At 55.8% G+C, this 57671-nt stretch carries 50 protein-coding genes and 3 pseudogenes (2 of these 53 only partly in view); 31 read left to right on the forward strand and 22 right to left on the reverse strand.

Annotation, left to right across the window (positions count from 1 at the left end; all coding sequences use genetic code 11):
- A protein-coding gene (locus JQR90_RS09395; protein WP_010798200.1) for an Ldh family oxidoreductase crosses the window boundary here: on the forward strand, positions 1-419 show its final stretch. 637 nt of this gene lie to the left of the window's left edge; the window shows 419 of its 1056 coding nt (coding positions 638-1056); its start codon lies beyond the left edge, outside the window; the stop codon is at positions 417-419.
- Positions 420-459: 40 nt separating this feature from the next.
- Here JQR90_RS09395 and rnk read toward each other — a convergent pair whose 3' ends face one another.
- Complete coding sequence (gene rnk, locus JQR90_RS09400; RefSeq protein WP_019365864.1) at positions 460-873, reverse strand: nucleoside diphosphate kinase regulator; 414 nt, start codon at positions 871-873, stop codon at positions 460-462.
- Positions 874-1113: 240 nt separating this feature from the next.
- Between rnk and JQR90_RS09405 the strand changes: the two genes are divergently transcribed.
- A complete protein-coding gene (locus JQR90_RS09405; RefSeq protein ID WP_010798202.1) occupies positions 1114-1248 on the forward strand; it encodes a hypothetical protein in 135 nt (44 codons plus the stop codon).
- Positions 1249-1316: 68 nt separating this feature from the next.
- On the opposite strand, the gene JQR90_RS09410 is transcribed toward JQR90_RS09405, so the two are convergent.
- Entirely contained in the window at positions 1317-1535 is a 219-nt protein-coding gene (locus JQR90_RS09410) for a hypothetical protein (protein ID WP_010798203.1), read from the reverse strand.
- A 631-nt stretch (positions 1536-2166) separates the two neighbouring features.
- Between JQR90_RS09410 and JQR90_RS09415 the strand changes: the two genes are divergently transcribed.
- From JQR90_RS09415 to JQR90_RS09455, 9 genes are all read left to right on the forward strand, one after another.
- Complete coding sequence (locus JQR90_RS09415) at positions 2167-2802, forward strand: MEDS domain-containing protein (RefSeq protein ID WP_010798204.1); 636 nt, start codon at positions 2167-2169, stop codon at positions 2800-2802.
- A gap of 41 nt (positions 2803-2843) precedes the next feature.
- Positions 2844-4469, forward strand: coding sequence for a hybrid sensor histidine kinase/response regulator (locus JQR90_RS09420; RefSeq protein ID WP_010798205.1), 1626 nt, complete (start codon positions 2844-2846; stop codon positions 4467-4469).
- 761 nt (positions 4470-5230) lie between these two features.
- Positions 5231-5980, forward strand: coding sequence for a GntR family transcriptional regulator (locus JQR90_RS09425; RefSeq protein WP_434140753.1), 750 nt, complete (start codon positions 5231-5233; stop codon positions 5978-5980).
- Complete coding sequence (prpB, locus tag JQR90_RS09430; RefSeq protein WP_150347463.1) at positions 5977-6873, forward strand: methylisocitrate lyase; 897 nt, start codon at positions 5977-5979, stop codon at positions 6871-6873. Before JQR90_RS09425 ends, prpB begins: the two co-directional genes overlap by 4 nt.
- 75 nt (positions 6874-6948) lie before the next feature.
- A complete protein-coding gene (gene prpC / locus JQR90_RS09435) occupies positions 6949-8082 on the forward strand; it encodes a bifunctional 2-methylcitrate synthase/citrate synthase (protein WP_434140754.1) in 1134 nt (377 codons plus the stop codon).
- 61 nt (positions 8083-8143) lie between these two features.
- Positions 8144-9628: a 2-methylcitrate dehydratase gene (gene prpD / locus JQR90_RS09440; RefSeq protein WP_286788051.1), complete on the forward strand. Its 1485-nt coding sequence runs from the start codon at positions 8144-8146 to the stop codon at positions 9626-9628.
- 246 nt (positions 9629-9874) lie between these two features.
- Positions 9875-11215, forward strand: a complete 1341-nt coding sequence (locus tag JQR90_RS09445) for an MFS transporter (RefSeq protein WP_010798210.1) — start codon at positions 9875-9877, stop codon at positions 11213-11215.
- Between the two features lie 21 nt (positions 11216-11236).
- Positions 11237-12493: a gallate dioxygenase gene (locus tag JQR90_RS09450; RefSeq protein ID WP_434140755.1), complete on the forward strand. Its 1257-nt coding sequence runs from the start codon at positions 11237-11239 to the stop codon at positions 12491-12493.
- 74 nt (positions 12494-12567) lie between these two features.
- Positions 12568-12789 (forward strand): DUF7740 domain-containing protein, encoded by a 222-nt coding sequence (locus JQR90_RS09455; RefSeq protein ID WP_010798212.1) that lies wholly within the window; start codon positions 12568-12570, stop codon positions 12787-12789.
- A 33-nt stretch (positions 12790-12822) separates the two neighbouring features.
- Here JQR90_RS09455 and JQR90_RS09460 read toward each other — a convergent pair whose 3' ends face one another.
- Positions 12823-14028 carry a LysR family transcriptional regulator gene (locus tag JQR90_RS09460; protein WP_434140756.1) on the reverse strand — a complete coding sequence of 402 codons (1206 nt, stop codon included), beginning with the start codon at positions 14026-14028 and terminating at the stop codon, positions 12823-12825.
- A gap of 139 nt (positions 14029-14167) precedes the next feature.
- Here JQR90_RS09460 and galB point away from each other — a divergent pair, with 139 nt between their 5' ends.
- The 7 genes from galB to JQR90_RS09495 all read left to right on the forward strand — a co-directional run bounded on the left by galB (position 14168) and on the right by JQR90_RS09495 (position 21304).
- Positions 14168-14905: a 4-oxalmesaconate hydratase gene (galB, locus tag JQR90_RS09465; protein WP_010798214.1), complete on the forward strand. Its 738-nt coding sequence runs from the start codon at positions 14168-14170 to the stop codon at positions 14903-14905.
- Positions 14902-15618 carry a 4-carboxy-4-hydroxy-2-oxoadipate aldolase/oxaloacetate decarboxylase gene (locus JQR90_RS09470; protein ID WP_010798215.1) on the forward strand — a complete coding sequence of 239 codons (717 nt, stop codon included), beginning with the start codon at positions 14902-14904 and terminating at the stop codon, positions 15616-15618. Before galB ends, JQR90_RS09470 begins: the two co-directional genes overlap by 4 nt.
- A 3-nt stretch (positions 15619-15621) precedes the next feature.
- Positions 15622-16704 (forward strand): 4-oxalomesaconate tautomerase, encoded by a 1083-nt coding sequence (locus JQR90_RS09475; RefSeq protein WP_010798216.1) that lies wholly within the window; start codon positions 15622-15624, stop codon positions 16702-16704.
- A 68-nt stretch (positions 16705-16772) separates the two neighbouring features.
- On the forward strand, positions 16773-17657 hold the full coding sequence (locus tag JQR90_RS09480; protein ID WP_010798217.1) for a LysR family transcriptional regulator: 885 nt from the start codon (positions 16773-16775) through the stop codon (positions 17655-17657).
- A gap of 114 nt (positions 17658-17771) precedes the next feature.
- The gene (locus JQR90_RS09485; RefSeq protein WP_010798218.1) at positions 17772-18635 is read left to right on the forward strand and encodes an amidohydrolase family protein; all 864 of its coding nucleotides are present in this window, start codon (positions 17772-17774) and stop codon (positions 18633-18635) included.
- Between the two features lie 55 nt (positions 18636-18690).
- The gene (locus tag JQR90_RS09490) at positions 18691-20007 is read left to right on the forward strand and encodes a dicarboxylate/amino acid:cation symporter (RefSeq protein WP_010798219.1); all 1317 of its coding nucleotides are present in this window, start codon (positions 18691-18693) and stop codon (positions 20005-20007) included.
- A gap of 70 nt (positions 20008-20077) precedes the next feature.
- Positions 20078-21304 carry an OprD family porin gene (locus JQR90_RS09495; RefSeq protein WP_010798220.1) on the forward strand — a complete coding sequence of 409 codons (1227 nt, stop codon included), beginning with the start codon at positions 20078-20080 and terminating at the stop codon, positions 21302-21304.
- A 128-nt stretch (positions 21305-21432) separates the two neighbouring features.
- Here JQR90_RS09495 and JQR90_RS09500 read toward each other — a convergent pair whose 3' ends face one another.
- The 3 genes from JQR90_RS09500 to baeS form a co-directional block, all read right to left on the reverse strand.
- On the reverse strand, positions 21433-22503 hold the full coding sequence (locus JQR90_RS09500) for a glycoside hydrolase family 5 protein (RefSeq protein ID WP_010798221.1): 1071 nt from the start codon (positions 22501-22503) through the stop codon (positions 21433-21435).
- Between the two features lie 403 nt (positions 22504-22906).
- On the reverse strand, positions 22907-23599 hold the full coding sequence (locus tag JQR90_RS09505) for a response regulator (RefSeq protein WP_010798222.1): 693 nt from the start codon (positions 23597-23599) through the stop codon (positions 22907-22909).
- Between the two features lie 2 nt (positions 23600-23601).
- Positions 23602-25005 (reverse strand): sensor histidine kinase efflux regulator BaeS, encoded by a 1404-nt coding sequence (baeS, locus tag JQR90_RS09510; RefSeq protein ID WP_010798223.1) that lies wholly within the window; start codon positions 25003-25005, stop codon positions 23602-23604.
- A 290-nt stretch (positions 25006-25295) separates the two neighbouring features.
- Here baeS and JQR90_RS09515 point away from each other — a divergent pair, with 290 nt between their 5' ends.
- Positions 25296-27083: a tannase/feruloyl esterase family alpha/beta hydrolase gene (locus JQR90_RS09515; protein WP_286790699.1), complete on the forward strand. Its 1788-nt coding sequence runs from the start codon at positions 25296-25298 to the stop codon at positions 27081-27083.
- 64 nt (positions 27084-27147) lie between these two features.
- Entirely contained in the window at positions 27148-27762 is a 615-nt protein-coding gene (locus tag JQR90_RS09520; protein WP_010798225.1) for an O-methyltransferase, read from the forward strand.
- Between the two features lie 93 nt (positions 27763-27855).
- Here JQR90_RS09520 and JQR90_RS09525 read toward each other — a convergent pair whose 3' ends face one another.
- The 3 genes from JQR90_RS09525 to JQR90_RS09535 all read right to left on the reverse strand — a co-directional run bounded on the left by JQR90_RS09525 (position 27856) and on the right by JQR90_RS09535 (position 32337).
- Positions 27856-28677, reverse strand: coding sequence for a shikimate 5-dehydrogenase (locus JQR90_RS09525; protein WP_010798226.1), 822 nt, complete (start codon positions 28675-28677; stop codon positions 27856-27858).
- An 83-nt stretch (positions 28678-28760) separates the two neighbouring features.
- A complete protein-coding gene (gene uvrA / locus JQR90_RS09530) occupies positions 28761-31427 on the reverse strand; it encodes an excinuclease ABC subunit UvrA (protein ID WP_010798227.1) in 2667 nt (888 codons plus the stop codon).
- Between the two features lie 97 nt (positions 31428-31524).
- On the reverse strand, positions 31525-32337 hold the full coding sequence (locus tag JQR90_RS09535; RefSeq protein ID WP_010798228.1) for a hypothetical protein: 813 nt from the start codon (positions 32335-32337) through the stop codon (positions 31525-31527).
- A 198-nt stretch (positions 32338-32535) separates the two neighbouring features.
- On the opposite strand from JQR90_RS09535, the pseudogene JQR90_RS09540 reads away from it, so the two are divergent.
- The 3 pseudogenes from JQR90_RS09540 to JQR90_RS09550 form a co-directional block, all read left to right on the forward strand.
- A pseudogene (locus tag JQR90_RS09540) lies at positions 32536-33875 on the forward strand (MFS transporter).
- A gap of 473 nt (positions 33876-34348) precedes the next feature.
- A pseudogene (locus tag JQR90_RS09545) lies at positions 34349-35239 on the forward strand (PDC sensor domain-containing protein); the annotation flags it as partial.
- A 312-nt stretch (positions 35240-35551) separates the two neighbouring features.
- Positions 35552-36142: pseudogene (locus JQR90_RS09550) on the forward strand (methyl-accepting chemotaxis protein); the annotation flags it as partial.
- 129 nt (positions 36143-36271) lie between these two features.
- On the opposite strand, the gene JQR90_RS09555 reads toward JQR90_RS09550, so the two are convergent.
- The gene (locus JQR90_RS09555; RefSeq protein WP_010798231.1) at positions 36272-36496 is read right to left on the reverse strand and encodes a hypothetical protein; all 225 of its coding nucleotides are present in this window, start codon (positions 36494-36496) and stop codon (positions 36272-36274) included.
- 213 nt (positions 36497-36709) lie between these two features.
- Between JQR90_RS09555 and JQR90_RS09560 the strand changes: the two genes are divergently transcribed.
- The 7 genes from JQR90_RS09560 (at position 36710) to JQR90_RS09590 (ending at position 44545) form a co-directional block, all read left to right on the forward strand.
- On the forward strand, positions 36710-37828 hold the full coding sequence (locus JQR90_RS09560; RefSeq protein WP_010798232.1) for an enoyl-CoA hydratase/isomerase family protein: 1119 nt from the start codon (positions 36710-36712) through the stop codon (positions 37826-37828).
- An 84-nt stretch (positions 37829-37912) separates the two neighbouring features.
- Positions 37913-38866: an AraC family transcriptional regulator gene (locus JQR90_RS09565; RefSeq protein ID WP_083603087.1), complete on the forward strand. Its 954-nt coding sequence runs from the start codon at positions 37913-37915 to the stop codon at positions 38864-38866.
- A 116-nt stretch (positions 38867-38982) separates the two neighbouring features.
- On the forward strand, positions 38983-40641 hold the full coding sequence (locus JQR90_RS09570; protein WP_010798234.1) for an acyl-CoA synthetase: 1659 nt from the start codon (positions 38983-38985) through the stop codon (positions 40639-40641).
- Positions 40642-40651: 10 nt separating this feature from the next.
- Positions 40652-41419 (forward strand): SDR family NAD(P)-dependent oxidoreductase, encoded by a 768-nt coding sequence (locus tag JQR90_RS09575; RefSeq protein ID WP_010798235.1) that lies wholly within the window; start codon positions 40652-40654, stop codon positions 41417-41419.
- A gap of 11 nt (positions 41420-41430) precedes the next feature.
- Positions 41431-42618, forward strand: coding sequence for an acetyl-CoA C-acyltransferase (locus JQR90_RS09580; protein WP_010798236.1), 1188 nt, complete (start codon positions 41431-41433; stop codon positions 42616-42618).
- Positions 42619-42633: 15 nt separating this feature from the next.
- On the forward strand, positions 42634-43767 hold the full coding sequence (locus JQR90_RS09585) for an acyl-CoA dehydrogenase family protein (protein ID WP_434140757.1): 1134 nt from the start codon (positions 42634-42636) through the stop codon (positions 43765-43767).
- A 4-nt stretch (positions 43768-43771) separates the two neighbouring features.
- Entirely contained in the window at positions 43772-44545 is a 774-nt protein-coding gene (locus tag JQR90_RS09590) for an enoyl-CoA hydratase (RefSeq protein WP_010798238.1), read from the forward strand.
- A gap of 38 nt (positions 44546-44583) precedes the next feature.
- Here JQR90_RS09590 and JQR90_RS09595 read toward each other — a convergent pair whose 3' ends face one another.
- Entirely contained in the window at positions 44584-45126 is a 543-nt protein-coding gene (locus JQR90_RS09595; RefSeq protein ID WP_434140758.1) for a tetratricopeptide repeat protein, read from the reverse strand.
- 331 nt (positions 45127-45457) lie between these two features.
- Between JQR90_RS09595 and JQR90_RS09600 the strand changes: the two genes are divergently transcribed.
- Complete coding sequence (locus JQR90_RS09600) at positions 45458-46072, forward strand: DUF1826 domain-containing protein (protein WP_112297770.1); 615 nt, start codon at positions 45458-45460, stop codon at positions 46070-46072.
- Between the two features lie 140 nt (positions 46073-46212).
- On the opposite strand, the gene JQR90_RS09605 is transcribed toward JQR90_RS09600, so the two are convergent.
- The 11 genes from JQR90_RS09605 to JQR90_RS09655 form a co-directional block, all read right to left on the reverse strand.
- Positions 46213-47511: an Nramp family divalent metal transporter gene (locus JQR90_RS09605; RefSeq protein WP_122042600.1), complete on the reverse strand. Its 1299-nt coding sequence runs from the start codon at positions 47509-47511 to the stop codon at positions 46213-46215.
- Positions 47512-47713: 202 nt separating this feature from the next.
- Positions 47714-48667, reverse strand: a complete 954-nt coding sequence (locus JQR90_RS09610) for a 2-hydroxyacid dehydrogenase (RefSeq protein ID WP_010798242.1) — start codon at positions 48665-48667, stop codon at positions 47714-47716.
- A gap of 145 nt (positions 48668-48812) precedes the next feature.
- Complete coding sequence (locus JQR90_RS09615; protein WP_434140759.1) at positions 48813-50336, reverse strand: tripartite tricarboxylate transporter permease; 1524 nt, start codon at positions 50334-50336, stop codon at positions 48813-48815.
- A 10-nt stretch (positions 50337-50346) separates the two neighbouring features.
- Entirely contained in the window at positions 50347-50820 is a 474-nt protein-coding gene (locus JQR90_RS09620) for a tripartite tricarboxylate transporter TctB family protein (RefSeq protein ID WP_010798244.1), read from the reverse strand.
- 64 nt (positions 50821-50884) lie between these two features.
- Entirely contained in the window at positions 50885-51856 is a 972-nt protein-coding gene (locus JQR90_RS09625; protein WP_010798245.1) for a tripartite tricarboxylate transporter substrate binding protein, read from the reverse strand.
- A gap of 52 nt (positions 51857-51908) precedes the next feature.
- Entirely contained in the window at positions 51909-53264 is a 1356-nt protein-coding gene (gene gudD / locus JQR90_RS09630) for a glucarate dehydratase (protein WP_010798246.1), read from the reverse strand.
- Between the two features lie 100 nt (positions 53265-53364).
- Positions 53365-54708 carry an MFS transporter gene (locus JQR90_RS09635; RefSeq protein ID WP_010798247.1) on the reverse strand — a complete coding sequence of 448 codons (1344 nt, stop codon included), beginning with the start codon at positions 54706-54708 and terminating at the stop codon, positions 53365-53367.
- A gap of 130 nt (positions 54709-54838) precedes the next feature.
- A complete protein-coding gene (kdgD, locus tag JQR90_RS09640) occupies positions 54839-55750 on the reverse strand; it encodes a 5-dehydro-4-deoxyglucarate dehydratase (protein WP_010798248.1) in 912 nt (303 codons plus the stop codon).
- A gap of 121 nt (positions 55751-55871) precedes the next feature.
- On the reverse strand, positions 55872-56600 hold the full coding sequence (locus JQR90_RS09645) for a FadR/GntR family transcriptional regulator (protein ID WP_010798249.1): 729 nt from the start codon (positions 56598-56600) through the stop codon (positions 55872-55874).
- 165 nt (positions 56601-56765) lie between these two features.
- Positions 56766-57203, reverse strand: a complete 438-nt coding sequence (locus JQR90_RS09650; RefSeq protein WP_010798250.1) for a DUF2628 domain-containing protein — start codon at positions 57201-57203, stop codon at positions 56766-56768.
- Between the two features lie 313 nt (positions 57204-57516).
- Positions 57517-57671, reverse strand: the 3' portion of a protein-coding gene (locus tag JQR90_RS09655; protein WP_010798251.1) for a hypothetical protein. Its footprint extends 97 nt past the window's final position; the window shows 155 of its 252 coding nt (coding positions 98-252); its start codon lies off the right edge, out of view; it ends in the stop codon at positions 57517-57519.

Genomic DNA, 57671 nt, shown 5'->3' on the forward strand with positions numbered 1-57671 from the left:
AAGGCTGGGGCGTAGACGCCGAAGGCAGACCTTGTACCGATCCGGCCACCGTGCTCGACAAGGGCGCCATGCTGACGTTCGGAGGGCATAAAGGCTCGGCTCTGGCCGCAATGGTGGAGCTGATCGCTGGCCCCCTGATCGCCGACATGACCAGTGCCGAGTCGCTGGCATTTGATAACGGCGCACGGGTTACTTCCATGGGAGGCGAGCTGATTATTGCTATCGATCCGCAACGCTTCCTGGGTGAGCAGGCTGAGACCGAGCTTGCCCGTGCCGAAAAGCTGTTCGAGTCCATGGTGGCCCAGGGCGCGCGTCTACCTTCGCAGAGGCGTTATCAGGCTCGTGAAAAAAGCCTGCGTGAAGGGGTCTGGATACCCAAGGCACTCTACAACGATATCCAGGCGCTGCTAAGCGCTTGATCCGGCAGGAGGAGCACACCTGATGCTCCTCCTGACCTGCCTACCGGTGATATTGCCCGGCCTGTTCAGGCTGAAAGGGGATATCCATGATCCTGACCTTGAGCATTCCTTTGCCTGGGGTCGGCCACTCAATGTAGTCCCCGATGGACAGCCCCAGCAGCGCACTGCCTACCGGGGCGAGGATAGAAACCTGCCCCGAATCGCCTGCAAGATCCTTGGGATACACCAGTGTCTTGCAGAATTCCTCACCAGTTGCGTCCATGCGAAAGCGCACGGTTGAATTCATGGTGACGACCGTAGGCGGTATCTCATGCGGATCGACAATATCAGCTCGACCAAGCTCCTCCTGTAAGGCGGTTTGCATGGAGTGTTCGCTGGCCGGCAGGGACTCGAGCAAATCTTCTATCCGCTCAAGGTCCAGTGAGGACACGACAATATCCGGTTTCATGGTCATAAAGGCTCTTGTTGAAAGTGTGCATCCTGTTGTGAATGCTGGGGAAATAACGTCTTGCACGGAATCGAGTATGGACCGCTTATCCGCTTTCAACTACCTGAAACCATTAACGCCTGTTTCTGTAGACAGTGCGATCCCTTGCAGGGAGGAGGCGTGCTGAACAGGCTTTTGCGGTTTACAAGCGTTTGTTGAACGCATGGCCTGATCAGGTATCAGATGACAAACACGCAGAGGTGATTTATGAGCAACCCGGAAAACATGCCTGATCAAGGCCAGACGCCTGATGAATATGATGAATACGGTGACGTTCCTGATACCCAAGACACGCCTAACATGGATGAAAGACCAGACGTGGACGACAGTCCGTTAGGGTGATACTGGGCTAGCAAGACCTGGGCAGCCGTCAAGGGCGGTTGCATCAGTGAGGCAAAAACGCACGAAAGCTAAGGCAAATACTCCACCAGAGTATGGTCAAGGCCTGCCAGCTCCTCATTAATGAGGGCACCGATGATTGCCCAGTCACCCTCTGCAAGCCCGGCGCCAATGCGAGGATAGCCGATACGGCATCCCGAGAACCCTTGCCGAATCGCCCTCACGACTGCGCGGATAGCCTCATAATCTGCCTTGACGCTCTTTCCGCGCCAGTGAGTGTAAGCATTCACTACTGTAAGCTCGAAGTTGCCTTGCTTAATTCGAGTGCATGAGCAAGTGCCCAGTTTTCCCGTACTCCTTTCGAAGCTAGGCAATCAGCTTCATAGGATTCAGGAGACCCTCTTTATAGTCTTAGCGATTTCTGACCTATTTTGCGCTGGCAATTACATCCATGGACGATAATGTTGAATTGGCCCGTTAGAGCAAGTTTGACCAAGTCTCCTTTTATTACCGGCATGATTCATAGCCTTCCCAAATAAGATTAGTGTAACTGATGGTATGTAAACGCATAAAACAGCCAGCAAGCTGAAGAGAGCCTGTACACTATTACCTATTCAAAGACCTTGTTTTTGACAAGCGAGCTCACGAAAGCAAATTTTGACCCCTGCACATTTAGGCCGTGGCAAGGTTCTTGCGTCTTATAAGGTAACGACAGAAAATTGTTATCTAGACTCAGCCAAAATGACTGGCTGGTCAGAATCTGTTTATTAAGCAAATAAAATCTTCTGCTAAATGATATTTAGCACTAAGCTTCTTCGCTAGCTAAATTGCCAAGCGGTAGAGGCAATTAGCCATCTTGGATGGGATTTCAAATTCAAGCTCGTCACGTCAGCTGCTGGTTGTTCTAGAGGACATCTACACATGAACGAATTGTCATTGGCAGGCACACAAATTGAACACTTTCATGTCTGCGCTTTTTTCGATAGTCGTGAGCAGGAGTACGATGTCCTGACTCCTTTTTTCAAGGAGGGGATTGATCAGGGCGAGAAGAATATACATATCGTAAATCCTGCCAAGATGGATGACCATCGGGTACGCCTTAACAGGGCGGGAATCGATACTCATGCCTGTGAGGCCTGTGGGCAACTTGAGGTTCAATCGTGGCAGGGTGCCTATCTTGATGAAGCCGGCACCTTTAATAAGGACCGCATGCTCAATACGCTGGAAAGTGCCTGCAAAGCCGCGCGGGAAGCTGGATTTCCACGCGTGCGTATCATGGGCAATATGGACTGGGTCTTTAATGATGTGCCTGGTGCTAAAGACATTCTGGCGTACGAGGCCGAAGTAAATGAAGTGCTTTCCCAGAACCGTCAACCAGCCGTATGTGTATATGACATTGCAAAAATGTCCGGCTCCATGATGATGGATCTCTTACGTACCCATCCGTTGACGCTTATCAATGGTGTAGTACAGGAAAATCCCTTCTATACCCCAGCATCAGAAATGCTGGCTGAGCTTGCCAAGCGTCAGGTCAAGGAAGACGCCTCGACCACCTGATATGTTATTTTCCTCCTTTCATTTCGCCTTTTTGGAAGACAATGAGCCGTTATCCTGAAGTATTACCGGTTCCCTCCCAGGAAGGCGATTCCTCAGAACGTGGTATTCGAGACCTGATGGGTCTTCTCGCCTTACCCGCCTTGTGGGCAGGGCGAGAGGGTGAGACGGTTCTTCGCCTCATGATCGAGGCCGCCGAACGTATCGTTCCCCTTCGCTTTAGCTATGCCCAGGCGCTGTTGGCTGATAATCCATCCTTCAAAGGCCTTTTGCGAGTCGAGGGGCGTTATTGCCAGGGCGAAGAGCTATCTCGCTGGGAAGTTACAGCCGAAGCCTGGAAAAACACGCGTGTTCCTGACGGGCGAGCCTATGAGTCAGATACTCCATTGGGGTCCATGTACATTGTTCACTTGAGCATGGGCTATGGAACGTATGGTGGAAAAATCTGGTTTGGTTCTTCTGCGCCAGGTTTTCCAAGCATCAACCAATTAGCTCTTTTGCGAGCTGCTGCTTCATTGGCTGCTACAGGATTACAAGCCGCAAGGGCAGATTTTGAGCGTGAGCAGGCCAGTCGAGCCAAAGATGAATTTCTAGCGATGCTGGGGCATGAATTGCGTAATCCCCTGGCACCCATTGTCATGGCGCTTGGATTGATCAAAAGAAGGCATCAGGGCCTGTTTCCGCGAGAGCTGCAGATCATCGAGCGGCAGGCTGATCATTTGTCGCGTCTGGTGGATGACCTGCTCGATATTACGCGCATCACTCGTGGAAAAATCGAAATCAATAAAGAGCCTACAAGCATAACAGGAGTAGTGCTCCAAGCCCTTGAGAATACAAGTGCGCTTGTTGGTGACCGGCGTCAGCAGATCACTCATATATTTCCCGATGAAGAGGTCTGGGTGTCAGGGGACTCCGTCCGCCTGACCCAGGTCTTTACCAATCTACTGACCAATGCGGCCAAGTACACTCATGTTGGGGGCCAAATAGAGGTCGAGGTAAAGACTGACGGTGAACAGGTTTCTATTCTAGTCAAAGATAATGGCTCCGGTATCAGTCCTCAGTTATTGCCCCGTATTTTCAATATTTTCGAGCAGGGTGCGGTTACCATAGATCGGGCGAAAGGCGGATTGGGTATTGGTCTGGCCTTGGTCAAGAGTTTCCTAAGCCTGCATGAAGGAACGGTAGCGGCTAGCAGTGGCGGTGTTGGTTGCGGTTCTACTTTTACGGTTACGTTGCCACGGCTTTTGTTGGCCATCAGCGAACCAACGCAGGTCCTTGAGGAAAATAGCAATACGGTAGTAAAACCGGCTCGGATCCTGATTGTTGATGACAACCTTGATGCGCTTGAAAGTACCCAGGCTGTCTTGCGTCAACAGGGACATACCGTCCAGGCAAGCAGTAATCCATTCGATGTACTGAATATAGTCCGTGAGCTCAAGCCCGAGGTTGCGGTGCTCGACATAGGGCTGCCCGACCTGGATGGTTTTCAGTTGGCCTCTATGCTCCGTGAGCATTTTCCTCCATCAGCGCTAGGATTGATCGCTTTGACCGGTTATGGGCAAGTTAAAGACCGGGAGCGTTCCAAAGCGGCAGGTTTTGATGTGCATCTGGTTAAGCCGGCTTCACTCCATGACCTGACAGCCGCTATTACACGTCTTTCATCAAAATAGATATTCTTTTCTGGTTTATAGCCTGCCTATGCGAGCGCAGGTTTAAACAGGATGAAAAGCCGGGTTATTGAAGAATAAGCCTTGAGCCATGAAGCGGGTAAATAACGACTTATTTCATGTCTGGCTTTAAGCCAAGGCCTAGTACTTTCCATATCCAACCCATCCGAACACCTGCGAGTCACGTTCAGACGCAACTCTTCTGGATACTCTCAAGCACGAACCTGCCGTAGCCGTACCGTCCTATCCTTATAGGATCCACAGTTATCGGTATGGGACTCTAATGAAGCCTGTCCGATTCGCTTTGACCGGCCTATTGGGGTAAATGGGTGCTGTTGATAAACAAGGGCTAGGTTTACCTGAGTTTGCGCATCTTGAGGGCATGCCGGTTATGACGAAGTCATGTTCGATTTGCCGGGACGGAACAGAAACGGGAGTTTATCAGCAGAAGTAGGGCAGCCCATGCCCAGCACCCGCTAGGAATAATTTGCTGGTGTTGTGTGTTGATGAGGAGCATTCCGCGCTACCCAAAGGCGGCTAAAAAGCTGGAGCACCAGCCCGTTGCACCAAAGTGTTCATATTGGCAAATAAACAATCTGACCTATTAGGGCCCAGACGGATAGCGCGTAGTGCTATGCCGGGCCCCTAGGTTTACAGTGATTGCCAACGCTGAAACCATAGGTGATTAAGATTGTTGACACTTTTCTGTTTTTGGGCCTAATGTTTGACACAAAGGTCGCTAAAAAAATAAATGTGTCGACAGTATGAATCAACTAAGCGAAATACCTTCTGCCAATACGCCTGAAAGCGAGACGCTTTCGGAGCATGTCTTTCGCCATATCCAGGCGGCCATCATTAAGGGTGAAATTAAACCGGGCAGCAAAATTTCAGAGCCTGAGTTGGCGCGTACCTATGGGATCAGTCGAGGTCCATTGCGTGAGGCTATTCATCGTCTGGAAGGGCAAAAGCTGGTCGTACGCGTGCCCCACGTGGGCGCTCGTGTTGTCTCGCTGGGCCTTGAGGAGCTGGTTGAGCTCTATCAAATCCGTGAATCGCTTGAAGGAATGGCGTGCCGACTGGCAGCCGAACGCATGACCGACGCAGAGATTCTCGAACTGCGGCAGGTGCTAGAAACCCATGAGCACGACGCCTCGTTTCAAGCTGGGGTGGGGTACTACCAGCAGGAAGGCGACCATGATTTTCATTACCGCATCATTCAGGGCAGCCGAAACCGCACACTGACCCGCATGCTGTGCGATGAGCTGTATCAGCTGGTACGCATGTACCGGATCCAGTTTTCCGCCACACCCCACCGGCCGCGCCAGGCCTTTGCCGAGCACCATCGTATTCTCGACGCCATCGCTGAGCGTGACGGTGAGCTGGCCGAACTCTTGATGAAGCGCCACATTGCTGCGTCACGGCGCAATATCGAGCGCCAACTTGATACTCAACACCAACCCGGGTACGCAGCGGTAAGCGCGGCGTCTGCCAACAAGAATAGAGGTGAGTCATGAGTCAGGGTCTTTCCATGCGTCCCGGCCAGCGTTTTCGAGAGGCTGTTGCGGTCGAACATCCGCTCCAGGTAGTTGGCACTATCAATGCCAATCATGCCTTGCTAGCCCAGCGCGCCGGCTTCAAGGCCATTTACCTGTCCGGTGGTGGCGTTGCAGCCGGTTCATTGGGGCTACCGGATTTGGGTATTTCAAACCTGGATGATGTCTTGACTGATGTGCGCCGGATTACCGATGTATGCGATTTGCCATTACTGGTTGACGTAGACACCGGGTTTGGCTCGTCAGCATTCAATGTGGCCCGCACGGTCAAATCAATGATCAAGTTTGGCGCGGCCGCGCTGCATATCGAGGATCAGGTGGGGGCCAAGCGCTGCGGTCATCGACCCAACAAGGAGATCGTCTCGCAGCAGGAAATGGTGGATCGCATCAAAGCGGCCGTGGATGCCCGGACTGATGACAGCTTTGTGATCATGGCGCGAACCGATGCATTGGCGGTTGAAGGATTACAGTCGGCTATCGATCGAGCCTGCGCCTGTGTAGAAGCGGGCGCGGACATGATCTTCCCAGAAGCCATGACCGAGCTTGGGATGTACAGGGAGTTCGCTGGCGCGGTGAAGGTACCGGTACTGGCAAATATTACCGAGTTTGGCTCGACGCCACTGTTCACAACCGAGGAGCTGGCCTCCGCAGATGTCTCGTTGGTGCTCTATCCCTTGTCGGCTTTCCGCGCCATGAACAAGGCGGCTGAAAACGTCTACACCGCGATTCGGCGCGACGGTACACAGAAGAATGTAGTCGACACCATGCAAACGCGTATGGAGCTATACGAAAGCATTGGCTATCACGAGTTCGAGCAAAAGCTGGATGCGCTGTTCGCCCAGAACAAGCGCTGATCCGGCGAAGGTCCGTCAGCTAACCTGACAGATGCAGTTGCACCATCCATAACAAGTCCAAGAAAGGAGAGAGCAATGGCTGAAGCAAAAGTATTGAGCGGCGCTGGCCTACGGGGTCAGGTCGCCGGCCAGACAGCCTTGTCTACCGTAGGTAAAGAAGGCGCCGGTCTGACCTATCGAGGTTATGACGTGCGCGAGCTGGCCGAGCATGCCCAGTTCGAAGAAGTGGCCTATCTGCTGTTCCGGGGTGAACTGCCGACTACGGAGCAGTTGAATGACTACCGTGATCGACTCATGACCTTACGTGATCTGCCACAGGTGTTGAAAGAGGTGCTTGAGCGCATCCCGGCGCAGGCGCATCCGATGGATGTGATGCGGACCGGCGTCTCGATGCTGGGCAACCTGGAGCCTGAGCGCAGCTTTGAGCAACAACAGGCTGTATCGGATCGGCTGCTGGCGGCATTACCGGCCATCATGTGTTACTGGTATCGCTTCAGCCATCAGGGTGTGCGCATCAATTGCGTAACAGACGAATCTTCTATTGCCGGGCATTTTCTCAAGCTCTTGCATGGCAAGGCACCCAACCAGCTGCACCGCAAGGTGATGAACGTGTCGCTGATCCTTTACGCCGAGCATGAGTTCAACGCCTCGACGTTTACCGCGCGCGTATGTGCATCCACGCTTTCAGACATGTATTCCTGCATTACCGGTGCGATTGGTTCATTGCGTGGACCTCTGCATGGTGGGGCCAACGAGGCCGCCATGGAAATGATCCAACGTTTCAAGTCACCCCAGGAGGCCATCGAGGGCACGCTTGGCATGCTGGAGCGCAAGGACAAGATCATGGGCTTTGGCCATGCCGTCTACAAGGACTCGGACCCGCGCAATGAAGTCATCAAGGTCTGGTCGAAAAAGCTCTCCGAGGAAGTAGGCGATACGGTGCTATTCCCTGTATCCGAAGCGATCGACCACACCATGTGGGAGCAGAAGAAGCTGTTCCCCAACGCCGATTTCTACCACGCGTCCGCGTACCACTTCATGGGAATTCCCACCAAGTTGTTTACCCCGATCTTTGTCTGCTCGCGGGTTACAGGCTGGGCGTCCCATGTGTTCGAGCAGCGTGCCAACAACCGCATCATTCGCCCGAGTGCGGAGTACACCGGCGTCGAGCAGCGCCCGTATGTGCGGCTCGAAGAGCGCAGCGCGTAGATACATCCAAAGGCAGCGACTGCCGCTGCCTCACATAACAATGAACCATGAGAGCGAGAGCATGAGCGCCAACGTCGACCTGAATAATCGTCCTGACTATGACAACGTTCTGCAGGACATCGCCGACTACGTCCTGAACTATACGATTGACTCTACCGAGGCGCTAAACACGGCGCGTAATTGTCTGATGGATACGCTGGGGTGTGGCCTTCTGGCCCTGCGTTTCCCAGAATGCACCAAGCATCTGGGTCCGTTTGTGGAAGGGACCGTGGTGCCGTATGGCGCGCGCGTACCCGGAACGAGTTTTCGCCTGGACCCGGTAAAGGCTGCCTGGGATATCGGCTGTATCGTGCGTTGGCTGGATTACAACGACACCTGGCTCGCAGCGGAGTGGGGACATCCTTCGGATAACCTGGGCGGCATTCTGGCAGTAGCCGATCATTTGTCGCAAAAGCGCGTTGCGCAGGGCGAGGCGCCTCTGACCATGCGCGCCGTGCTTGAAGCCATGATCATGGCGCACGAAATTCAGGGAGTGTTTGCGCTGGAGAACTCCTTCAACCGGGTCGGGCTTGACCATGTCATCCTCGTCAAGGTGGCGTCGACGGCGGTTGCGGCCAAGTTGATGGGCGCCAATCGCGAGCAGATGCTTGCCGCTATCTCTCACGCCTTTGTAGATGGACAGGCACTGCGTACCTATCGGCACGCGCCGAATGCAGGTTCGCGCAAGTCCTGGGCAGCAGGGGACGCCACCAGCCGCGGTGTACGTCTGGCAGACATTGCCATGCGCGGCGAAATGGGTATTCCGGGCGTGCTGAGCGCACCTCAGTGGGGCTTTTATGATGTGCTGTTCAGCCATACCAACAAGGATCTAGAGACCAAGCCGCAGGACAAGCGCCAATTCAGCTTCCCGCAGGGGTTTGGCAGTTACGTAATGGAAAACGTCCTGTTCAAGATCAGTTTCCCTGCAGAGTTTCACGCCCAGACGGCGGCCGAGGCAGCGGTCATTTTGCATCCCCAGGTTCGTGAGAAGCTCGATCAGGTCGAAAAGATCGTGGTGACTACCCACGAGTCTGCCATCCGTATCATTTCCAAGGTCGGCCCGCTGGCCAACGCGGCTGACCGCGACCACTGCCTGCAGTACATGATTGCCGTGCCGCTGTTGTACGGAGACCTTGTGGCCGAGCACTACGAAGATGCCTTCCATGCAGCGCATCCGCTGATCGATCAGTTGCGCGAGAAAATGGAAATCATCGAAGACCTGCGCTACAGCCAGGAGTACCTGGAGTCTGACAAGCGCTCTATAGCCAATGCCATCCAGGTATTCTTTAAGGATGGCACCTGTACCGACAAGGTCACGGTAGAGTATCCGATTGGCCATCGCCGTCGCCGCGACGAAGGCATCCCGCTGCTCGAGGCCAAGTTCAAGAACAACTTGGCTACCCGTTTCCCGGCACAGCGCTGTGAGCAGATTTTTGCTTTGTGCAAGGATCAGGCGACACTCGAGCGTACTCCGGTCAATCGGTTCGTTGATCTCTTTGTCATCTGACGTATCCCTTCAGGCTCGTATAACACGGGCTTGCCTTCCTTTCAGCCTCAGGCACCCGAGTACCGTTTCGCTCAGGTGCCTGACGCCCTCATAAAAAAATCAGATACCCCCTTAAGCATTTCCCAGACGACGGGCCAGGCGAGTGGCTTTAACGTCTGGGCTGACCGTGAGGCAGTTTCGTTCTGCCATCACGTGATAAGCCCTATGGGCATTCGAATCACCATAAAAACAACAAGGGTGGCCGTCATGCACACCGACTCGCCTGTCGACGTTAAACAATGGATTGATAACCGGCCTGTCTCGGGCTATCAGTGGTTGATCCTTGTCCTGTGTTTTTTCATCGTCCTGTTCGATGGTGTGGATGTCGCCGTCATGGGCTTCATTGCGCCATCACTGATGCAGGACTGGAATCTATCCAAAACCGCCTTCGGACCGGTCATGAGTGCGGCTATGGTTGGTCTTGCGGTGGGTGCATTGGTTGCGGGCCCTTATGCCGACCGCTTCGGTCGCAAGACGGTACTGCTCGGTGCCGTGACTGTATTTGGTGCGCTGAGCCTGGCATGCGCCTTCGCACGTAACCCTTATGAGCTGGCCATCCTGCGTTTTCTCACCGGGGTAGGGCTCGGGGCGGCGATGCCCAATACGACGACACTGCTTTCGGAGTATTTACCCGAGCGCTATCGCTCCGTGCTGATTACCGTGATGTTTACCGGGTTCAACCTGGGCTCGGGTGCCGGCGGCTTTGTAGCTGCCTGGCTGATTCCCCATTATGGTTGGCAGTCTGTGCTGCTGGTGGGTGGCCTTCTACCTATCCTCTTGCTGCCGTTCCTCTGGCTGTTTTTGCCTGAGTCTGCCCGGTTTCTTGTCGTAAAAGACGCACCTGCCGCCCGTATCGCCAAAGTGCTGAATCGACTGGGTGGCCAGTTTACGGCGCAAACACGTTTTATCACGCTTGAGCCTACGGTTCACCACAAGGCGCCGGTTCGCGCCTTGTTTGCAGAGCGTTATCGTTTAGGAACGTTTTCCCTCTGGGTTACCTATTTCATGGGGCTGCTCGTGATCTACCTGATGATGGGCTGGTTGCCTACGCTGATTCGTGAGTCCGGTATCCCGATCGAGCGTGCAGCGACCATCACAGGACTGTTTCAGATTGGCGGGACGGTAGGAGCAATCGTGGTTGGCTGGATCATGGACAGGCGCAATCCCAATCGTGTTATTGCAGGCTCCTATGCTTTGGGCGGTGCGTTCATCCTGCTCTTGGGTGCCTTTGGCCTGGAATCCAGCCTGCTGACACTTGGCGTTATCGCGGCGGGCTTTTGCATGAGCGGCGCGCAGACAGGTCTTAATGCCTATGCCCCCGGCTATTATCCTACCGAGTCCCGCGCCACAGGTGTGAGCTGGATGTTGGGGATAGGCCGCTTTGGTGCGATCTTCGGCTCGGTAATCGGTGGTGCGGTGCTGAGCCTTGGGCTGAGCTTCGGATTGATTTTTGCAGTGCTGGCGATACCGGCTTTCGTGGCAGCGCTGGCCATACTGGGCAATGGTTATGCTGCACGGCGTGCAGCCCAGCCTGCCTTGGCGTCTTGATCATTCATTAAGGATTATTTTATGGCACGTATTATCGGAGGCCTGGCCGTCTCGCACACGCCTACGATCGGCTTTGCAGTCGACTACAACAAGCAGGAGGAGGCCGCCTGGGCGCCCATCTTCAAGAGCTTCGAGCCGATGAAGGAGTGGCTTAAGGATAAGCAGCCTGATGTGCTGTTTTATATCTTCAACGATCACATCACCTCGTTCTTCTTCGATCACTATTCGGCCTTCGCCCTGGGCGTAGACGATCACTATGGTGTGGCAGACGAGGGCGGTGGCGTACGTGGACTGCCTGCCATTGGTGGGCATGCGGCGCTGGCCCGGCATATCGGGGCCAGTCTCATGGCTGATGAGTTCGACATGTCGTTCTTTCGTGACAAGCCGATCGACCATGGTCTGTTCTCACCCATGTCTGCGCTGCTGCCGTTCGAGCCGGAATGGCCGGTAGACGTAGTACCTCTGCAGGTCGGTGTGTTGCAGTTTCCGATCCCGAGTGCCAAGCGCTGCTACAACCTGGGACAGGCCTTGCGGCGTGCCATCGAGAGCTATCCCGAGGATCTGAAGGTGGTCATTGCTGCCACGGGTGGTGTGTCCCATCAGGTCCATGGTGAGCGGTGTGGCTTCAATAATCCTGAATGGGACGCCCAGTTTGTTGATCTCTTTGTCAACGACCCCGCGCGTCTTACCGAGATGACCATTGCCGAATACGCAACGCTGGGTGGACTTGAGGGGTCGGAGGTCATCACTTGGCTGATCATGCGTGGTGCGCTCTCATCCAATGTAAAGCTGATTCACCAGGATTATTACCTTCCTTCGATGACCGGTATCGCGACGCTGCTCTTGGAAAACCAGGCGCGGCCATTACCCATCGACATACAAGCCCGCCACCGCGAACACATGAACCATCAGTTGGCTGGTGTCGAAAAGCTGGAGGGCACGTACCCGTTTACGCTGGAGCGCAGTGCCAAAGGATATCGGCTGAACAAATTCCTGCATGGCATGATCACTCCGGCCTGGCGTGAGCGTTTTCTGGAGGAGCCGGAGGCCATGTTCGAGGAAGCCGGCCTGACTGACGAAGAGCGCGACCTGATTCGACGCCGCGATTGGCGTGGGCTGATTCACTACGGTGTTATTTTCTTCCTGCTAGAGAAGCTCGGCGCGGTGGTAGGGGTATCCAACCTGCACATCTATTCAGCCATGCGTGGTCAATCACTGGAAGAGTTCCAGAAAACGCGTAATCAGCAGGTGCTGTACTCGGTTGCTGGAAAGAAATAACTCCAACCCAGGGCGCGGTGCCTGTCGCTGCGTCCATTCACTAAATGGCGATAGTCCATTGGCAGTCTGGTGTCATGACGTTTCTGGAAGCACTTCTCGCCCTGGCACTTGCTGCCGAAATACACGATTCTAACGAGGCCGTAACACGAACGGCCAAGCGATGCCTTGACCAGATTCCTGCCAAATACAAGGCAGTAGTGGCATCCATCGCAGACAGTCCTTCACCACTGTTTTGCGTCAAGGTGCTGATTAAAACCATCCCTGACAGCGTTATTGGCAAAGTGGGTGCGGTTTAGGCTGGCTTATAAAGCGCCTGCATCCCAGTAAAATCAGGCGTCCAAGCGCTCCAGGGCTACTTCACGGATCTTTTCCATCAACGCTTTGGCTGCAGGTGAGTGCAGGCCACCGGTGCGGTAGATCAGACCTATGGCGCGGGTGGTATGGCGAAGCCGCAAGGGGAGACGTTGCAACTCGCCTGAGGCGATCTCGTATTCAAGTTGATGGGCTGAAACGACAGCCAACATATCAGAGCGTACGAGCAGCCCACGGATAATCGCCAGATCCCCCGTTTCAACTACCGGTAGTGGCGTTTCCGTACCCAGCTCGCTAAAGAAGGCATCGAGCTGGTTGCGGGCCGGCGAGCCTGCACGGGGCAGCACCCAGCGAGCATGGATAAGGTCATTGGTATTTACCCCCTGATCCAGTAATGGATGGCCCCGGCGTACCAGTACCACCAGCTCTTCAGTCAGCAGCGTTTCACCCAACAGATCGCTGGCATAGTCGGAGGGGCGCAGGGCGCCCAGTACAAAGTCGATGTCACCGGCCCGCAGGTCGGTAGCCAACAGGTCAAACGCACTTTCATTGGTCGCCACACGAATTTGAGGGTACGCAGAGACGAGGCGCACAATAGCTTCAGGCAACAGCCGGGTTCGCCCCAAGGGCAAGGCACCCACCATGACGGTTCCCTGGAGCGAGCCGCGTAGGGCGGCAATGTCGGCATCGATATGGCGCAGCTCATTCAATGCCCGACGAATCGGCAGGACAATATCCAGGCTCGCTCGTGTAGGCTGAAGGCCTTTGGGAGTGCGCTCGAACAGTGTATGGCCGCAACCACCTTCCAACACCTTGAGGGCTGCACTCACAGCGGGTTGGGTCAGGCCGAAGAGGGTAGCTACTGTCTGCATATGGTGGGTTTCGCACAGCTTGACGAACACTTCCAGACGCCGGGTATGCATCAGATAAAGGGGTTCGGTGATCGCGCCTGGATGGTTACCCAGCAAGCGGGGCACTGTCTCCAGCTCAGCCAATGCCTGTCGTGCACGAGGCAAGATGCGGGCGCCGTAATCGGTCAGCCGCATTCCATTGGCATGCCGTTCGAACAATGCAATGGTAAGCCGCTCTTCCAGGTCGCGAATGGAACGGGTGACAACAGATTGCGCGCGGTACAGTACTTCAGACGCCTTGGAAACACTGCCTTGGTCCGCCACCCGGACAAACGCGCGTATCTGCATTAGATTGGGAAGTTCGGCAGTCATGGTGTTCTCTTGGCAGGGCACATGCCTGCATCATGCGCGCGGCGTGTTGATAAGTAAAAGGTATACCTGCTCTAGCTGAACGCAATATTCGCTCAGGATCAGCCGTGCGACTCTCCTTGAAAACATGAGGAGCCTGGACATGATCGATTCCAACAAAAAAACTGCTCTGGTCGTCAGCGCCCATTCCGCTGATTTCGTCTGGCGTGCAGGTGGCGCTATCGCTCTGCATGTCGGGCAGGGTTATGACGTGCATGTCGTCTGCCTGTCCTTTGGTGAGCGGGGCGAGTCGGCCAAACTCTGGCGCAAGGGCGAAATGACCGAAGAGAAGGTCAAGGCGGCGCGCCGTGAAGAGGCGCAGGCGGCAGCTGAGATACTGGGTGCCACTGTCGAGTTCTTCGACATCGGTGATTACCCTATGCGTGCCGACAAGGAAACGCTGTTTCGTCTGGCCGATGTGTTCCGCCGCGTACAGCCGGAATTTGTGCTTAGTCACTCGCTGAAGGACCCCTACAACTACGACCATCCACTGGCTACGCACCTGGCACAGGAAGCGCGCATCATCGCTCAGGCAGAAGGCTACAAGCCGGGCGAGAAAATTGTCGGTGCGCCGCCCGTCTATTGCTTCGAGCCGCACCAGCCTGAGCAGTGCGAATGGCGCCCGGACGTACTGCTAGACATCACCGACGTGTGGGACAAGAAGTATGCCGCTATTCAGTGCATGGCTGGCCAGGAACACTTGTGGGAGTACTACACCCGTGTAGCGCTACAACGTGGCGTACAGGCCAAGCGCAACGTAGGCATTACCTCCAGTAAGAACATCATCTACGGTGAGGGCTACCAGAGCATCTTCCCACGCGTGACGGAGAATCTGGGATGAGCAGCTTGATCGGCAAGAACGGCGTTGTAGTCCGCACTATCGCACGGGCCGAAGTGGGGCTGGTTGATGAGCTGGGTCAGTATGGTGTGGCAACCGTTCACGAAGCTCAGGGTCGCAAAGGGCTGCTGGCTCCAGATATTCGCCCGATTCAGCAGGATTATGGCATCAGCGGTTCGGCTGTAACTGTACTGGTAGCACCTGGGGACAACTGGATGTTCCATGTTGCGGTAGAGCAGTGCCAGCCGGGCGATATCCTGGTCGTAGCACCCAGTTCGCCATGCCACGATGGTTACTTTGGTGATCTGCTGGCGACCTCGCTCAAAGCACGCGGTGTACGTGGGCTGGTGGTCGATGCAGGTGTGCGCGATAGCCGCACGCTGCGGGAGATGGGCTTTGCCGTGTGGTCGAAAGCGGTCTATGCCCAGGGCACGGTCAAGGAAACGCTCGGCTCGGTCAACATTCCAGTGATTTGTGCCGGCCAGCTGATCAACCCCGGCGACGTTATTGTGGCTGATGACGATGGCGTTGTGGTGGTTCGGCGTGCCGAGGTGCAAACCGTGGTCGAGGCCAGTCGCAAGCGGGCCGATGCCGAAGAGCAGAAGCGGATTCGGCTGGCTAATGGCGAATTAGGGCTCGACATCTACAACATGCGTCCTCGCCTGGCCGAAAAGGGCCTTCGGTACGTTGATAGTCTGGACGAGCTGGAGGGCTGAACCATGGGACAGACTCGTATTCCTTGCCTGATGATGCGCGGCGGTACTTCCAAGGGAGCCTACTTTCTCGCCACTGATCTTCCTAACGATGGAGCACTGCGGGAAAAAGTCCTGCTGGCCGTTATGGGCTCGCCTGACAAGCGCCAGATTGACGGTATCGGCGGCGCAGATTCGCTGACCAGTAAGGTTGCGATCATCAAGCGCTCCGAGCGACCGGATGTCGATGTGGACTACCTGTTCGCTCAGGTACTGGTAGAGGAAGCGCGAGTCGACTATGGGCAGAACTGCGGCAATATTCTGGCGGGTGTTGGCCCGTTTGCCATAGAACAAGGACTGGTTCCTGTGCTGGAAGATACAACTCAGGTTCGTATCTTCATGGAAAACACCGGTCAGATTGCCGTTGCGAATGTACTTACGCCAAACGGTGAGGTGCAGTATGAAGGCGATGCCCGCATTGATGGCGTACCGGGTACGGCCGCTCCGCTGATTGTTGAATTCGAGGATATTGCTGGCTCTAGTTGTGGTGCGCTGTTACCGACCGGAAACGTGTGCGACACGTTTGATGGGATTGAGGTGACCTGTATCGATAATGGCATGCCGGTAGTGCTGCTTCGAGCGGCCGATCTGGGTCGCACCGGTTATGAGACGCGTGAGCAGCTGGATGGCGATACCGAACTTAAGACCAGAATCGAGTCGATTCGTCTTCAGGCCGGGCCGCGTATGAACCTGGGGGATGTTACCCACCGTACAGTCCCCAAAATGTGCTTGATTGCTGAACCCCAAGCGGGTGGTGCTATCAGTAGCCGAACTTTTATTCCCCATCGCTGCCACGCCTCTATTGGCGTTTTCGGTGCGGTAAGCGTGGCCTCGGCCTGTCTGATCGAAGGCTCGGTGGCTGATGGGTTGGCCCGGGTAGAGCAGGGCGACTCGTTGCGGCTCTCTGTTGAACATCCCACGGGAGAATTTACTGTCGAGCTCCATCGTCGGCAGGGTGAGTTGGCCGGATGTGGACTGCTGCGTACCGCGCGGTTGTTGTTTAACGGTGTAGTGTGTATACCGGCATCGGTCTGGTCCGGCAAGGTCTGAAGACGTCGGGTACTCTCATCTGCAGAAAGGCGATAAGCTGCCCTTTTGCCGTATGAGATCATGTGTTCATGGACCTCAAGCAATTGGAGTGCTTTGTACGGGTCGCCGAGTTCGGTAGCTTTACCAAGGCTGCGGCGGTACTTGGCCTGTCCCAATCGGTGGTCAGCCGGCAGGTGCGTCAGTTAGAGGTCGAGTTGCAGGAGCATCTGCTGCTGCGCAATGGCCGTGGTGTCACGCTGACGGCCTCCGGGATGCGGTTGTTCGAGCATGGGCAAGGCATCTTACGGCAGGTTCAGGTGGCTCGGGAGGAATTGCGTGAGCAGCGGGACACCTTGTCGGGCAAAGTGGTTATCGGCTTGCCGCCGAGCATTGCACGCTGCCACACCGTCGGGCTGGTAACGGCCTTTCGCGAGCGCTTTCCTCACTGCGCGCTGGGCATTAAGGAAGGGCTGACGCACTCGATACGGGAGTGGCTGCTGCTAGGACGGCTGGATTTTGCGCTACTGTTCAACCCGGCCCAGAATGCCCAACTCTGTTATGAGCATTTGCACTCGGAGCCGCTAGTGCTGGTGGGTGCAAAATCCTCGAATCTACCAGATGAAATCCCGCTCAAAGAACTGGGCCGCTATCCCTTGATCATTCCGAGCCAACCCCATTCTTTGCGTCGCCTGGTTGAGTCCGAGGCAGCTCGCCATACCGTCGAGCTGGATGTCGCGCTTGAGGTGGATGGCATTCCTTCTCTGCTTGAGCTGGTGGCCCTGGGGTTGGGCTACGGCATTCTGTTCCGTACGGCGTTGTCCGGGCCTTATGTACCAGAAGGCCTGCGCTCGGCAGCTATTATCGACCCGGTTGTTCATACGCATCTGTTTGTTACAACCGCCGCGCAGCGGCCCCTGACGCGATTGGCTGACCAAACGCTGGCGATGGTCCGCGAACACGTGCATAGCCGCTGACCCGTTATGCAAATCCTGCATAGCTGCTAGAACCCAGGCTTTATTGTTGCTCCAAGAAATAGCCGTCACCATCGACGTATCCCTTCGAATAATCACAATGAACGAGGAGACGTGATGAAAAGCTGTCTGGCACCTGATCCCCAACCTACCAAGCCACACCATACCCTGCCGGAAGGTGCATGGGATGCCCATTGCCATGTGTTCGGCCCAAGTAGTCGATTCCCGTACGCTCCGGATCGTAGCTACACGCCACCGGATGCACCCTTTGAAACCTTACGTAATCTTCATGATTTTCTAGGCTTTAGTCGGGCTGTGATCGTACAGGCGAGCTGCCATGGCAGCGATAACCGGGCCATGCTCGACGCTATCGCGCGTAGTGAAGGACGCTATCGAGGTGTGGCCATTGTCAACGGCCGTGAAAGCGATGCGCAATTGGCTGAAATGGATGCTGGTGGCGTTCGCGGCGTACGCTTCAACTTTGTAGCCCACTTGGGTGGTGCACCCGACCTAGAGCTATTTGATCAGGTATTGGAACGCCTGGAACCGCTGGGCTGGCATGTGGTACTGCATTTGGATGCTCAGGATATCGTTACTTATGCCGATCGGTTGGAGCGTATCGGGGTTCCTTTCATCATTGACCATATGGGGCGTGTCAAGGCTCAGGAGGGACTTGATCAGGCACCATTCAAAGCCCTGCTGGAACTTATGGAAAACCCGCTGGCCTGGGTCAAGGTCTGTGGTGCAGAGCGCGTTTCAGCAGGACGCAAACCCTTCGAGGATGCCATTCCATTTGCCGAACGGCTCATTGAACATGCGCCTGATCGCGTGCTCTGGGGGACTGACTGGCCGCATCCAAATATCACCCGTGACATGCCCAACGATGGCGGTTTGGTAGACCTGATGTTTCGCTTCTGCGCTGATCCGGCGCTTCGCCAGAAACTTCTGGTAGATAACCCCATGACGCTTTATGGGCGCTGATAGAGCGCCTTCGCCACACCAAATCCAACAACAATGACTGGTAGTGGAGTCCTATATGAATCCTCTCTCGCAGGCCACCACCCCCGTAGGTGCGTCAACCCAAAACACCGTCAAGACCAAGCAACCGTTTTACCGCGCCATGTATGTTCAGGTACTGATAGGCATTCTGCTCGGCGTGGTCGTCGGGCATTTTTGGCCTGACTTTGCAGCGGATCTCAAGCCGCTCGGTGATGCGTTTATCAAGCTCATCAAGATGATTATCGGGCCGGTCGTATTCTGTACCGTGGTCATCGGTATTGCCGGCATGCAGGACCTGAAGAAAGTAGGGCGAGTAGGCGGTAAGGCCTTGCTTTACTTTGAAATCATTTCAACCCTCTCCCTTATCATTGGCTTGATTGGCGGACACCTGTTCAATCCCGGTGGTGGATTCAATATCGACCCCAGCACCCTGGATGCCTCGGCGGTTACGGGCTTTGCAGAAAAGGCCAAGCACCTGCATATGGTCGACTTTCTGATGAGCATTATTCCTACCACCTTTTTTCAGGCATTTGCAGAAGGAAATGTACTGTGCATTCTTCTGGTTTCGGTGTTCTTTGGATGTGCGCTGTCGGCCATGGGTGAGAAGGGCAAGCCGGTCTACGACATGATAGAAGGCCTGTCGGGTGTGTTCTTTCGCATTGTGCATATCATTGCTAAGCTGTCAGCCATCGGGGCGTTTGGCGCTATTGCATTTACGGTTGGTACTTATGGCGCCGCCTCACTGCTACCCCTGTTTAAACTGATCGGCAGCTTCTATCTGCTCTGCGTTCTGTTCATTGTCGTGGTGCTGGGAGGCGTTGCACGGCTCTCTGGTTTCAGCATCCTGCGCTTTATAGCGTATATCAAGGATGAGCTGCTGGTCGTGTTGGGAACGAGCTCATCCGAAGTGGTGCTACCGCAGATCATGGAAAAAATGGAGCGCCTGGGTTGCTCCAAGTCGGTTGTGGGGTTAGTTGTACCTACGGGGTACTCGTTCAACCTGGACGGCACCAATATCTACCTGACCATGGCGGTGCTCTTCATTGCCCAGGCTCTGAACATTGATTTGAGCTTAAGTCAGCAACTGACTCTGGTCATCGTGGCGATGCTGACCTCCAAAGGTGCCAGTGGTGTGTCGGGCGCGGCTTTTGTGATGTTGACCAGTACCTTGATGGTGATTCCAGTGGTGCCAGTGGCTGGCATGGTGTTGATCCTGGGTATCCACCGCTTCATGGGGACGGGCCTTGCAATGACAAACCTGGTCGGCAACGGCGTAGCTACGCTCGTAGTGTCCTCATGGGAGAAAGAACTGGACCGCGACAAGCTGGCCCAAGAGCTCCACCACAAGCACTAAATCCCGCCGTTTATCTTGGTCCTGTCCGGTTATGCCGGGCAGTGCTCTCTTGCGCCTGGAGAAAACAACAATGATTCATATCCTGCGCCATACCGTATTCACCTTAGGCATGCTTTGCTCTCTACCGTTATGGGCTGCTGGCTTCATGGATGACAGCAAGGCCCGACTCGATATCCGTAACTTCTATTACAACGGTGACTTTCGGGAAGAGGCCGGTGTTTCGAAGCGGGATGAGTGGGCTCAAGGGCTTTTGCTGCAGTACGAGTCCGGATTTACCGAGGGGACGGTAGGTCTGGGCCTTGATGCGATGGGCTTTTGGGGACTCAAGCTTGATTCCAGTCCTGATCGTACAGGGAGTGGCCTGCTGCCCAAGACCAACTCGGGAGAAGCGGCAGAGGAATATTCAAAGGGCGGTATAGCGGCCAAAATCAAGTATTCCAAGACGGTGCTGCGTCAAGGAATTGCCTTGCCAAAGGTTCCGGTCCTTCAGTTCAACGGTAGCCGGATGTTTCCTCAGTTTTACCAGGGAACGCAGATCAGCTCGAATGAAATCACAGGGCTTTCGCTCAACGTTGCTCAGTTCGACCGTACCACCACCCCTGACTCGACCGATCTGCAAAAAATCATGATAGCCACCAAAGAGGGTCGCTTCCGCGCGACAGGTGAGGGCGATCATTTCCGTTATGGGGGTGGCAGTTATACTGTCACGCCAGCACTGACGGCCAGCTATTACTACGGCGAATTACAGGGTGTCTATCGGCAGCATTTTCTAGGGCTTACTCACCGCCAGAAATGGGGCGAAGGAACGGTAGAGGCCGATCTAAGGACTTTTTTTAGCCGTGACACAGGTGCGGCGCGGGTGGGGGAAATAGAGAGCGATGTATACAGCGGATCCCTGACGTACAGTGTGAAAGGCCATAGCTTTACGGCAGTTTATCAACATCTGGAAGGCTCAAGCGGCTTTCCTTATATCAACAATCCGTACCTGCCGAATTATGTGCAATACCATGACTTTGGCACCGCAGGTGAGCGGAGCTGGCAGGTGCGCTATGGCTATGATTTTGCCCCGATGGGGCTGCCGGGACTCAGTTTCTTTACGAGTTATATCCACGGCTCGCATCTGGATAAAGTCGGAGGAGGCCATGAGTGGGAACGTGATATAGACGTGACGTATGTCGTTCAGCAGGGCCCGAAAGGGCTTTCGATACGCTGGCGAAACGCAATCTACCGGAGCAGTTATGGCAGGGATATCGATGAGAACAGGCTGATCATTAATTATCCGTTTTCGTTCCTATAAGTATTGGATGTCTGCTGCGTGGTCGGTGAGCGCTACTGCTCATGGAGGCTTTTACAACGTTTGCAAAAGCCTCTTCTATCTTGGCAAGACGCATGCAGGCATACGCTAGGAGCCTCCGCTGCGCAGCGCTATTTAGGTGGACCAAACGTTGAACAGCTGGTGTTGTTGATGTATTTCTTTAGCGTTGCCCATTGCGGTCTCTCGCGACCGCCAACAGGCTCCACAGACATAAAATAATTTCCCCAGCCTGGCCCTGCTGCCCAATAGGTAGCTGGAATGCAATTCTGCTTCAGATACGCCAGCATGTTGTCCATCATGGCTAGCCAGCGGGGGTCATTATCTGGAACCCCGAACTCTCCGATGTAGCCTCGTTTGCCATTTTTCTTGAGCCATTCTACAAACGGTTTTACTCGCGTTACGCCATACATGGGGTCTAGTTTTCCGACATCTACCGCCTGGTAGTTCCCACCTGCATTTTCGTCGAAATAAGAGTGAGCGGAATAGACGATATTATTTGCCGGGTCCTTCAGGTTGAGCAAAGAGTCGTTCCATTCCGGCCATCGGGTTGCGCTGGCCCAGCCGTTGCCCTCGATAATAATTGGCTTTGTTTTATCAATGACACGTACGCCATCTATCCCATATTGAGCGGCGGTTGGCCAATAAGCGAGAGCTCCATTGGGCTCGTTCATGATGTCATAGGCAAACAGTGCCGGTTGGCTACTCCACTTGGTAGCGATATGGGTCATTATTTCCTTGTAACGGGAGTAGGGTACAGCGGAGGTTCCTATGATCTGCCCCTTGTATCGCGCATAATTATGAAGGTCCAGAATAACTTTCATATTATACTTCTGAGCGTAAGCAAAGGTTCTATCCACCAAGGCGATATAGTTTTGATCAAGAGGCCCCCCGAGGTTTGATTGAAGTCTCTCCCAAATAATGGGGAAACGAATCAGTCTGATGCCCTGGCTGCTCCAATACTTAAAGTAATTTTCTGTAGGAAATACATAGTTCTTTTCATTAATGCCAGGAAGAACCTGCGGAGCAAAGCCGGCACCCGACATATTCAAGCCTAGAAGTTCAAAGCCAGCGCTCTGGGCTTTTACGTTACCATTTAAAAATCCAAAGGCTCCAGCAAGTATTATTGCTAACTGAAATTTTGATATACGCTTAATAAAATAAAGTTCGCCAAGGTACTTCATATGCGTTTTCCCGCAAAAGTTTACATACATGAATAGTTTTAACAATCCAGTCTGAACGACTTGCGAGGAAAGCATGCTTCCAGGATGCTTTAGGTAAAAGATATCATCAGTCTGGTATTCTCCTCTTTATGATTAAGGATAGTCTTATTAAAGAGGGGATTTTTTATATTGCAAGACCGATTGTCCTTATTGGGTTAAATATCTATTTGATATCGAATTGATATCTTTTTGGATTTATTAAAGTAAGTGACGTTATGTTTGTTTTATAAAATGTTCTTTTGTGGCGGCTCTTTACCCGCAATGAATGCATACGTATGAAAGCCAGTAGTCAGGCTATTTGTCGGAAGCGCCTGAAGTCTATGACACATGAAAGGGAGTAAGTAGAGGCCAGTGCCGACTCTGACTAGTCCAACTTGAAGCTGTAACCTACGCCATATACCGAGCGAATGAACTCTTGATTGGGCAGGTGTTGCTGTAGTTTGCGACGCAAATTGCTGACGTGGCTGTCTACCGTTCTGTCCGATACGATGCGGTGATCCTGATACAGGTTGTTCATGAGCTGATCGCGTGAGAAGACTTGCTCAGGGTGTTCGGCAAAGGTCATCAGCAGGCGAAACTCTACAGGCGTCAGATCAAGCAGGGCTCCGTTAAGAAAGGCCTGGTAGCGGTCGGTATCAATACTCAAGCCGCCTGGCAGGGCTGGCGCAGGTGTTTGCGTTCGACGCAGCACGGCCTTGATCCGGGCAATGACTTCGCGCGGACTGAAAGGTTTGCAGATGTAGTCATCCGCGCCAATCTCCAGGCCCAGCAAGCGATCCACTTCTTCCACCCTGGCTGTTACCATGATCACAGGCGTCTGGCTGATGGCGCGAATCTCGTGACACACCTCAATTCCGTCCTTGCCGGGCAGCATGAGGTCAAGCAGGACCAGGCTTGGGCTGTATTGCGTAAAAGCAGGCAGCACCTCAAGACCGTTCATGACCAGCTGGGCATTCCAGCCGGCCGCTCTGACGTAATCTGCCAGGAGCGCGGCCAGCTTGGGTTCGTCTTCCACAATCAGGATGGTAGGTGTTGAGAGAGAGGAGCGGTGCGGCATCTTTAGTTACTCGCCAAGTCAGGCAGGGGATCAAACTGCAATGTCACGCAGAGCCCGCCCAAGGGCGAGGATGTGGCGTCAATTCGCCCACCATGGGCTTCGACAATACCGCGGCAAATCGCCAGCCCAAGCCCAGCGCCGCCAGTGGCCCGGTTGCGTGATTGCTCGACTCGGTAGAATCGCTCGAACAGGCGGCCCAGTTGCTCTTCGGATACGCCTGGCGCGGAGTCTTCACAGCTGATGAGGATGCCGTCTCGCTCTCGTCGAGCGCGTATCAGGATATGACCGCCCGCATCGGTATAACGCAGGCTGTTTTCCAGCAAGTTAGTAAAGAGTTGTTGAAGCCGACTTTCATCACCGCTGATCCACAGCGGTTCGCCGGGTATTTCCAGGGTTAACGATAGCGTGTTTACCAAGCAGCGCCTTTCAAACGTAGCGGCAATGCCATAAAGAACGGACTCCAACTGCACTGGACGCTTTTGGTAGGCCTGAGCACCCAGCTCAGAAAGGGATAGGGCAAAAATATCGTCAACCAGCTTGCTCAGGGATTCCACTTCGGCCTGAAGGGAGGCAATTGCCTCCTTGGTCAGCGGGCGAATGCCATCTTCAAGCGCCTCCATTTCCCCTTTCAGGACAGCAAGTGGCGTTCTTAGCTCATGGGAGATATCCGCCATGAAGTGGCGCCGCATGTTCTCGTTGTTTTCCAGGGTTTTGGCCATCTGATTGAAGTCCTGAGCAAGCTGGCCCACTTCATCCTGTGAGTGGACGCCAACCCGTGTGCTGTACTCTCCTCGGGCCAGCCGATGGGTAGCCAATGCCACCTGCCTGATCGGACGCGACAGCGTGCGGGCAATACGCCAGGCAATGAAGGAGGAGATGATCAAACTGGCGCCCACGATCAACCAGATTGAGCGAACCTGGTCTTGTTGAAAGCGCTCATCACCAATGGCCGTAACGCTCTCGAAGGGCGTCATGCCCATCCAGCCTACAACCATACCGTTTGCCTGTACCGGTTTGAAGGTGGCGATGTCCTTGTAGTTGGGATAACCATTGATATAGCGGTGCTGGGCATCCAGAAGGGTGAAGCGCATATGCGCTCCCGTCAGATCGGCTATGGGAGGCTCGCGTCGGGTATGGGGCTCACCTTCATGCTGCCTGAGACTGGTACTCAAGAGTTCGAACCATTGAACATGCGTTCCTACCAGAAACTGCCAGCTGCCATGTTGGGTATAGGCATCTTCCAATGTTGGAATGGCATTGGTCATGCGAATAATAGCCTGCTCGTTCAGAAAGCCTACAAAGCTGCGGGTAAAGCTCCAGTAGGCGGCAAACCCCATGCTGAGCACTGCCAGGACCGACAGCGTTTGTATGGCAATAAAGGCTTTTGTGGAAATGCTGAGCTTCATAAGGAGCGGGCCTGAAGGGTACTGCTAGTTATATTTAGGCGGGTGTGTCTGACGTTTTCAAGGACATAGCCCAATCTTCACATTGCCTGCACAGTTGTTACTCACACTTGAGGCTGAAAAAAGCATGAGCGACAGCCTGACTGATTCAGCCATGCGTCAAATACCTGATGGGATAACCCAGGATAGCCCTGTACTACCGGCACTGGCAGTCGATTGCAGCAGCAGTAGTCACTGCACAAGCGGTATGCCTGGAAGCTAACCTGTTTTTAAGTATTCATAGAGATCGTCCCATGTACAACGAACGTCTCAGACGCGCCTGTATGGCCGTTACGTTATGGGTGTGTTCATCAGCTGCCAGTGTGGCGGGCGCTGCTACCCAGGAAGATAATTCAGCTGCTTCGCTGGCGTTGTCTCAATCACTGCCTATCGTCCAACCTGCTCAGGCTTGTTCGTCGCTTAAAAGTCTCGATATGAGCGACATTGGCGGTAAGGGCAGTTCGATCACTTCAGCCACTGAAACCTCTGATAATGGCGTAGCAGTGTGTGCGGTTGAGGGGGCGCTGGCCCCCTCGATTGGCTTCAAGGTAGTTCTTCCCTTGCACAGCTGGACTCAGCGCTATCTGCAGGTGGGATGCGGTGGATTATGTGGCCGTATCTCGCTTGAGGTCGGTGCGGCCGAAGGGTGTACGCCGCTCGATACAGGCGGCTTTGTCACGGCAAGCACGGACATGGGACACCAGGGCGAGGAGTCGTTCGGAGAAGATTCGCAAAAGCGTCAAGACTTTGCCTTTCGCGGTGTGCATCTTACGGCCCTGGCCGCCAAAAAGCTGATCCATGCCTTTTATGGTCGTAGTGAGGCCTACTCCTACTTTAACGGTTGCTCTGATGGCGGACGCGAAGCGTTGATGGAGGCGCAGCGCTATCCAAACGATTTCAATGGCATCATTGCCGGTGCCGCGGCGATGAACTTCCAGACCCAGAATGCGATGTATCACGCCTGGCAGGCACGTACGAACACCAGCCCAGACGGTAAGGCTGTTCTGATAGCCTCTCGCCTTCCGTTGATTCACAGGGCTGTACTCAATCACTGTGACGCGTTGGATGGGCAGGTCGATGGTCTGATTTCCGACCCGCGGGCCTGCCATTTTGATCCGGGCACGTTGCAATGCAAGAGCGAGCAGAAAGGCGATAGCCCTAACTGTCTGACTGCGGCCGAGGTTAGCGTGGTGCGTCGCTTGTACGAAGGACCTAAAGATCCTGCGACTGGCCAGCGGCTGATTGCTGGTGGACCGCAGCCGGGATCTGAATTGGCGTGGGCGGATGTCTTTGTTCCGCAAAGCCATGACGATCCTATTTTCAGCAAAATGATTGCCATGGGCGCACTGCAATGGCTGTCATTTGAGCAGAGTCCGGGCAAGGACTTCAAACTCTCGGATATGCAATTCGACTTGAAGACCTTTGACCGCCTAAGGCCGTTGCATGCGTTTTATGATGCAACCAACCCGGACCTATCAGCCTTTGCCAAGGCTGGCGGCAAGCTCATCATCTGGCATGGCTGGGCTGATCCGCATATCTCGCCCATTAACTCCATTGCGTATCACGAGGCTGTTCAGCGCGTCATGGGCAAGGAGCAGGCTTCAACCTTCGAACGGCTTTACCTGTTGCCAGGCGTCTACCATTGTGGTCAAGGTGAAGGCCCGGCGAAGCTTGACCTGTTGACACCCATGCTCTCCTGGGTTGAGGGCGGACAAGCACCTGAAGCCATCCTTACAAACCAGACCGATGGGCAAAACGTCATGGGCCACTTTGGCGCACCGACGGATAGACCCATGAAGGGCGCTCCTGGCTTCAAGAAGATGAAGGATGCTCCAAACCTCATGAAAAAGCCGGTAGTAAAAGATGAAAAGGTGATCCGTTCGCGGCCGGTCTATCCCTATCCGTATGTGGCAGCTTACGACGGCAAGGGCGACCCAGCCAACGCTGAAAGCTATAAGCAGGGTAAGCCTCTTTTCAACGAGGAGACTCGTCCGTGGGCCGGCTCGGATTTCTATAGCCCCTACACGTTCCGCATGCAATAACCATTAAGGTGGCGCGAGAAGGCGGCACCTGTGTGGCTATCGAACGAACAGGCAAGGAAAGGATATGGACGAGAAAATCAATACGGTGCTTGAGACTTATCACGCGCGGATACACAAAGAGCAAAGCGCGCCCCGCGAGCTTCCTCCTGGCGGACGTGACGGCGGGCAGGATCAACGCATGCGCGCTGTCGGACCGCAAACCGGACAGCTGATCAATATCTTGGCGAAAAGCCTGGAGACCCCTACGATTCTGGAAATTGGTACCTCTTTTGGCTATTCCGGAATCTGGCTTGGCGAGGCTGCACGCGCAACGGGTGGACAGCTGATTACTCTGGAGCTGCATGAGTACAAGTCACTCTATGCACGGGAGATGGCCGAAAAAGCAGGGCTTGCAGACTACATCGACTTTCAGGTCGGTGATGCCGTACAGCTGATCGAGGCGCTACCCGGTAGAGTGGACTTTGTCCTGCTTGATCTGTGGAAAGACCTCTATGTACCGTGTCTTGAGGCGTTTTATCCCAAGCTCAACCCGGGTGCGATCATTGTTGCGGATAATATGATCCGGCCCGGCAATGACGATGTGAAGCGCTATGGGCGCGCTATTCGAGCCAAGGCGGGCATTACCAGTGTATTGCTGCCGGTAGGAACAGGACTTGAGGTAAGCCGGTTCGAGGCGTGATATTCAGGCACAATCTGTTAGACAGCACTGTGCCTTCGAACGTTGACGGTCAAGAGCGGGGCAATCGTCATGTGCGGTTGCCCCTATTTACCTTTATTGGTTGCGCGAGTATGCCGCGGCGGCTTCAACCTGCTCAGGACTTGGGCGGATGCCGGTGTACAGGACAAACTGCTCCAGTGCCTGGAGGGCAACAACCTCTGCGCCGGTAATGACGGGCTTGCCCAGTTCGCGGGCGCGTTTGATGAGTGGGGTTTCGGATGGCATTGCCACGACATCAAATACCACTTTGGCCTTTTGAATCACTTCGTCATCAAAAGACAGATCGTCCGCTTCCGGTCCGCCGGTCATGCCTACGGGTGTCACATTGATGATGAGTTCAGGGCGCAAGTCGCCCAGGGATTCGGTCCACTCATACCCGCAGGATTCAGCCAGGGCTCGGCCGGTAGTGGGATTGCGAGCCACGATGTGTCCCTTCTTGAAGCCGGCCTCCCGCAAGGCAAACGCCACGGCTTTGGCCATACCGCCGCTACCCCGCAGCGCAAGCGTCAGATCACGAGACACCTGATGGCTATCAAGCAGTGAGGCGACAGCCAGAAAGTCCGTGTTATAGCCTGTCAGCTTACCGTCATCGTTCACAATAGTATTGACCGAATCGATCACGGCGGCAGAAGGGTCGAGGCCATCCAGAAGAGGAATGCAGGCTTCCTTGAACGGCATGGAAATAGCGCATCCGCGTATGCCAAGCGCTCGGATGCCGCCAATGGCAGCAGGCAGGTCGGTGGTTGTGAACGCCTTGTAGAGATAATTCAGGTTCAGGGCTTCGTACAGATGATTGTGAAACCGTGTACCGGTGTTGCCAGGGCGTCCCGCCAGGGACATGCAAACCTTGGTGTCTTTATTGATGGCGTGAGGCATTTTGATTCCTTCAAAAAAGCGGCCCCTGTTTGTCAGCCAAGCGGGCCGGTGGTTCCCAGGCACCGCTTGGCATGTGAACCCGATCAGCTCTCCAGTACCGCCCGCAGGTAAGGCGAGGTCTTGCTGCTGGTCTCTTTTGCAACGCTCTCGGGTGTACCGCTCGCGACAATGTGTCCGCCTCTATCACCAGCCCCTGGGCCGATATCGATGACCCAATCGCTTTGCGCCACGACGCGCATGTCATGTTCAACCACAACAACTGTATTGCCAGCCTCTACCAGACCGTTGAGCTGGCGCACCAGGAGGTCCGTATCAGTAGGGTGTAGACCCGTTGTAGGCTCATCAAGTACATAGAGCGTAGCGCCGCGCTGGGTACGTTGCAGCTCGGTTGCCAGCTTGATGCGCTGTGCTTCACCGCCGGAAAGCTCCGTGGCTGGTTGCCCCAGGCGCAGATAGCCCAGACCAATATCACGCAGGACGTGCAAGGGACGGAGTACGCCAGCTTCCTCCGCGAAAAAGGTACAGGCATCCTCTACCGTCAGGTTCAGGACTTCCGCAATGGTTTTTCCTTGCCAGGTGACTTCCAGCGTTTCGGCGTTGTAACGGGCGCCATGGCAGGTCGGGCAGGGCGCATACACGCTGGGCATGAACAGCAGTTCGACACTGACGAAGCCTTCGCCCTCACAGGTCGGGCAACGCCCCTTGGCTACGTTGAATGAAAAGCGACCGGCGTCATATCGCCGTTTCCGGGCTTCCGGGGTCGCGGCAAACAGTTTGCGGATGCCGTCAAAAAGGCCTGTATAAGTGGCAAGGTTGGAGCGCGGTGTGCGACCGATCGGCTTCTGATCCACCTGGACCAGTCGGCGAATATGCTCCATGCCTTCAATGATTTGTCCTGAGAGCGGCTGAGGAGCCTCCTCGTCCAGCGGTGATTCGTCTTCATCGCGCTCGGCCAGTGGCCGGCCTAGGTGCTCACCGACCAACTCCAATAGTGCCTGGCTGACAAGAGTCGATTTGCCGGAGCCAGAGATACCGGTAACGGAGGTAAAGCAGCCAAGTGGAAACGCAACATCAAGGGCCTTGAGGTTGTTGCGCGTTACGCCGGTTAGTCTTAGCCAATGAAGCGGCTTGCGGTGCGGGCGTCTCAAGGGGGCTGCTGTGCGCCGAGACGCAAACAGGTAATCCCGCGTTTGGGACGCTTCGACATGGGCCAATCCGGCGGGCGGTCCGCTGTAGAGAACCGTACCACCGTATTCGCCTGCTGCAGGGCCCACATCTACCAGCCAGTCTGCACGACGCATCGTCTCTAGATCGTGTTCCACTACGAACAAGGAATTGCCGGCCGCCTTGAGTTGATCCAGAGCCGTAAACAACGCTTCGCCGTCAGCAGGATGCAGACCGGCGGACGGTTCATCGAGCACATAGATCACTCCGAAAAGCTGCGAATTCAACTGAGTGGCAAGGCGTAGACGTTGCAGCTCTCCCGAAGACAATGTTGGGGTGCTGCGTTCCAAGGAGAGGTATCCCAGCCCTAGCTCGGTCAGGGTGGTCAGGCGCTCCAGCAGATCCTGGGCGATACGTTGGGCCGCCAGGCGCTTTTCGTCTGACAGGGTCGGCGTACGGCGCACGTCCGGGGCGGCCTCATGGGAAGCGCCACCTTCCCGGGCACGCGCTTCACGTGCGCGGCGTGATTCTTCCCTTGTGAAGGTTTTCTCCACGGGGGATGACCCTGAAGCCAGCGCACCGGCTGCAACAGGTGTGAGGACATCAACCAGGGTCAGCAGAGGCATGCGGGCCAGCTCGCCAATGTCATGCCCGGCAAAGGTGACGGACAGCGCCTCACGCTTCAGGCGCTTACCTTCACACAGCGGACACAGACTACCCACCATGAACTGGGATACGCGCTTTTTCATTAACGCGCTCTGCGAATGGGCAAAGGTGTGCAGCACATAGCGGCGCGCACCGGTGAAGGTGCCCATGTAACTGGGCTCGCGCTTGTGCTTGAGGGCTTCGCGGGTCTGCTCTGGTGTCAGGCCGGCATAGACCGGAACGGTCGGCTGTTCTTCAGTAAAGAGAATCCAGTCGCGATCCTTTTGGGGGATATCGCGCCAAGGTATGTCTACGTCGTAGCCCAGGGTTACCAGAATGTCCCGCAGATTCTGCCCCTGCCAGGCAGTAGGCCAGGCGGCAATGGCCCGCTCGCGAATAGTCAGCGAGTCGTCCGGTACCATAGACTGCTCGGTTACTTCATAGACTCGTCCGAGCCCATGACATTGAGGACAGGCGCCTTGGGGTGTGTTGGGCGAAAAGTCCTCTGCGTAGAGCATGGGCTGATCAGGCGGATAGGTGCCGACGCGTGAGTACAGCATGCGGATCAGGCTGGACAGGGTAGTGACGCTACCCACCGAAGAGCGAGCGCTGGGCGTGCCGCGTTGCTGCTGGAGAGCAACAGCCGGAGGCAATCCTTCTATGGCATCCACATCCGGTACGCCTACCTGATCGATCAGGCGACGGGCATAGGGTGCCACCGATTCAAAGTAACGACGCTGGGCCTCGGCGTACAGGGTTCCAAAGGCAAGGGAGGACTTGCCAGAGCCCGAAACGCCGGTAAAAACAACCAGGCTGTCGCGGGGGATGTCGACATCTACATTCTTGAGATTGTGCTCACGCGCGCCCCGGACGCGGACAAAGCCGGGGGCTGTAGAGGGAGAGGCGTGGGTGGGATCAGGCGTGCTTCGTTTGTTGGGCATGCGTCAGGTCTTGGCGTAGGAACGTATTCATAGGACCTTTTACCTGCCGGGACGACTGCACAACAGCCAGGAAAACCGCTACGTTGCGATCCAGGCCTCATGCACGTTGCAAGATATCCCCACGTAAATACCCACCGGCGTATCCACGAATCGGGTTGCCGTACACATCCTCAAGGCCCAAGACCTCCCGGGCGCAGTTCATCCAGGCCTGAAGCATGTCTGGAGAGCCATTCAGGGCGCCGACCTTGATACGTCCGCTCCGTGGCTCCGGCATGCTGTACATGACGGGGCGCCCCAAGATGGCGGACGCCTCGGAGAGTTCGGGGATGTCGTGATCCATGGCATCGAAGAACTCATGGCCGGCGATGGAGATTGGTTTGAGCGCCTTGACCTGTTCGATTGCCGCCTCGATCGTGGCTCGTAATTGATCAGGTTTGATCTTTTGCCAGTTCGACCGGGAGGCGATACGCCACGCGCGTAGATCAGCCGGATCGACCCCGGGGCAGAGACCCTTGTAGGCTGCGCTCAGGCAATGGTCGGCGGCGGCAGCCAGTTGCAGCTCCGGGGTCGGCTCGATCTCCAGCAGCTGGCAGACCTGCCCCAGCGAGGAGCCTTCCCAGTAGCGCGCCGGAGGCATGTCATACCCCGGATCGCCTTCATGATGATGGTCTACCACAATATCACGAGGTTGGGAGGTATCGGCGAGGCCGCATTCCACCCAGACGATAGGGCCATGGGGCTCGCCTTGGCGGGCAGATGTGCGATCGGCTTTATAGGCATTGCCCGCGTATACCCGACGCTCATCCGCCAGCGCATAGGCCAGTCGATGCCGTGCCCTAAGAACCAGGGTCTCGATGAGCATCATTTCAGGATCTCGCGCACCAAGGATGAACAGGTATTTCATAAACATGACTGACGCTTCAGGGAGTTGAGTTATATCAGGGATAGGCGTATCGGATTAGACCCGCTGCCGTGCCATGGGTTGAGGCGAACACTTAGACGATTGACATGATGGACTTCGAGATACGTTTACACTGTAACAAGACAGCGACTTCCCTGTATTCTGCGCCGCCTCATGTTTAGGCAAGAAGAGAGCGGGCACGTTTACATGCATAGCGACATTCATACGCCTACCCGGCGATTATCCTGGCAGGACCATAAGACCCTGGGTCTGGCGGCGCTGGGCGGTGCCCTGGAAATCTACGACTTCATTATTTTCGTCTTTTTCGCGCTGGTGCTCAGCCAGTTGTTTTTCCCGCCGGAAATGCCTGAATGGCTGCGGCTGCTGCAAAGCTTCGGCATTTTTGCCACCGGGTACCTGGCGCGCCCCTTGGGCGGGATTCTCATGGCGCATTATGCCGACCGCCTGGGGCGCAAGCGCATGTTCAACCTGAGCATCCTGCTTATGGCATTGCCAAGCCTGCTCATTGGCGTGATGCCTACTTATGCGCAGATCGGCTACTTTGCACCGCTGATCCTGCTGGCGCTACGGGTATTGCAGGGGGCTGCCGTCGGCGGCGAGGTGCCCAGTGCCTGGGTGTTTGTAGCAGAGCATGCCCCGGCCAATCACCGAGGTTATGCGCTGGGTATTCTTCAGGCAGGCCTGACATTTGGCTACCTGTTGGGTGCACTAACGGCCACGGTGCTCTCATCAATCTACGCCGAGAAAGAACTCCACGCCTATGCCTGGCGTATCCCCTTTATCCTGGGTGGCTTTTTTGGCGTCCTGGCGGTATGGCTACGGCGGTGGCTGAACGAGACGCCTGTCTTCATGGAGATGCAGGCTCGCAAGGTATTATCGGCGCGCCTGCCGTTATCGACGGTCCTGCGAGAACACCGCACCGCCTTGCTGCCGGCGGCACTGCTGACTTGCGTTCTGACTTCGGCAGTGGTCGTCCTGGTGGTTGTGACGCCTACCGTGATGCAGAAGTACTTTCATATTCCAACCAGTACCGCGTTCCGCATGAGCTGCATCGGTATCGTGTTTCTGAATATTGGCTGCGTCATCGCCGGACGCATCGCCGATCGAATAGGTCCCTCGCCGATCGAATAGGTCCCTGGCAGGCGATGGGATTGTACAGCGCCGTTCTCGCCCCCGGTATTGCAGTCCTGTATGCGAGTCTGGTCAGCGAGGCGATAGCGCTCTGGCTGGGCTACGCAATCGCAGGTCTTGCCTGCGGCATTGTGGGCGTCGTGCCATCGGTGATGATCGGGCTGTTTCCCTCCAATATTCGAGTCACGGGTATTTCCTTTACCTACAACATTGCGTACTCGATCTGGGGCAGTATCACGCCGTTGATTCTGATTGCCCTGATGCCGGTCAGCCCCTGGTTCTGCGTGGGCTACTGTGCGGTCATGGGCCTGGTCGGACTTGTCCTTATGCTGGCTTACCGGCATGACCCTCGATTGTCGCGGCCCCTGACCGATTTCTCCTCCTCGTCAGACTGATTTTGCTTCTGCACCTGTCCTGTCGGCTGAGCACCCGGCAAGACAGGCGCGACGAGGTGTTGTCCTAACCGACAGGCTGCAATTCAGCTTTTCTGGTCTGCGCCGATAGAGCCTTTTAGCTAAGCAGACATGGGAAAGGCACCATGAAATTCAAGTCCATTCAGTACACCATCATGGCGTATGCCGGTGCCTGTATCCTGGCGATCGTCATCGCCCTGGTGGGGTATGCGTTGGTTACCGGCGAGCGTACACAGGATCAGGCGGCCAAGGGTACAGAGGCGTTGTTTGAAAAGGTCATCCAGGAGCGGCTGATTTCTCTGGCCGATGCCAACGTCATGCATATCCAGCATGACCTTGAAAAGCCATTGAACATCGCAGCATCACTGGCGCAGCTGAGCGCCTTGGCTGCCAGCGATCCGAGCACCAGCGTCCATCTGTCGCGAGATGAGCAGGATCGAATCGTTCGAAATGCGATGGAAAAGCACCCTGAACTCCTGGGCGCTTATCTGGGCTGGGAGCCCAATGCCTTTGCAGGTGACGACTATCAGTTCATGGGGCAGCCTGGGCATGACAGCACTGGCCGCTTTCTGCCGTACTGGTTCCGCAATGCCGATGGTACGCTCGGCCATGACATCATTCAGTTCATGGAAAGCCAGAAACGCTCCGACCTGGGCGTGCGCGAGGGCGAGTACTATTTGTGCGTCAAGGAAACGCAACAGCTTTGCGCCGTTGACCCCTATACCTATGACGTCGCTGGCAAGCCTGTCCTGATGGCATCGTTTACCGCGCCTATCATGGTCAAAGGCAAGTTCCAGGGTATTGCCGGTGCGGACCTGTCCGTCGGCTTTATCCAGGATGCTCTGGTCAAGGCCAACCAGTCGCTCTACCAGGGCGCAGGTCAAATGGCACTGATTGCCAGTAATGGTGCCTTGATTGCCTATACCAAGGACGCCGGCCAGCTGGGCAAGTCTGTCAGTACTCTGCTGGATGAAAACGAGCTGAATAATCTGAAGCAGCTGAAGTCGACCGAGCCGCTATACGACTATGACGAAGCGCATGGGCATATCGAGCTGTTCCTACCGTTCAAGGTCGGTAACACGTCCGCTCAGTGGACACTGATGATCCAGCTGCCCATCCAGGCCGCACTGGGTGAGTCTCTGAAGCTTCACGACGATATCAAGGCGCAGAGCGATCGAAATACCTTCGGGATGGGATTGGTCGGCCTGGCCCTTGCCATTATTGGGCTTGGCGCGCTGTGGCTGGTAAGCCGCAGTATCACGCGACCACTGAAGCAAATGGTGCTGATGCTAGATGATATCGCTCAAGGCGAGGGCGATCTGACCCGTCGGCTGGATGAAAACCGGCCCGATGAGCTGGGTGCCATGGCAAAAGGTTTCAACCGCTTCCTGGCCAAGCTGCAAGCCATGATTACCCAGGTAGTATCCTCGGTACAAAAAGTGAGCGATGCATCCGAGCATACAGCAGAGATCGCCATTCACACCCAGCAAGGGGTACAGAAGCAACAATCTGAAATCGATCAAGTGGCAACGGCCATTCAGGAAATGTCCGCTACAGCCCAGGAAGTTGCCCGCAGTGCCAACCAGGCGGCCGAGGCGGCAGGTAATGCAGATCAGTCGGCTAACCACGGGCGGACCATTGTGCAGAACTCCAGCGATGCGATTTCCGCACTGGCTGCCGAGATCGACCGTGCGGTTGTCAGCGTGGAAGGGCTGGCCAAGGACAGCGAAAACATTACCACGATCCTGGTCAGCATTCGCGGCATTGCCGAACAGACCAACCTACTGGCCCTCAACGCAGCCATTGAGGCGGCACGGGCTGGTGAGCAGGGCCGCGGCTTTGCCGTAGTGGCGGATGAAGTTCGTAATCTGGCGGGCAAGACTCAGCAGGCGACTCAGGAAATCCAGACCATGATCCAGCAGCTGCAAAGCGGTACGCAGGACGTGGTGCAGATCATGCAGGCCAGTCAGGCGAAGACCGAGACCAGCGTGCAGCAATCTTCCGAGGCCGCAGCTGCGCTGGCGGCGATCACCGAGGCGGTTTCCGTCATCACGGAAATGAACATCCAGATCGCGGGAGCGGCCGAAGAGCAAAGTGCCGTGGCGGAGGACATCAACCGTAATGTTACCGTGATCGGAACGGTTGCGTCTGAAGTGGCCCAGGGTGCAGAGCAGTCGTCGCACGCCAGTGCCGAGCTGACACAGCTGGCCGAGCAGCAGCGTCGCCTGGTCAATCAGTTCAAGGTCTGACGGCAGAACTGCCCGCCCGCGACAAGGGCGGGCAACGCAGGGAAGCAATCGGAGTAGGGGAGGGCGGTTCTTACACTGCAATACGGCGATAAGAACACGACCCTCTCAGGTCAGCAGCGTGGGGCCGGGTTACAGCTCAGCCAGCCGGATGAGATAGCCGTCGATTTCTTGCACAGGCATGCCAGTTTCGGTGCAAAGGTAGGTACTTTGCACCACCTTGTCGTCAAGAATCATCGGTGAGTTGGCAGCGTCTTTCCCTTTCAACTCCGTCAGTGCTTCTTTCAAATCAAATACAGCATCGCTATAGCTAACCAGCTTGTGACCATACTGGCCCTGCATGATGAGAAAATGCATGAGGTTTGTCCTGTAGGTTGCTGACCTAATTAGTTATAGGTGACTTTTAGGCATTTACAAAGCCCCGCTAATCGGCAAGCGGCTAACTTCTTATCACCGTTAGGATTAATTGTCTCCCTTGGGTGGAATGTGCTTATCTGATAGGGCATTTCTCATGGCCCCGTCGCTCCTGGCAGACAGGGCGACCGATAAGAACAAGACGAGAGCACCTACATGAGTGAGCGCTGCATCCAGGTAACGGAACTGCCACTGGCCTCCGGCAAGCGGCTCGGACGCGTGACGCTAGACGCACCAAGCAGCCTGAACGCCCTATCCTTCAACATGGCCGTCCAGCTGGAAGAACAACTCAGGCACTGGGCGGAGCAGGACGACATTGACGCGGTCTGGCTGGAGGGAACTGGTGAAAAGGCCTTTTGCGCGGGAGGCGATATCGTCGCGCTCTACAAGGCCATGCGGGAAGGAGAAGCTGGGCCGGGCAAGGCCACCGGTGAGTACTTTACGCTGGAATACCGGCTCGATCACTTCATCCATCATTACCCCAAGCCGCTTATTGCCTGGGGGGCGGGTTACGTCATGGGAGGAGGGCTTGGGTTGCTCGCCGGTGCCTCTCATCGCGTGGTATGCGAGAGCACCCGTGTTGCCATGCCTGAGGTCAGCATCGGGTTATATCCCGATGTAGGGGCGAGCTGGTTTCTCAACCGCATGCCGGGCCGTTGCGGGCTGTTCCTGGGTGTTACCGGCGCACAGCTTACGGCGCGTGATGCGGTTTTCGTCGGGCTGGCGGATCGCTGCATTGCGGCGGAGCGGCGTGAGCAGGTCATTGCCGATTTGCAGGCCATGCCCGACAGGGTGCTCGGCCATGCCTCGGTTGCACAGGTGCTACGCCAGCATGAGCAAGTGAGCCTGCCCCTGATGCCTGAGCCAAATGTACAACCCCTCTTCGATACCCTTCAGGCCCTGACGGATTTCGATGATGACAAAACTGTACTTGCTGAAATCAAGGCCTACAGCGGCGATAATCCCTGGCTAACCAAGGCGGCCAAGACATTGGCCCAGGGCTCACCGACTTCGGCGGCCATCACGCTGCGTCAGCTCAGGCGCAGCAAGCGCTGGTCGCTGGCCGAGGCGCTGCGCAGTGAATTGGACCTGTCGGTGCGCTGCACTCAGCTCGGTGAGCTGCAAGAGGGGATACGCGCCCTGCTGATCGACAAGGACCGCCAGCCGAAATGGCATGCAGATCCACTCGCAACGGACGACCCGGCTTGGCTGGATGCCTTTTTCGAGCCTGCCTTTCCGGCCCACGAGCATCCGCTGCGCGTCCTGAAGGACTGATCAGTGGTCAGCCGTGCCGTTCCCAAGGGCACCATCTCGACCTATCTGGTGGAGGAGGCGCTACAGGCCTTTGCTGCGCGGGGAATGAGCCATGCGGAATTATTGTGCGACATCGGGCTGGCGCCAGACTGTCTGGCGGAGCCGGGCGGCCGGGTGCCCGTCCCCTTTTACGGGCGCATCTGGCGGCGTCTGGCCCGGCGCTTTGATGATGAGTTTTTTGGCATGGATCCGCGTGGCATGCGGTCCGGTAGTTTCGAGTTTCTCTGCCGGGCCTGCCTGTCCCAACCTACGGTAGGCGCAGCGTTGATTCATGGGCTGGCTTTTCTCGGGCTTACCTTCGAGCGCCTTCGTGGTGAGCTGGTCCGCAGCCAGAGCCTGGCGGAAATTATATTGCGGGAGCCCGCCGGGGCGCCCAATCGAGCCTTCGCGTATTTCACCTACTGGATGATCGTTCACGGCGTAGCCTGCTGGCTGGCTGGCCGCCGGATCCCGATTCTGGCAATCGAGCTGCGCTGCCCCGAACCCGCCTTTACGGCCGATTACAAGGTCATGTTCTCGGACAACCTGCGTTTCAACCAGAGTCGGACGCGCATCATCTTTGCTGCTGAGGTGCTGGATGTGCCGGTAAGACGCAGCAAGGCGGACCTGCAGCGTTTTCTGGCTGAGGCACCCTGCAATATTCTGGAGAAATACCGCGATTCGGATAGTTTGGCGAGCCGGATCAAGCTGCAGCTGCGGCAATTGCCAGGCGAGCAATGGCCTACCAGTGAAGCCCTGGCGCCCACCCTGTGCATGTCGCCTGCAACCCTGCGGCGGCGTCTGGCAGAGCAGGCGCAGTCCTACCAGGCGATCAAGGACACCGTACGCAAGGAGCAGGCGATCGACTGGCTGGCCGATCCCTCGATGACCTATTCGGACATTGCTACTCAGCTTGGCTTCGCTGATATCAGCGCCTTCTATAAGGCCTTTCGTAAATGGACCGGAACCAACCCTGGTCACTATCGCAACCTGATCCTCGCCCAAGCCGACTCTGCCTGATTGTCCAAACCGCTCAGCCAGATTGAAGGGTTTGACCATTGCAAGCCAGCGCTGGCGCGATACAGTCAAAAAAGACGCTCCTGACGTTCCAATAACAACAAGCCGAGGAACTGATCATGCAGGACTATCAGGCTGCCTATTCCAGCTTTGATTTCCCTTCTGTTGTTGCCAGCCGACTGAGCGGGACGCTCGAGTCGCTCAACGCCTGTATCGAATGCTGCGACCGCCATGCTCTGCCGGGCCGTATCGCCCTGTTCTGGGAGGGCCGCGACGGCAGCAGCGAAACCTGGACGTTTATCGACCTCATGCAGCGCGCGGCCCAGTTCGCCCATTTTCTGGTGGCCCAGGGGATAGGTCCGGGTGATCGTGTGGCGGGCCTGCTGCCGCGTACGCCAGAGCTTCTTGTGACGATCCTTGGCACGTGGCGGGCCGGTGCGGTCTACCAGCCCGTGTTCACAGCGTTTGGCCCCAAGGCCATCGAGCATCGACTTACGACATCAGAGGCGAAACTGGTCGTGACCGATGGGGCCAACCGAGGCAAGCTGAGCGACGTCGATCATTGCCCCACCATTGTTACGCTGGGTGGCCGACGTGGTCTGGGCATTGAGCGTGGCGACTTCAGTTTTTGGAGCGAACTGGAAAAGCATCCTACCCATTTCGAGCCGGTCATGCGTGCAGGGGATGATCCTTTCCTGCTCATGTTTACTTCGGGCACCACAGGCCCTGCCAAGCCACTGGCCGTTCCGCTGAAGGCCATCGCCGCGTTCATGGGTTACATGAGCGATGCCATCGACCTGCGCCCGGAAGATGCCTTCTGGAACGTGGCTGATCCCGGCTGGGCCTATGGACTGTACTACGCCGTGACAGGCCCTCTGGCGCTGGGACATCCCACTACGTTTTATGATGGTCCGTTCTCGGTGGAGAGCACCTGTCGCATCATCCGCAAATATGGCATTACCAACCTGGCCGGTTCGCCTACTGCTTACCGGATGCTGATCGCTGGTGGTGACAGCGTAATCGACTGCCTCAAAGGGCGGTTGCGAGCGGTCAGCAGTGCAGGAGAGCCGCTCAACCCGGAGGTAATCCGCTGGTTCGCACAGAACCTGGGCACAACCATCCATGACCATTACGGGCAGACCGAGCTGGGCATGGTGTTGTGTAATCACCACGCACTGGAGCATCCGGTGCGGCCCGGCTCGGCAGGCTTTGCCAGTCCTGGACACCGAGTCGTGGTAGTGGATGACCAGGCGCAGGAGTTGCCCCCTGGCCAGCCCGGTATCCTGGCAGTAGATCTCTCACAGTCGCCCATGTGCTGGTTTGGTGGGTATCTGGGGCTGCCTACCAAGTCCTTCGTCGGCGCTTACTACCTCAGCGGCGATACGGTCGAGCTGAACGATGACGGCAGTATCAGCTTTGTAGGGCGATCCGATGATGTGATCACAACATCGGGCTATCGCGTAGGACCGTTCGATGTGGAAAGTGCCTTGATCGAGCATCCGGCCGTGATCGAGGCGGCCGTAGTGGGCAAGCCTGATCCAGAGCGTACCGAAATCATCAAAGCATTCGTCGTCATTCATAGCCGGTACTGTGATACCCCAGAGCTTGCCGAAGAGCTGCGCCAGTACGTACGCAAACGCCTGGCCGCCCATGCCTATCCGCGGGAAATCGAATTTGTGGCGGAGCTTCCCAAAACCCCCAGTGGCAAGGTCCAGCGATTCATCCTGCGTAACCAGGAGATTGCGAAGGCCCAGGCTACCCCGGCATCTGCCGCCTAAGGAGTGCTGTATGCAGATTGAAAACAAAACGTTCCTTGTGACCGGTGCGGGCTCGGGCCTGGGGGCTGCTACCGCGACCATGCTGGTGGAGGCTGGAGCCAACGTTATGCTGGTGGATATGCATGCGCCCAGTGTCGAGGCGAAGGTCGAGGTACTTGGCCCACGGGCACGCTGCGCCGTGACCAATGTCACCGACGAAACTCAGGCGCGTTCAGCCGTAGCGGCCACGATGGAGGCCTTTGGCGCCGTTCATGGGCTGGTCAATTGCGCAGGTGTCGTAGGGGGTGAAAAGGTACTGGGAAAAAGCGGTGTTCATGGTTTGGACAGCTTCAGCCGAATCGTCGGCATCAATCTTATTGGCAGTTTCAACATGCTGCGTCTGGCCGCCGAAGCTATGACGCAGGGCGAGGCTGAGGCCAGTGGCGAACGTGGCGTCATCATCAACACCGCTTCCATTGCGGCCTTTGACGGGCAAATCGGGCAAGTAGCCTATGCAGCCTCGAAAGGCGGCGTCGCCAGCATGACGCTACCGGCTGCCCGGGAGTTGGCACGTTACGGGATACGGGTCATGACCATCGCCCCAGGTATCTTCGAGACGCCCATGATGGCAGGCATGACAGAGGCCGTGCGCGAATCCCTTGCTACAGGCGTGCCGTTCCCGCCGCGTCTTGGCAGGCCTGAGGAATATGCAGCCCTGGTCAGGCACATCATTGAAAACAGCATGCTCAACGGCGAGGTGATTCGTCTCGACGGCGCCTTGCGCATGGCAGCCAAATAAGAGAGATCATCATGAATCAGGATCCCATCGTTATCGTCAGTCTTGCCCGCACCCCCATGGGCGGTTTCCAGGGCGATCTGCAAGGGCTGAGCGCAACGGAGCTGGGCGCCCAGGCTATCGGCGCGGTTATCGAGCGTAGCGGCGTCAGCGTTGAGGCAGTAGATGAGGTGCTCATGGGCTGCGTGCTTCCCGCCGGCCTGGGGCAGGCACCGGCACGGCAGGCTGCCCTGGGTGCAGGCCTTACCCAACACACACCCTGCACTACGCTCAACAAAATGTGTGGCTCCGGCATGCAGGCTGCCATTCTCGGCCATGACCTGCTGCGGGCTGGCAGTGCCAACGTTGTCATTGCCGGGGGCATGGAAAGCATGTCCAACGCACCGTATCTGTTGGATCGTGCCCGCGCCGGCTATCGCATGGGCCATGGGCGCGTACTGGATCATATGTTCCTGGATGGGCTGGAGGATGCCTATGACAAGGGACGCCTCATGGGGACTTTTGCCGAAGACTGTGCCCAGCAGCATGATGTCAGCCGTGCTGCCCAGGATGAGTATGCGATGGCCTCTCTGACCCGGGCGCGCAAGGCCATCGAGGAGGGCGCCTTTTCGGCCGAGATCGTACCGGTTAGTGTCAAGACCCGTAAGGAAGAACGCCTTATCCGCGATGATGAGCAGCCGCCCAAGGCCCGGCTCGACAAGATTCCCGAATTAAAGCCCGCGTTCCGTCAGGACGGTACGGTAACGGCTGCCAACGCCAGTTCGATTTCCGATGGTGCAGCGGCGCTGGTACTGATGCGCCGCTCCGAGGCCGAGCGGCAGGGGCTGACGCCATTGGCCGCTATCCACGGACATGCAGCCTTCGCCGATGCACCGCATCTGTTTCCCACGGCGCCCATTGGCGCCATCCAGAAGCTCATGAAGCGGACAGGCTGGTCGCTGAACGACGTGGATCTGTTCGAAATCAACGAAGCATTTGCTGTAGTTGCCATGGTCACTATGCGCGAGCTTGGACTGCCCCATGAAAAGGTCAACATTCATGGCGGTGCGTGTGCACTGGGCCATCCTATTGGCGCTTCAGGTGCACGGATTCTGGTGACCCTGATTTCGGCCTTGCGCCGTCATGGTCTGCGCCGAGGCGTAGCGGCCATTTGCATTGGCGGCGGCGAGGCAACCGCGATGGCCGTGGAATGCCTGTATTGATGTGAGGACAAGATCATGCTGATTACCGAAGAACAACAAAGCATTGCCGACATGGCCCGTCAGTTTGCTCAGGAGCGGTTGCGTCCGTTCTCGGCAGAATGGGACCGCGAGCATACCTTTCCTCGAGAAGCGTTACGGGAGATGGCTGAGCTGGGTTTCATGGGCATGCTGGTGCCTGATACCTGGGGCGGCTGCGAGACAGGTTATGTTGCCTATGCACTGGCCCTTGAGGAAATTGCCGCCGGTGACGGGGCCTGTTCTACCATCATGAGCGTGCATAATTCGGTAGGCTGCGTCCCGATTCATCACTTCGGCACCGATGAGCAGAAAACCCAGTTTCTGATACCGCTGGCTACGGGTGAAATGATCGGTGCCTTTGCACTCACCGAACCTCAGGCTGGCTCGGACGCCAGTGATCTACGGACCAAGGCACGGCGGGAAGGTGATGAGTACGTAATCAACGGGGCCAAGCAGTTCATTACCTCCGGCAGTAATGCAGGCGTTGTGATTGTCTTTGCCGTGACGGATCCGTCCGCTGGTAAACGAGGCATCACCGCCTTTCTGGTGCCGATCTCAACGCCCGGCTATTCGGTCGTTCGTGTAGAGCACAAATTGGGCATTCATGCCTCCGACACCTGTCAGATCCAACTGGACAACGTGCGTATCCCGGCGGCTTATCGGCTGGGCGAGGAAGGGCAAGGCTACAAGATCGCCCTGGCCAACCTTGAGGGCGGACGCATCGGTATTGCAGCGCAAGCAGTGGGCATGGCACGCGCGGCATTCGAATATGCGCGCGATTACGCCCGTGACCGGCAGACCTTTGGCAAGCCTATCGTCGAGCATCAGGCTGTGTCTTTCCGCCTGGCGGACATGGCAACCGAAATCGCCGTGGCTCGGCAGATGGTGCTGCATGCCGCCGCGCTCAGGGACGCCGGCAGGCCTGCATTGGTCGAGGCCTCCATGGCCAAGCTGTTTGCCTCCGAGATGACGGAGCGCGTCTGCTCCGCTGCCTTGCAAACCCTGGGTGGCTATGGCTACCTCAACGACTATCCGCTGGAGCGCATCTATCGCGACGCCCGGATCTGCCAGATTTACGAGGGCACCAGTGATATTCAGCGGCTTGTCATTGCCCGCCATCTAGGAGAGTAACTTCATGTCCTATGAAACCCTGGTGATCGAAATACAAGAGCGTGTTGCGCTGATCACACTCAACCGCCCTCAAGCCCTGAATGCCCTGAACACAAAACTGATCAACGAACTCAATCAGGCGTTGGACGGGCTGGAGCGGGACAGCACCATTGGCTGCATCGTGCTGACCGGGTCGTCCAAGGCCTTTGCGGCAGGTGCGGATATCAAGGAAATGGCTGACCTGACCTTTCCTGACATTTATCTGGATGATTTTTTCTCTGCTGTGGATCGTGTCGCCAGCCGGCGCAAGCCGATGATTGCAGCCGTAGCCGGATATGCCTTGGGAGGTGGGTGTGAACTGGCGTTGCTATGCGACTTCATCTACGCCGCGGACAATGCCAAGTTTGGCCTGCCGGAAATCAAGCTTGGCGTCTTGCCGGGCATGGGAGGTACTCAGCGGCTGACGCGGGCGCTGGGCAAGGCCAAGGCCATGGAAATGTGCCTGACCGGCCGCATGATGGAGGCACCGGAAGCCGAGCGGGCAGGGCTGGTAGCCCGTATTTTTCCTGTGGACAGCCTTGTGAGCGAAACCCTGAAGGTTGCTCATGAGATCGCCAATAAGTCACTGACGGCAACATTGATGGCCAAGGAAAGTATCAACCGGGTCTTTGAAACGAGCCTGAGTGAAGGTGTGCGGTTCGAACGGCGCATTTTCCATGCCGTCTTCGCCACGGCGGATCAGAAAGAGGGCATGAAGGCCTTTGTTGAAAAGCGGGACGCAGATTTTAAGCACCGGTAATGTCGAGGCTGGGTCTGATGGCGGACCCAGCCCTTGTTTCAGGGAAGCGTAGACAGCCGCTGGCAGCTGCTCTCGAACTTCTTGTCGCAGGCGCTCATGTAGAGCTGCTTGGCCTGAAAGGTATCCTTGGGCAGGCCATGCATGCCTTCCATATAAAAGTTACCCAGCATGTGCTGAGCCATGGGATTGCCACCGGCTGCTGACTGATTAAGGTATTTGATCATATCGGCCTCGTTGGCCAGGGCCGGATCAGCTTGTCCTGAATACAGAAATGCCAGGTTCACGGCCGCCTCGGGATGACCGCGGTCAGCGGCCAGCTTCCACCAGCGCTCGGCCTGTCTTAAGTCCTTGGTTGGCTTGCCCATGAAATAGAAGCTGCCCAGCTGGATCTGCGCGTCGACATCGCCACGCTCGGCCATCGCTTTGGCGGTATTGAAGTCCATGGGCGCCTGAGTGGTCGGACTGGCCGCAGTGCCTTGGGTGGGTTGGTCGGTTGTTTCTGGCGTATCCGCTTCTTGATGGGCGCAGCCACTCAACAGCATAAGGCCAAGCAGTGGACCTGCCAGTTTTCTAATGAGCATTCGTTCTCCTTGATAATAACGTCCGGGTCTGGCCCTTAGGCTTGTACATAAACGAAAGATTCAACACGCCGCAACGCATCGCTTCAAGAACATTGTCTTGGCGCACATGACCACTATCCGAGAGATATCAAAGGTGATTACAGGATAGAGCAGGCATTCTCAAAAGCTGATTTATGTTATGTTATAACTTAATCAATTATCTTATGTTTAAGTCTATATCCGACAGGTCCTGCCGATGCTGCGTCAATACGCATTTACACCCAACATACTGACCTCTTGTTTGTTAGGTGGGGAAGCAAGCCTGTGCCTGACGCTTTAAAAAGTGAGTCTGATGAACATGGCAGAACCTAGCGTTACACCCCGGCAAATAGCAGGCGATACCCCTGCCGTTTTGGCTGATGTGCTCCATGAGGGTATCAATCTCGCCATCTGGAACCGCTGCCTTCCTTTGCACATTGAACAGTTCGCCCGGATGTTGACCGGCGTGGCCGAGCCATTTGCCCAGTCTCTGGTGGTGCAACTGGAGGATGCGGAAGCCGAACCCAATCTGAGTCAGCTGGCCGGCACCCATAAGGATTTGGAGGGTCACGAAGGGTTTGTTGCAGACGTCGCCTGGCTGGTCAAAGCCTTCGCCTATTTGCTCAATGCCCGCCGAGTCGGGGTGCGTTTGCGCTTGCTGGACAAGGCAATGTGCCCACGCTTTCACGTTGACCACGTGCCGCTTCGGCTGGTGACGACCTATTCCGGGCCGGGCAGTCTCTGGTCAGGCAAAAGCCAGCTGACCACTATCTCTCCGGACGAAGCCCATCAACTCGCGTCGGGTGCAGTGGCGCTGCTCAAGGGTGACAAGTGGGAGGGCAACGAAGGGGCAGGCATTGTGCATTGTTCGCCTGCCTTGGAGGCGGGCGAGAAGCGCCTGTTTCTGTCACTGGACTGGCTGGCTTAGGGAGGTTTACATAAATCAAAGCCTGTCACCCATTAAAACCTAGGTTGTATTGATTAGATTATGGAAGGAAGAGACGGCGTCTGGTTGGAACGGTTGACTTCGAGGAAGGCCTGAGGGACGAACCCCTCAGGCCATGTGGATCAGCTGAACAGATTAATACCCAGTTGGAAAGCAATCCATACGGCCAAAGCCGTCGCGAACCCCAGCGCGATATTCTCGAACCAGTTGTTCCGGTATTTACCCAACAGTGATTTCTGGTTGGACATGATCAGCAGTCCAAGGGAGATCACCGGCAAACCAATGATGTTCAAGGCATTGACTGCGATCGTCAGGGTAACGAAGTTAGGCATTCCCGGAAGCGACCACACCAATGGCGTAACCAGGATGAACAGCATGAACCACTTATGCATCGGATCATGGTGCAGGACCTTGCCGTAGCGCTCACGGCGACCGGGGCGGATGTACTGGAAAGCATCGGTAATCAACATGGGCAGGGCGGTTGTCTTGCCTGAAATGCTGGCAAACAGCGTTGCAAACACGCCCACAAAGAAGATCAGCCATCCCCCTTGGCCAAAATATAGCTCCAGCGCAGCGCCCAGATCATCCAGCGTATTGACCTGAATACCGTTGGGTCGCAGGATCTCTGCGCCTACGACCCAGATGGCCAGGTTGATAATGATGCCGACAATCACCGCAAACAGAAGGTCGTTACGCTGGATGCGTTTGTGCTCAGGCCCTGTCCAGCCTTTTTCCTTCATCACATAGGGGTGAACGAAATTGGAAAACGAACCCGCCACGGCACCAATGACAGACACCGCCACCAGCAGCGCGCCGTGAACGCCTTCATCGGCCGGTATGCTGAAACCGATGGTTCCACGCAGGATGCCGCCCATATCCGGCGTAGCCATGATCGCCAGGGTCAGGAAGGCCAGCGTCATGATAGCCAGTAGCAACTTCATGACGCCTTCGATCATCGCATAGAAGTTTCGCCCCACCAGCATCCACACGGCCAGCACGACCGCCACCGAGCACAATAAGGGCTGGTTAATGTGCAGTAATGTCGAAAGCGCCTCGCCGGCCCCCTTGATCATGTAGGCATTGGTCAGGTGTGCCATGATCAGCGCATAGCCAAACATGAAGTAGGCGAAGAGCGGGTGAAGTTGGGCATAGCCTTGCAGGATGCTCATGCCCTGGTTGTTGCACAGCTGGAAGCGGGCAATGATGTTGACGATCAAGAAGCGGAGCAAAAGGGATACGGCCAATACCCACATCATGGCATAGCCATAATTCGAGCCGGCGACCGATGAGGTGATCAGGTCGCCCGCGCCTAGCCAGGAGAGCACTGCGATAATGCCAGGGCCGAGCACCTTGGCGAGGTTGGAAAGAGAATAACGGGAAGTACTGACTGCCTTTTTGGAAACCGATTCGGTATGTGCCATGACGTAACTCTCTGAATAGGTTGATTGTTCTTGTCACTATCAAGAGCGTTTTGCAGTCCAATGTCGGCAGACCTACTGCAGGCCATGGAACGGGGTTCGGACAAGCCCGCCTCGTTGGTATGTAAGCGATCTGAAGGTGGTCGTGTCTCCTGTTGAGAAGGGAACGTTAAGCCTCCGGTGAAACCGCTGGAGGCTCGGTGGATTACACGGGGGTCTTGAGTTTTCCGCTCGTGAAATACAGGTTGAGATTTTCAAGCACAAGATCGGCCATGGCCTGACGTGTCTCATGTGTCCCGCTGCCCAGATGGGGTGTCAGGACAACGTTATCCATTTCCAGCAATGGCTGAGGCACTTCGGGTTCATGGGCGAATACATCAAGCCCGGCGCCTGCAATAACGCCTTGTTGCAGTGCACTCACTAGCGCGGCTTCATCTACCACCGAACCACGGGCAATGTTGATCAGGAAGCCATCCTTGCCCAATGCCTGTAGTACGTCTGTACCGATAAGGTGATGGGTCGCGTTACCACCGGGGACCGCCAGCACCAGAAAGTCGGACTGGCTGGCCAGCGCCTTCAGGTCCGGCTCGTAGCGGTAGGGCACATCTGCTTGTTGATGGCGACCATAATAAGCAACATTCATGTCAAAGGCGGAAACCCGCTTGGCTATGGCTTTGCCAATGTTGCCCAACCCCACAATACCGCAGGTCTTGCCGCCGAGCTTGCGTCCCAGGGGAAACTTTTCCTTGAGCCAGCGGCCATTGCGAACGAAGCGGTCTGCCGCGCTGATGCCGCGAGCTACGTCGATCAGCAGGGCAAATGCAGTGTCGGCCACGCAGTCGTCCAGTACGCCTGGTGTATTGCTGACCGCTACCCCTCGGTCTCGTGCAGTGGCGATGTCGATTGCGTCATAACCCACGCCGAAACTAACGATAACTTTCAGGTTGGGAAGCGCCCGCATTACCTCGCCTTTGCAGCCGTGAATTCCGCTGGTGACGATCCCTTGAATAGAGTCACCATGACTCTTGAAAAAGGTGTTTTTGTCCTCGACGTCCCAGAGCTTGTAGACCGTATACATCGATTCGATCTGCTGCTGTAGCGCTGGCAATAAAGGACCAATCAGTAAGAGCGTAGGCGTTTGATTTGTGGTCTCGCTCATAAGCGTCTCCTGTAAAGAGATGGAGTATGTTCGTCTGGCCTCTTTTAAAGGTTAGTCAGCTTTTTGTTGTGTACTGTTAATAAGGCGCTCGCGACGTGTGGTGCTAACTCAAACGCGCCCGGCACATTCGCACCGGGCGGTAAGGTCAGGAGCGCATTAGTTCGGCGGCTCCTCCCTTCTTGGCCGGGCGCAGCGTGCCATACACATGCCAGGCGACCGAGAGCGCAGCCAAAGCCAGGAAAGTGGCGCAAATCGGATTGGTCAGGAAGCCTGTGAAGTTTCCATCCGAAAGCATCAGCCCACGCCGCAGGTTGGTTTCGGCCATCGGCCCTAGGATAAATCCGATAATAAATGGCGCAGCAGGTATACCGCCTTTCACAAAGCCATAGCCAATCAGGCCAAACAACAGAATGGTCCAGATATCGAAGATACGGCTACTCAGGCCAAACGCACCCACTACGCACAGTACAAGGATGATGGGCAGAAGGATGTGCTTAGGTACGGCAAGCAGTTTGATGAAGATACGCAGGCCATAAAATTCCAATATCAACATCGTGACGGAAGCCAGGAGCAGGGCGGCAAAAATGGTATATACCAGCGTTCCCTGACTCATGAATAGCATCGGTCCTGGCTGAATGCCATGAATCATAAAACCACCCAGCAGAATGGCTGTGACGGCATCGCCGGGAATTCCCAGAGTTAGCAGCGGAATCATCGCACCGCCGATTCCGGCATTGTTAGCGGTTTCACTGGCTACCACACCGTCGATTACACCTTTGCCAAACTTCTCGGGATGCTTCGAGCGTTTCTTGGCCACGATGTAGGACACGATGTTCGAGGTGCCAGCTCCTACGCCGGGTAGAATCCCGATGCCGATACCGATCAATGATGAGCGAATCGAGTTGGGCAATTGACCAATGAATTCCTTCATTGAGAAACCAAATCCCTTGATCTGCTTCATGCTGACCGAAGCAACGGCCGCCTTGCGTTCTGACCGCACGCTTTCAGCGACTTTAATGATCTCAGAGATGGCAAAAATGCCCACCAGCACGGTAAGAATCTCAAAACCGCTGTTGAGGTTAGGGGTATCAAAGGTAAAGCGCCGGATGGCATCCACCGGTGCAATGCCTACCGTGGCAAAGACAAAGCCTACTACGCCGGAAAACAGGCCCTTGATCATCGAGCCGGTCGAAAGCGTGGCGATCAGCGTCAGGGAAAAAATCGCAATCCCGAAATACTCATGAGGGCCAAACCGCAGGGCAACTTTGGCTAGCCAGGGAGCGATAAACATGAGTGCAGCGATACTGACAATCGTACCGATAAACGAGAATACAATCCCTGCACCGAGTGCCTTGACGCCTTCACCTTTCTCCATCATCGGCGCGCCGTCAAACGTTGTCGCAATGGACGAGGGTGTGCCAGGAATCTTCAGTAGGATGGCCGAAATCAAGCCGCCTGAAGTCGCGCCAATATACAGTGATACCAACAGCGACAAACCCGCAGCAGGTCCCATTGTGTAAGTCAGTGGCAGGCTCAGAGCGATTGCCATGACAGCGGTGAGACCCGGTACCGCTCCAAATACGATCCCAACGGCTACGCCCAAGGTAATAAGGATTAAAATCTGAAACGAGAATACGGCGGAAAAGCCTTCCTGCAAGAGTTCTAACATGGCCGTCTCCTTATAGGTCCAGGAATCCGGCCGGTAGCATCAGATCGAAGCCATGGCGGAAGATGAAATAGATAGAGGTTGAGGCGATAACGGCAATGATCAGATAGTTCACATGTTTGACACGGTGGCTGGCGGGTGTCAGTACGATGAACTGTAGATAGAGATACAGCGCGGTGATCACGAGAAAACCTACTGTATCCAGCAGGGCCGCATAAAGAACAATCAACCCCAGCGTCTTCAATACAGTTGCATAATCAGCCGGAGCACTGACGCTTTCGTTGTCCCCCTCAGGGTTGGCCGGCTTTCTGCTGGCAATCAACTGCATTACGCCTAACAGGCACATCATCATAGAGAGGGCATAAGGTACAAAGGCGGCGTCAACAAAACCTTTGCGGGGTAGGTTCATTGTCATGAACAGGTAAATCAGACCAGCGCCAAGCATAACCACGCCGATCACAAGCTCTTTTTTCTTGTGGCTTTCCATATAACGTCCTCACATGGAAACAGCAGCGCCAGGCTCGATTGACGAGCCTGGCTGGCAGGGTGGCTTACTTGTTTTGCTGCAACATATCCTTGTACTGCATGAACGTTTCGCGCGTTTCCTTCAGACGAGCAACAGCCTGTTCAGTATTGTAGTAGCTGACCGGCTGCTTGAAGCCCTGCTCAAGATCTTTCGCATAAGCAGGCAATTCAGTAATCTGCTTCATGACGTCAGCCATTTTCTTAACGATGGCTGGGTCCGTCCCTTTGGGAAAGGCGATGATGTAGGGCTTATCCATGACAAAGTCGATACCCTGAGACTTGAAGGTCTTTACATCACCCAAAAGCGGGTTCGGCTCTTCGTTAGGCTGCGCCAGGATATGCATATCGCCGGTTTTGACATAGTCCTGTACGGCGCCATAGCTCACTGCAGACATATCGATACGGCCGCCAAGCAGGGAAGTGACTTTCTCAGCTGCCGAACCAGTATCAACCATCTTAAGTTGTACCCCGGCAAGCTTCTGGAAGATAAGTCCCTGCAAGTGCGAGAAGCCGCCCAGCTCTGTTCCATAGATAACGCTATTAGGTTTTGCCTTGGCTTTTTCGATTAGTGCGTCCAGCGAGTCGACGCCGGATGGCTTACCCGATACAAATACGGCTCCTTTGTCTACCGCAGCGATGCTGGATATGTCGAAGGCGTCATAGCTGTAATCCACTAGGCCGGAAACCTCGTTGACAATCAGTTGGCCGACGTGAGCAAACAGGATCGTATTGCCGTTGGGCTCGGCATTCTTGACCTGGGAGGTAGCTACAGAGCCGCCACCTCCGCCCATGTTGGTAATGACCATCGATTTACCCGTGATCTGGGTAAAGTACTTAGCCATAGTGCGGGCGTTGAAATCCGTATCACCGCCCGCACTGGCAGGCACAATGACCTGTACCGGACGAGTAGGCCACTTGGTTTCCTCCGCAGCAAAAGCACTGCTTGCAGTGAGTGAAACGAATGCAGTCAGAAGGGAGGCGCATAAAGCTTTTTTCATTGTTTTACTCCAAGGTACGGCTATGCTGCGTGTATTGATGGAACGAACAAATTCAGCGGACCATGCAAGGACGCTTGTTATTGAATGTCCAGTTCGGCACGAGGAACTGCATGGCGACAGCATCATCCCGTGCGCCCAGTCCCATGCCTTTGTACAGCTCGTGGGCCTTGGCAACCTGATCCATGTCGATCTCGACGCCCAGTCCCGGCTTTTGCGGAACAGCGACCAGACCGCCCTTGATCTGGAAAGGCTCCTTGGTCAGGCGCTGACCGTCCTGCCAGATCCAGTGTGTATCGATGGCTGTGATTTTTCCTGGCGCGGCCGCAGCGACGTGGGTGAACATGGCCAGGGAAATATCAAAGTGATTGTTGGAGTGCGAACCCCAGGTCAGGCCCCAGTCATTGCACATTTGCGCAACACGAACTGAACCTTGCATCGTCCAGAAATGCGGGTCGGCCAGCGGGATATCCACGGACTGCAGCTGGATAGCATGACCCATCTGACGCCAGTCGGTCGCAATCATGTTGGTAGCAGTCGGAAGGCCTGTGGCGCGACGGAACTCAGCCATCACCTCACGGCCGGAGTAGCCATCCTCTGCTCCACAGGGATCTTCGGCATAGGCCAGTACGTCATGCTTGTCACGGCAAAGAGCGATCGCCTCCTTGAGTGACCAGGCACCGTTCGGGTCCAGCGTGATCCGCGCTTCGGGGAAACGTTCAGCCAGAGCCGTCACCGCTTCCATTTCTTCTTCGCCGCGCAGCACGCCGCCCTTGAGTTTGAAGTCGTTGAAGCCGTAGCGGGCATGGGCTGCTTCGGCCAGGCGCACCACAGCTTCCGGGGTCAGGGCTTCCTCATGGCGCACACGGAACCAGTCATTATCGGCCTCTGGCTCGCTGCGGTAGGGAAGATTGGTCTTGTTGCGGTCGCCTACGTAGAACAAATAACCCAGCATTTCTACAGCGTCGCGCTGCTGACCTTCGCCCAGCAGGGCGGCAACCGGAACGCCCAGGTGCTGACCGAGCAGGTCCAATAGGGCGGCTTCTACAGCTGTTACGGCATGAATGGTGATGCGCAGGTCAAATGTCTGTAGGCCTCGACCGGCAGCATCACGATCCGCGAACGTACGGCGCATCTGATTAAGGATGTTGTTATAGGTACCAACGGTCTGCCCAACAATGAGTGCACGAGCATCTTCAAGGGTCTGCCGGATCTTTTCGCCGCCGGGTACCTCACCCACGCCAACATGACCTGCATTGTCTTTCAGGATAACGATATTGCGAGTAAAGAACGGACCATGCGCGCCGCTGAGGTTGAGCAGCATGCCATCGTGTCCTGCAACCGGAACGACCTGCATGTCGGTGATGACGGGCGCTTGTGTGAGAGCCTCATGAGTGACCTGTACGTTCATACCTATTCCTCTTCACGCTTTATTCTTGTGGCAGGCAGTGGAGTACTGCCGGTACGCTTGTTTAGGTAACGCCCAGCGGTAAAGCCGGGCGTAGTGGGAGTTAAACGGGCTTGAGTTCCAGGCCTGTGCTGCCAGCGTCTGGTTTCTGTCCTTTGGGCTTGGTCCGGGCAAAGAACACCACGATGGCCGCCAGGATGGACGTAGCCGCCAAGCCATAAAGGCCGCCCTGGATTGAACCGGTCCGCTCTTCAAGGATGCCGAAGACAGTCGGTGCAACGAAGCCACCCAGGTTGCCCAGCGAGTTGATGAGGGCCAATACGGCTGCTGCGATGCGAGCATCCAGGTACGCCTGGGGAATCGGCCAGAAGCATGAGGATGCGGACTTGAAGCCGATGGCGGCAAAGCAGATGGCAACGTAGGCAAAGATGGGGCCGCCTGTGGTCGACATGAACATGCCTGCCGCCGCTACCAGGAGGGCAACGGCAACCCAGGCCTGCTGGAATTTCCAGCGTGCCGAAAGCGAGGCGAAGGCATACATGGCCACAATGGAGATCAGCCAGGGTACGGAGTTGAACAACCCGACCTCAAAGTCGCTGATGTTGCCCATTTTCTTGATGATGCTGGGCAACCAGAACGTGGCGGCATAGATGGTCAGCTGGATGGCAAAGTAAATCACGCAGAACAGCATGATCTGGGAGTCTTTGAGCAGTTGCATCAGAGTCGGTTTAACCGTCTGTGCCTGTTCCCGCTGACGTTGCTCATCCTCAATGGTTGATACCAGAGCATCCTGCTCTTCGCGCTTTAGCCATTTGGCATCATGGGGCAGTGAGTCCAGCCAAAACCAGACAAAGCCGCACAGCGCAACGGAGAAAAGCCCCTCGATCAAAAACATCCATTGCCAACCGTGCAGGCCCAGCCCCTCGATTTGCAGCAGGGCGCCTGTTACCGGGCCGGAAATGATCGAGGCGATAGCCGATCCGGAAAGGAATAGCGCAATGGCCTTGCCGCGCTCGGCACCGGGTAGCCAGCGAGTAAAGTAGTAGATGACACCCGGAAAGAAGCCCGCTTCGGCCACACCGAGCAGAAAGCGCAGGATATAAAAGTGCGTTTCGTTCTGGATAAAGGCCATCATGGCAGCCACGATGCCCCAGGTGGCCATGATGCGTGTCAGCCAGGCGCGTGCGCCAACCCGTTGCAGCAGGATGTTGGAGGGGACCTCAAACAGCGCATAGCCGACAAAGAACAGACCAGCGCCCAGACCATAGGCGGCTACACCAATGCCCAGGTCAGTTTGAAGATGGTTTTTGACAAACCCGATGTTCACGCGATCAATGTAATTGACGATGAACATGATGATGAACAGTGGTAGGACGTGTCGCTTTACCTTGGCGACTGCGCTCGCCAGAACGTCGGCTGATACAGCCGATTGAGCGGTATGGCTCATGAATGCTCTCCCACTTTTATTGTTGTGGCGGGTACTGCATTGTCAAAAAGGGCGGGGCGGACCGCCCTTGGCTGTAAAACAGGCTCGGTTGCAATACGCTGCGTAGGGGGCACGCAACCGGCCCAAATGCTTACTGCGGACCGAGTTTGTCCATCAGCGCAGCCAGACGCTCGTACTCGTCAGGCTTGAGGTCGGTCAACGGTGCGCGTACCGGACCGGCATCGTAACCTGCGATCTTCGCACCCGCCTTGACGATGCTTACCGCATAGCCTGCGCAGCGGTTACGGATGTCCAGGTACGGCAGGAAGAAGTCATCGATCAGCTTGCCCACGGTCTCGTGGTCATCCGCAGCAATGGCCTTGTAGAAGTCCATGGCCGTCTTGGGAACAAAGTTGAACACCGCCGAGGAGTACACTGGTACACCCAGCGCCTTGTAGGCCGCGGCATAGACTTCAGCGGTCGGCAGACCGCCCAGGTAGGTGAAGCGATCACCCAGGCGACGGCGGATGGAGACCATCAGCTCGATGTCACCCATGCCATCCTTGAAGCCGATCAGGTTGGGGCAGCGCTCGGCCAGCATTTCCAGCTGGTCAGGCTTCAAACGGCAGACGTTACGGTTGTACACCACCACGCCAAACTTGACGGACTTGCACACCGCCTCGACATGCGCGGCCACGCCTTCAGGGCTGGCTTCGGTCAGGTAGTGCGGCAGCAGCAGGATGCCCTGGGCGCCCAGGCGCTCGGCTTCCTGAGCCTGCTGGATCGCCACGCGGGTTGGGCCACCGGCACCGGCCAGAATCGGGACCATGCCCTTGCAGGTGTCCACGGCCGTTTTGATGATGTCGGAGTATTCCTTCTGGTCCAGCGAGAAGAACTCACCGGTGCCGCCGGCCGCAAACAGGGCGCTAGCGCCGTAGGGCCCCAGCCATTCCAGGCGCTTGATGTAGGTATCGCGGCGGAAATCGCCCTGCGCATCGAAATCGGTTACCGGAAAGGACAGCAATCCGGATGAAAGGGTGTGCTTGAGTTCTTGCGGATTCATGTATTGCACCCTGCTGAGAGCCATGAGGTTTGTTGTTGTGGATTTAGCCTAACCTCTCATCAGTCGTCATACAAGTGGGTATGATGCTCTTTTGCTTATTTTTTGATTGCAGCTGGCCCTTCTAAAGTGACTGCATCACTTTTACCAATCGTTCTCGGCTGTTACTAAGGTGCAGACGCATAGCTGCCGCAGCACCAATGGCATCCTGCCGGGCAATGGCGTTATAGATGTCTTCATGTTCGGCATCGCGCCGCTCAAGATAGGCTTGGGACAGCGAACTTTCATTAAAGGCTTTGTTCAGGCGCATACGTGGAATGAGTTCTCGGCTAAGGCAGCTCATGATCTCTGTAAAGTAGCGATTACCGGTTGCCTGGGCGATCAAAAGGTGCATTTCCATGTCGAGATCCTCTGAGGGAGAGGACGCTCTTGCCCGTGCCTGCATACGGTCGAGCAGAGCTCTAAACTGCGTCAGATGGGCCTCTGAGCGTCTTTGTGCTGCCAGGGCTGCCGCTTCGGACTCAAGGCTGATTCGGACTTCAACGACTGAAAGAACATCCTGCAGTGTCTCTACACTGGAGGGATCAATCATGCCTGATAGCCGAATAATGGGCTCGCAGACAAATGTGCCGATACCTTGCCGGGTGACTACCTTGCCGTTTGCCTGAAGGTGGGAAAGCGCTTCACGAACAACCGAGCGACTCACGCCATGAGCCTTCATGATTTGCGCTTCGGAAGGCAGTTTTGCGCCAGGGCTAAGCTGGCCATCGCGTATCTGGCTATCGAGAATATTGGCCAGCTCCTGCGAAAGATTATGCGAGCGTTTGGCGAGAAAAACAGGCTCGGAATGCATCTGGAACACCTTCTTATTTAGATTAGTTATCCGGTCTACCTATAAGATGTCTGACAAGTTTAGCGCTGTAAAGAGGTTTTGCAGTAGAGGTACGTTGGCTATTTTGATAAATAACCAACGTCGTTGTAAAAACCGAAGTCTTCCAAGCGGAGAGAGCTAGCCCGCCTAAATCCATCCGAAAGCCGAGAAACCTTCCCACGGATTCCAGCTCTGCGTATTTTTCATTTCTTTAAGGTAATAGGCGTAATTGGCAATCATTGAGTTAGCAATCGCAAAGCCTATGCTAATGCCAAAGTCAAGCGCTTGGGGTACATCAATCCCCGTCAGCTCCTGAAATAAAAGTTCAAGTAAGCCGGTAGAGAAGGCAATGCCTAACATGGCTAAACCTTTTTTCTTTAAACCTAAAGCAAAAATCAAATAGAAAGGTCCGAGAAAAAAGGCTGGCCAGCATCTAATGATCAGGAGCTTCTTTCGAAAAGGAAGCTCCTTGAATGCCTTTTTGCATGTAGCGGTTTTAGGTGCACCATAGGTTTCGTAAAAGGCGAAACGCTCTTGCCATTTTGGCGGATATGATGCTTCTCTGGAGGGTTCCGTGGTGTCCATATTGTTACTCCTTGGCATGTAGCCTGTATTTTTTACAAAGGGGGTAGCCGTGAGGTTCACCCGCACGTGTGCGGCTTGACATAAGCCCGTGCATGGCGAAGGAGGGCGAACATACCGAGGCGATGGGAGGTTCGGTTTCTATCCCGTCTCAAAACGCTTATTTGAACGTATTGAAAGGAGGCCTGGTTCAAACAGCAGGGGCTACACAGGCAGAAAGCCTGCTGCCTGTGAGAAGGGATCATCAGCCGTAAGGTCTGAGTAAACAGGCAGTAGGTACAAGAGGGCGTTTTAGCCCCTTATATAGAGGCGTGGCTTACATGCCGCAGCTGGTTAACGTTCCGGTTTGGTAGTTCACTTCACTGCCAAGACTAAAGAGTACATCGCTCGAAAAGGACGTACTCTCTACAAAATAGGCGCTATGCTCTCGCAGGCGCTTGGCCAAGCCGCTTGCTTGCTCGACAGGCAGGA

It is taken from the genome of Pseudomonas sp. JZ114 (assembly GCF_051027705.1).
In the GTDB taxonomy this organism is placed as follows: domain Bacteria; phylum Pseudomonadota; class Gammaproteobacteria; order Pseudomonadales; family Pseudomonadaceae; genus Chryseomonas; species Chryseomonas luteola.

Coding starts and splice junctions, on each gene's coding strand:
- JQR90_RS09420 (WP_010798205.1), top strand. CDS start 2,844: ATGAGCCGTTATCCTGAAGTATTACCGGTTCCCTCCCAGGAAGGCGAT.
- uvrA (WP_010798227.1), bottom strand. CDS start 31,427: ATGCCCAACAAACGAAGCACGCCTGATCCCACCCACGCCTCTCCCTCT.
- JQR90_RS09525 (WP_010798226.1), bottom strand. CDS start 28,677: ATGCCTCACGCCATCAATAAAGACACCAAGGTTTGCATGTCCCTGGCG.
- JQR90_RS09650 (WP_010798250.1), bottom strand. CDS start 57,203: ATGGACACCACGGAACCCTCCAGAGAAGCATCATATCCGCCAAAATGG.
- JQR90_RS09625 (WP_010798245.1), bottom strand. CDS start 51,856: ATGAAAAAAGCTTTATGCGCCTCCCTTCTGACTGCATTCGTTTCACTC.
- JQR90_RS09595 (WP_434140758.1), bottom strand. CDS start 45,126: ATGCTCATTAGAAAACTGGCAGGTCCACTGCTTGGCCTTATGCTGTTG.
- JQR90_RS09480 (WP_010798217.1), top strand. CDS start 16,773: ATGGACCTCAAGCAATTGGAGTGCTTTGTACGGGTCGCCGAGTTCGGT.
- JQR90_RS09590 (WP_010798238.1), top strand. CDS start 43,772: ATGTCCTATGAAACCCTGGTGATCGAAATACAAGAGCGTGTTGCGCTG.
- JQR90_RS09505 (WP_010798222.1), bottom strand. CDS start 23,599: ATGCCGCACCGCTCCTCTCTCTCAACACCTACCATCCTGATTGTGGAA.
- JQR90_RS09620 (WP_010798244.1), bottom strand. CDS start 50,820: ATGGAAAGCCACAAGAAAAAAGAGCTTGTGATCGGCGTGGTTATGCTT.
- JQR90_RS09425 (WP_434140753.1), top strand. CDS start 5,231: ATGAATCAACTAAGCGAAATACCTTCTGCCAATACGCCTGAAAGCGAG.
- JQR90_RS09610 (WP_010798242.1), bottom strand. CDS start 48,667: ATGAGCGAGACCACAAATCAAACGCCTACGCTCTTACTGATTGGTCCT.
- JQR90_RS09450 (WP_434140755.1), top strand. CDS start 11,237: ATGGCACGTATTATCGGAGGCCTGGCCGTCTCGCACACGCCTACGATC.
- prpD (WP_286788051.1), top strand. CDS start 8,144: ATGAGCGCCAACGTCGACCTGAATAATCGTCCTGACTATGACAACGTT.
- JQR90_RS09600 (WP_112297770.1), top strand. CDS start 45,458: ATGAACATGGCAGAACCTAGCGTTACACCCCGGCAAATAGCAGGCGAT.
- JQR90_RS09585 (WP_434140757.1), top strand. CDS start 42,634: ATGCTGATTACCGAAGAACAACAAAGCATTGCCGACATGGCCCGTCAG.
- JQR90_RS09560 (WP_010798232.1), top strand. CDS start 36,710: ATGAGTGAGCGCTGCATCCAGGTAACGGAACTGCCACTGGCCTCCGGC.
- JQR90_RS09470 (WP_010798215.1), top strand. CDS start 14,902: ATGAGCAGCTTGATCGGCAAGAACGGCGTTGTAGTCCGCACTATCGCA.
- JQR90_RS09605 (WP_122042600.1), bottom strand. CDS start 47,511: ATGGCACATACCGAATCGGTTTCCAAAAAGGCAGTCAGTACTTCCCGT.
- kdgD (WP_010798248.1), bottom strand. CDS start 55,750: ATGAATCCGCAAGAACTCAAGCACACCCTTTCATCCGGATTGCTGTCC.
- baeS (WP_010798223.1), bottom strand. CDS start 25,005: ATGAAGCTCAGCATTTCCACAAAAGCCTTTATTGCCATACAAACGCTG.
- prpC (WP_434140754.1), top strand. CDS start 6,949: ATGGCTGAAGCAAAAGTATTGAGCGGCGCTGGCCTACGGGGTCAGGTC.
- JQR90_RS09520 (WP_010798225.1), top strand. CDS start 27,148: ATGGACGAGAAAATCAATACGGTGCTTGAGACTTATCACGCGCGGATA.
- JQR90_RS09515 (WP_286790699.1), top strand. CDS start 25,296: ATGTACAACGAACGTCTCAGACGCGCCTGTATGGCCGTTACGTTATGG.
- JQR90_RS09535 (WP_010798228.1), bottom strand. CDS start 32,337: ATGTTTATGAAATACCTGTTCATCCTTGGTGCGCGAGATCCTGAAATG.
- rnk (WP_019365864.1), bottom strand. CDS start 873: ATGACCATGAAACCGGATATTGTCGTGTCCTCACTGGACCTTGAGCGG.
- JQR90_RS09575 (WP_010798235.1), top strand. CDS start 40,652: ATGCAGATTGAAAACAAAACGTTCCTTGTGACCGGTGCGGGCTCGGGC.
- JQR90_RS09475 (WP_010798216.1), top strand. CDS start 15,622: ATGGGACAGACTCGTATTCCTTGCCTGATGATGCGCGGCGGTACTTCC.
- JQR90_RS09445 (WP_010798210.1), top strand. CDS start 9,875: ATGCACACCGACTCGCCTGTCGACGTTAAACAATGGATTGATAACCGG.
- JQR90_RS09495 (WP_010798220.1), top strand. CDS start 20,078: ATGATTCATATCCTGCGCCATACCGTATTCACCTTAGGCATGCTTTGC.
- JQR90_RS09555 (WP_010798231.1), bottom strand. CDS start 36,496: ATGCATTTTCTCATCATGCAGGGCCAGTATGGTCACAAGCTGGTTAGC.
- JQR90_RS09565 (WP_083603087.1), top strand. CDS start 37,913: ATGAGCCATGCGGAATTATTGTGCGACATCGGGCTGGCGCCAGACTGT.
- JQR90_RS09645 (WP_010798249.1), bottom strand. CDS start 56,600: ATGCATTCCGAGCCTGTTTTTCTCGCCAAACGCTCGCATAATCTTTCG.
- JQR90_RS09635 (WP_010798247.1), bottom strand. CDS start 54,708: ATGAGCCATACCGCTCAATCGGCTGTATCAGCCGACGTTCTGGCGAGC.
- JQR90_RS09455 (WP_010798212.1), top strand. CDS start 12,568: ATGACGTTTCTGGAAGCACTTCTCGCCCTGGCACTTGCTGCCGAAATA.
- JQR90_RS09500 (WP_010798221.1), bottom strand. CDS start 22,503: ATGAAGTACCTTGGCGAACTTTATTTTATTAAGCGTATATCAAAATTT.
- JQR90_RS09570 (WP_010798234.1), top strand. CDS start 38,983: ATGCAGGACTATCAGGCTGCCTATTCCAGCTTTGATTTCCCTTCTGTT.
- prpB (WP_150347463.1), top strand. CDS start 5,977: ATGAGTCAGGGTCTTTCCATGCGTCCCGGCCAGCGTTTTCGAGAGGCT.
- JQR90_RS09615 (WP_434140759.1), bottom strand. CDS start 50,336: ATGTTAGAACTCTTGCAGGAAGGCTTTTCCGCCGTATTCTCGTTTCAG.
- JQR90_RS09415 (WP_010798204.1), top strand. CDS start 2,167: ATGAACGAATTGTCATTGGCAGGCACACAAATTGAACACTTTCATGTC.
- JQR90_RS09490 (WP_010798219.1), top strand. CDS start 18,691: ATGAATCCTCTCTCGCAGGCCACCACCCCCGTAGGTGCGTCAACCCAA.
- JQR90_RS09485 (WP_010798218.1), top strand. CDS start 17,772: ATGAAAAGCTGTCTGGCACCTGATCCCCAACCTACCAAGCCACACCAT.
- JQR90_RS09460 (WP_434140756.1), bottom strand. CDS start 14,028: ATGACTGCCGAACTTCCCAATCTAATGCAGATACGCGCGTTTGTCCGG.
- gudD (WP_010798246.1), bottom strand. CDS start 53,264: ATGAACGTACAGGTCACTCATGAGGCTCTCACACAAGCGCCCGTCATC.
- JQR90_RS09405 (WP_010798202.1), top strand. CDS start 1,114: ATGAGCAACCCGGAAAACATGCCTGATCAAGGCCAGACGCCTGATGAA.
- galB (WP_010798214.1), top strand. CDS start 14,168: ATGATCGATTCCAACAAAAAAACTGCTCTGGTCGTCAGCGCCCATTCC.
- JQR90_RS09580 (WP_010798236.1), top strand. CDS start 41,431: ATGAATCAGGATCCCATCGTTATCGTCAGTCTTGCCCGCACCCCCATG.